Raw genomic sequence first — 56,323 nt, 5'->3', positions numbered from 1 at the left:
GTAATCATCCGCTGACTAACCAGGAAATCCAGCGCCTGACCTTTTTGCGTGGTCTGGATTGGCCAGTGAGTCGGCGTCACCAGGGCCTGCCGTGGTTGAAAATCCCGTTTCCCAACGACCCGTCTGTCGGCAGTCTGGTAATCGAGTTGCCTCAGCGTTTCATGCCCGGACGTTACCGGGTGTTTTGGCGGGTGATCACCAATGGGGTTATTCCCGGGCTGTTCACCCTGCTGCTGTGCGTGGGGTTGTATCGATTGTTGGTCGTGCCATTGAACAGCCTGCGCGAACAGGCCAACGCCTGGCGCGCCGACCAACTGACTGTGCGTTTATCGAGTCGCACCACCAACCGCTCGGATGAATTGGGGGAACTGGGCAGAGCCTTCGATCACATGGCCGAACGCCTGCAAAGTACGGTGGCCCTGCAACAACAACTGCTGCGCGACCTGTCCCATGAATTGCGCACACCGCTGAGCCGGCTGCGGGTGGCCAGCGAAAGCGAGCAGGATTTGGGGCAACTGCGCGAACGTATTGGCCGGGAAGTCGACGGCATGCAGCGTCTGGTCGAAGACGCCCTGCAACTCGCCTGGCTCGACACCGAGCGCACACCATTGCCCGATGAAGCGATCCAGGTCCAGGCCTTGTGGGAAATGCTCACGGAAAATGCCTGCTATGAAAGTGGCTGGCCGGCGAGTCAGTTGCACTGCGCGGTGGATGCATCCTGCTGGGTGCGCGGCCATCTCAATACGCTGGCCCAGGCACTGGAAAACATTCTGCGCAATGCCATTCGTCATTCCCCCAAGGGCGGCATTGTGACGCTCGGTAGTCGGCGCGATGGCGACTTCTGGCACCTGTGGCTGGAAGACGAGGGCGGTGGGGTGGCTGACGAGGATCTTGAGCGGATCTTCTCGCCGTTCATCCGGCTCGATGGATCGCGGCCGGGGGATGGTGGATTCGGATTGGGGTTGAGCATCGCGAGGAATGCGGTGCAGCGGCAAGGTGGGCGTTTGTGGGCGGAGAATACCGGGGCAGGGTTGCGGCTGAATATGAGAATGCTGGCAGATGATGACGGTGTCAGTGATGACGCTATCGCGGGCAAGCCCGCTCCTACAATGGACGTGTGTCTGCCACAAATTGTGTGATCAACCTCGACTCCTGTGGGAGCGAGCCTGCTCGCGATGCGGCCCTCCCAGCCACCGCCGTTCAGCTTTTGCCGGAGCGTTCCCGTTTATTTGTACGACCTTTCCTAAAGGGTATTGCCGACACCTTATGCCTGATTCGAGGGAATAGACTCGCGTTTTTCCTCGTCCTCAAGGAGTTCGGCATGAATGCATCCAGCGTCCCCGACAACGCAACCGACGACCGTTTCAATGAAGTGCTTGCGTTGATTCAAAGTGCCAAACAGCAGGCCATGCAGGCGGTGAATACCCAGTTGATCGAGCTGTATTGGCAGGTGGGTGCTTACATCAGTCGCAAGCTGGAACAGGCTGAGTGGGGCGATTCTGTGGTCAGCCAACTGGCTGAGCATCTGGCCACGTCTCAACCTGGGTTGCGCGGTTTTACCCGGTCGAACTTGTTTCGCATGCGCCAGTTCTATGAGACTTATCACGCCGAAGAGAAAGTCGCACCACTGGTGCGACAATTGTCCTGGTCGCACAACCTGATCATTTTCAGCCAGAGTAAACGGCCGGAAGAGCGGGAATTCTACGTCCGTTTGGCAGTTCAGGAAAAATGGTCGAAGCGCGAACTAGAGCGTCAGTTCAAGACCGCACTGTTCGAACGAAGCGTGACCCAACCAGCAAAAATCTCAGCAGTGCTGAGACAAGCCCACCCGGCAGCGCTTGAGATATTTCGCGACGCCTACATGCTCGATTTTCTCGATCTGCCGAGTGGCCATGCCGAAACTGATCTGCATAAAGGGTTGATGGCGCGCCTCAAAGAATTCCTGAGCGAGCTCGGCCGCGATTTCTGCTTTGTCGGTTCCGAGTATCCGCTTCAAGTGGGTGGGTGTGATTTTGCCCTGGATCTGCTGTTCTTCCACCGTGGCCTAAATTGTCTTGTAGCCATTGAGCTTAAGGTCGGTCGTTTTAAACCGGAGTATTTGGGCAAATTGAACTTCTATTTGGAAGCGCTGGATCGCAAGGAGCGCAAACCCCACGAAAACCCGGCCATTGGTGTATTGCTGTGTGCCAGTAAGGATGATGAGGTGGTCGAATACGCCCTTAACCGCAGCCTGTCGCCCGCGTTGATTGCTGAGTATCAAGTCCAGCTACCGGACAAACAGCTATTGCAGGCCAAATTGCATGAGTTCTATGCATTGAATGTCGCGCAAGCAAGGGAATCCTGAACCCGTTCAGACTGCTTATTCCCATTAGCCATAAGCCCCTTACTTTGCGTGATATGGCCTGCGCACGTTTGCCGGTATGATAGGCGGCCCCGCAGTCTGGATTGCGAATACGCCATGACCATGCAGTACCCAACCATCGCCGATTGCGTCGGCAACACTCCGCTGGTCCGTTTGCAGCGCCTGCCCGGCGCCACCAGCAACACCCTTTTGCTCAAACTCGAAGGGAATAACCCGGCGGGTTCGGTCAAGGACCGTCCGGCGCTGTCGATGATCACCCGCGCCGAATTGCGCGGGCAGATCCACGCCGGCGATACGCTGATCGAAGCGACCTCGGGTAATACCGGGATCGCCCTGGCCATGGCCGCGGCGATCAAGGGTTACAAGATGATCCTGATCATGCCGGACAACTCCAGCGCCGAGCGTAAAGCCGCCATGACGGCCTATGGCGCCGAGCTGATTCTGGTCAGTCAGGAAGAAGGCATGGAAGGCGCTCGCGATCTCGCCCAGCGAATGGAGGCCGAAGGCCGCGGCAAGGTGCTGGATCAGTTCGCTAACGGTGACAACCCTGAAGCGCATTACACCACCACCGGTCCGGAAATCTGGCGTCAGACCGAAGGCACCATCACCCATTTTGTCAGCTCGATGGGCACCACCGGCACCATCATGGGTGTTTCGCGCTATCTGAAAGAGCAGAACGACAACGTGCAGATCATCGGGCTGCAACCGATGGAAGGTTCGGCGATTCCGGGCATCCGTCGCTGGCCGCAGGAATACCTGCCGAAGATCTACCAGGCCGAGCGCGTGGACCGGATCGTCGACATGGCGCAAAGCGAAGCCGAAGACGTGACCCGTCGTCTGGCGCGCGAAGAAGGCATCTTCTGCGGCGTGTCTTCGGGCGGTGCCGTGGCGGCGATGCTGCGTCTGTCCAAAGAAGTTGAAAATGCGGTAATCGTCGCGATCATCTGTGACCGTGGCGACCGTTACCTGTCGACCGGCATTTTCGACGCTCCCAACTGATGGCCAAGCAAGAGAGAGGCCTGCGCTTCCAGCCCACGGGCGGCAGCAAGGCCCCGCAAGTCCCGACCGGCAAAAAGCAGCGCTTGACCATCGAGCGCCTGGCCAATGACGGTCGCGGTATCGCGTTTTTCGAAGGCCGCACCTGGTTCGTCATCGGCGCATTGGCCGGTGAAGACGTCGAAGCGCGGGTCTTGGGCGCCCACGGCAAAGTGGTCGAGGCGCGCACCGAACGGGTGTTCCAGGCCAGTGAATTGCGCCGCCCGGCACCGTGCGCTCATGCCGGTCGCTGCGGTGGTTGCAGCGTGCAGCATTTGCCCCACAACGAACAGCTCGCCCTGAAACAGCGCATGCTCGCCGAGCAATTGTCGCGGGTTGCCGGTGTCGAACCTGATGAGTGGGCAGCGCCGTTGAGCGGTCCGGAATTCGGCTACCGTCGTCGCGCCCGCGTGGCGGTGCGTTGGGATATGAAAGCGAAAAAACTTGAAGTCGGCTTCCGCGCTGCCGGCAGTCAGGACATCGTCGCGATCAACGAATGCCCGGTGCTGGTACAGCCCTTGCAACCGATCATGAGCCGCTTGCCGGAGATGCTGCGACGCTTGAGCAAACCTCAGGCGCTGGGGCATGTGGAGTTGTTCAGTGGTTCGTCATTGGCGGTGTTATTGCGGCACATGGCGCCGTTGTCCGAAGCCGACCTGACCATCCTCAAGGAATTCTGCGCGTTCCATGACGCTCAATTGTGGCTGCATGGCGATGGCGAGCCGCAACCGGTCGAGGCCGATCAGTCGCTGGGTTATCGCCTTGAACAGTGGGACTTGAACCTGGCGTACCGGCCGGGAGATTTCATCCAGGTTAACGCCGGGGTCAACGAAGCAATGGTCGCCCAGGCGTTGGCGTGGTTGGCGCCGAAATCTGATGAGCGGGTTCTGGACCTGTTTTGTGGGTTGGGCAACTTTGCCATGCCGCTGGCCAAAACTGTTCGCGAAGTGGTGGCGGTGGAGGGCGTGCAGGCGATGGTCGAACGGGCCGCCGCGAATGCTGCCAGCAATAATTTGCATAATGCGAAGTTTTTTCAGGCCGATTTATCCCAGCCTTTGGCCGATGCCGAATGGGTCGGTGAAGGCTTTTGTGCGGTACTCTTGGACCCACCTCGCGATGGTGCTTTCGAGGTGGTGCGCAAGCTGGCGTCCCTGGGTGCCAAACGATTGGTGTATGTGTCGTGCAACCCTGCAACGCTGGCGCGCGACACGGTCGAATTGATCAAGCAGGGCTACCGGTTAAAACGTGCCGGGATTCTCGATATGTTTCCTCAGACGGCACATGTCGAGGCCATGGCGTTATTTGAAGCGAGCTAGGACGGCTCGTCTGGTCCGACTGATCCGCGCGTGCAAAACGCATTCGTCTTAGCCCGCGAATGCACACGGGCAGCGAAGGTCAGCGATTTGACGCATTGAATCTGCGTCGTAGGGAAGGTAAAGCAAGATGGTACAGGTGAGAGCACACCAGCCGATCAACACGGACGGCAGTATCAATCTCGAGGCTTGGCTCGATCATGCGGTCAGTGTCGATACGGCACTGGATCGCGAAGCCTTGAAGGAAGCCTGCGAGTTCGCTCGTGAGGCCGAACAACAAGCCAATGCGGCGAAGAATCTGTGGTCCGAAGGGACCTCGAGTTTCCGCACGGGCCTTGAGATCGCCGAGATTCTCGCCGACCTCAAACTCGACCAGGATTCGTTGGTCGCCGCCGTGCTGTACCGCGGCGTGCGTGAAGGCCAGATCCAATTGCCGGCGGTCAGCCAGCGTTTCGGTCCGGTGGTCGCCAAACTCATCGACGGCGTGTTGCGCATGGCGGCGATCAGCGCCAGCCTGAGCCCCCGTCAATCCCTGGTGCTGGGCACTCAGGGCCAGGTCGAAAACCTGCGCAAAATGCTGGTGGCCATGGTCGACGACGTGCGCGTCGCGCTGATCAAACTGGCCGAGCGCACTTGTGCCATCCGCGCGGTGAAAACCGCCGACAACGAGAAGCGCAACCGCGTCGCCCGTGAAGTCTTCGACATTTACGCGCCGCTTGCCCACCGCCTCGGTATCGGTCACATCAAGTGGGAGCTGGAGGATCTGTCCTTCCGTTACCTCGAGCCCGATCAGTACAAGCAGATCGCCAAGTTGCTCCACGAGCGACGGCTGGATCGCGAGCGCTTTATCGCCGACGTGATGACCCAACTCAAAGACGAGTTGCAGGCCACCGGTGTCGATGCCGACATCAGCGGCCGGGCCAAACACATCTATTCGATCTGGCGCAAGATGCAGCGCAAGGGCCTGGAGTTCAGCCAGATCTACGACGTGCGCGCGGTTCGCGTGCTGGTGCCGGAAATGCGCGACTGCTACACCGCGCTCGGCATCGTCCACACCCTGTGGCGGCATATCCCGAAAGAGTTCGACGACTACATCGCCAACCCGAAAGAGAACGGCTACCGCTCGCTGCACACCGCGGTCATCGGCCCTGAAGGCAAGGTGCTGGAAGTGCAGATCCGCACCCACGCCATGCACGAAGAAGCCGAGTTGGGGGTGTGCGCGCACTGGAAGTACAAAGGTACCGACGTCAAATCCGGTTCCAATCACTACGAAGAGAAAATCTCCTGGCTGCGTCAGGTGCTCGAGTGGCATGAAGAACTCGGTGATATTGGTGGCCTTGCCGAACAACTGCGGGTCGATATCGAGCCGGACCGGGTCTACATCTTTACCCCGGACGGTCACGCCATCGACTTGCCGAAGGGCGCGACACCGCTCGACTTCGCCTACCGCGTGCACACCGAAATCGGTCACAACTGCCGCGGCGCCAAGATCAACGGGCGGATCGTGCCGCTCAACTACAGCCTGCAAACCGGTGAACAGGTCGAGATCATCACCAGCAAGCACGGCACTCCGAGCCGCGACTGGCTGAACCCGAACCTGGGCTACATCACCACCTCGCGGGCGCGGGCGAAGATCGTTCACTGGTTCAAATTGCAGGCGCGCGATCAGAACGTCGCGGCCGGTAAAACCTTGCTCGAGCGCGAACTCAATCGCCTCGGCCTGCCGCAGGTGGACTTCGACAAGCTGGCCGAAAAGGCCAACATGAAGACCGCCGAGGACATGTTCGCCGCCTTGGGCGCAGGCGATTTGCGCCTGGCGCAACTGGTGAACCTGGCGCAGCAACTGGTCGAGCCGGAGCGCGGCAACGAACAGCTGGAACTGATCCCGCGCAAAGCCACAGGCTACAAGCCAGGCAAGCGCGGCGACATTCAGATCCAGGGCGTCGGCAACCTGATGACCCAGATGGCCGGCTGCTGCCAGCCGCTGCCGGGGGATGCGATCGTCGGTTACATCACCCAGGGCCGTGGCGTGAGCATTCACCGTCAGGATTGCGCCTCGGTGCTGCAACTGGCCGGGCGCGAGCCGGAGCGGATCATCCAGGTCAGTTGGGGCCCGGTGCCGGTGCTCACCTATCCGGTGGACATCATCATTCGCGCCTACGACCGTTCCGGTCTGCTGCGTGACGTGTCGCAGGTGCTGCTCAACGAGCGGATCAACGTGCTGGCGGTCAACACCCGTTCGAACAAAGAGGACAACACGGCGTTGATGTCCCTGACCATCGAGATTCCGGGGCTGGATGCATTGGGACGGTTGCTGGGGCGGATTTCCCAATTGCCGAACATCATCGAAACCCGCCGTAACCGCACGCCGTGAGAGACCTGCACGGAAATTGATGGTGAGATTTGTAGGAGCGAGGCTCGCCCGCGAAGGCGGCATACCTGACACACCGCCTTCGCGGGCAAGCCTCGCTCCTACAGGTATGTAGAGATTGCTAGAAGATGTATTCACTTGAAGATCTATTGCACCTGATGAACCGCCTGCGCGACCCGCAGTACGGCTGCCCGTGGGACATCAAGCAAACCTACGCGACCATCGTCCCGCATACCCTCGAGGAAGCCTACGAAGTCGCCGATGCCATCGAGCGCGGGGATTTCGATCACTTGCAGGGTGAGTTGGGCGACTTGTTGTTCCAAGTGGTTTATTACAGCCAACTGGCCCGGGAAGAAGGGCGATTCGAGTTCGATGGCGTGGTCGACAGCATCACGCGCAAACTGATCCGCCGTCATCCTCACGTGTTCCCCACCGGTGATCTGTATGCGCCACTGGATATCCCGCGTCTGAATGAAGAACAGGTCAAGCAACGCTGGGAAGAGATCAAGGCTGAAGAACGCGCCGAGAAGTCTTCGACGCCGGAGCAGTTGTCCTTGCTCGACGACGTGCCAGCCGCATTGCCGGCGTTGTCCCGTTCGGCAAAACTGCAGAAGCGCGCAGGGCAGGTCGGTTTCGACTGGCCGGACGCCTTGCCGGTGCTCGACAAGGTTCGCGAAGAGCTCGATGAAGTGCTCGAAGCCATGGCCGACAATGACTCGGCAGCGATTGCCGATGAAGTCGGCGATTTGCTGTTTTCCGTGGTCAATCTGGCGCGACACCTCAAGGTCGATCCGGAAACCGCACTGCGCGGCGCCAACTCAAAATTTGAAAGACGCTTCCGATTTATCGAACAGGCATTGCGCGACACCCACCGTCCCATAGAAGATTGCACCCTCGAAGAGTTGGACGCCTTGTGGGGCGAAGCCAAACGTCAGGAAAAGAATTTGCCCAGCTGCGGTTGAGCAGTTGCCTAAGTGAGAAATAAGCACCATGAGCATTTCCCTTCGCGACCAGTTGCTCAAAGCAGGGCTGGTCAACCAAAAGCAGGCCAAACAGGTCGGCAAAGAGAAGCAGAAGCAGCAACGTCTGGCCCACAAAGGTCAGATCGAACTCGATGACTCCCAGCAGCGCGCCGCTCAGGAAGCCATGGCCGAGAAGGTCAAGCGCGACCAGGAGCTGAACCGTCAGCAGCAGGAGAAGGCCGAAGCGAAGGCCCGCGCCGCCCAGGTCAAGCAATTGATTGAAGTCTCGCGCCTGCCCAAGCTGACCACCGAGGACTACTACAACTTCGTCGACGACAAGAAGGTCAAGCGCATCTCCGTCAACAGCCTGATGCGCAACAAACTCAGCAGCGGTTCGCTGGCGATCGTGCACCACGCCGGTGGTTACGAAGTGATCCCTCGTGAAGCGGCCCTGAAGATTCAGGAGCGCGATCCACAGCGCATCGTGCAATTGAATGTGCAGACAGAAGAAGTCAGCGCTGAAGACGATCCGTATGCGGCTTATCAGATTCCCGATGACCTGATGTGGTAAGCCTTTGTGGCGAGCGAGCTTGCTTCGGGCGGCGTTCCGACGTTGGGCTGCGTAGCGGCCCTGAAAATCTGGCAGCAATTGCCGATTTTTGTGAGTGCTACGCAGTCAAGCGGGAGCAAGCGCCCTCGCCACAGTTACTGATTAAAGGACAATGCGGTCATTATGCAGAACGTGGATTTGAACCTGATTACCTGTAGGAGCCAGGCTTGCCGGCGAAGGCATCCTTGAGTACGCCTTCGCCGGCAAGCCTGGCTCCTACAGAAAGCTGGCACCAAAAAAAACGCCCCGAACCAGTCGGGGCGTTTTTGTTTACGGCGAAGCGGCGGGGTATTACTTACCCTGCCAGCGCTTCAGTACCAGCGTGGCGTTGGTGCCACCGAAACCGAAGCTGTTGCTCATCACGGTGTTGATGGTGGCGTCTTCGCGAGTCTTGGTCAGGATTGGCATGTCTGCCACTTCCGGGTCCAGTTCCTCGATGTTGGCGGAACCCGCCATGAAGTTGCCTTCCATCATCAGCAGGCAGTAGATCGCTTCTTGAACGCCAGCGGCGCCCAGGGAGTGACCCGACAGGCTCTTGGTGGAGCTGATGGCCGGAGCCTTGTCGCCGAACACGGCACGCACGCCTTCCATTTCCTTGGAGTCGCCGACCGGAGTCGAGGTGCCGTGGGTGTTCAGGTAGTCGATCGGAGTGTCGACGGTGGACATGGCCATCTGCATGCAGCGGATGGCGCCTTCGCCGCTTGGAGCGACCATGTCGTAGCCGTCGGAGGTCGCGCCGTAGCCAACGATTTCCGCGTAGATCTTCGCGCCACGGGCCAGAGCGTGTTCCAGCTCTTCGACCACGACCATACCGCCACCGCCGGCGATGACGAAACCATCACGGTTTTTGTCATAGGCACGCGAGGCTTTTTCCGGGGTTTCGTTGTACTGGCTGGACAAGGCACCCATGGCATCGAACAGGAACGATTGGCTCCAATGCTCTTCTTCACCGCCACCGGCAAAGACGATGTCCTGCTTGCCCAACTGGATCTGCTCCACAGCGGTACCGATGCAGTGAGCACTGGTGGCGCAGGCGGAAGAGATCGAGTAGTTCACGCCTTTGATTTTGAACGGCGTGGCCAGGCAAGCGGAAACCGTGCTGCCCATGGTCCGCGTGACGCGGTATGGACCGACGCGCTTGACGCCTTTCTCGCGCAGGATATCCAGCGCTTCCATCTGGTTCAGCGTGGAGGCGCCACCGGAACCGGCGATCAGGCCAGTACGCGGGTTGGAGACTTGCTCTTCGGTCAGACCGGAATCTGCGATGGCATCTTTCATGGCCAGGTAGGCGTAAGCCGCCGCGTGGCCGACGAAGCGAAAGATCTTGCGATCGATCAGTTCTTCGAGGGGAAGGTCAATGGAGCCGGAAACCTGGCTACGCAGACCCATTTCGGCATATTCCGGGTTGAACCGGATGCCAGGGCGGCTTGCACGCAGGTTAGCGGAGACGGTCTCTTTGTCATTGCCCAAGCACGAAACGATGCCCAGACCAGTGATAACGACGCGGCGCATGCGGATAACCCTTAGAAGTTGTCAGTGGAGGTGAACACGCCGACCCGAAGGCCTTCGGCGGTATAGATTTCGCGGCCGTCGACGGTCACCGAACCATCGGCAATCGCCAGGTTCAGCTTGCCCTTCAGGACGCGTTTGATATGGATGTTATAGGTGACTTTCTTGGCGGTCGGCAGTACCTGGCCAAAGAATTTCACTTCGCCCGAACCCAAGGCGCGACCGCGGCCCGGCAGACCTTGCCAGCCGAGGAAGAAACCGACCAGTTGCCACATGGCATCGAGGCCCAGGCAGCCCGGCATCACCGGATCACCTTCGAAGTGGCAGGCGAAGAACCACAGATCTGGAGTGATATCCAGCTCGGCGACCAATTCACCTTTGCCGTACTTGCCACCCTCTTCGCTGATCAGGGTGATGCGATCGACCATCAGCATGTTCGGGGCGGGCAGTTGCGCGTTACCTGGGCCAAACAGCTCACCGCGACTGCAGCGCAGCAGGTCTTCCCGAGTAAAGGCGTTTTGTTTGGTCATGCGAGCTCCTCAATAGTCCATGCGGCAGGGTGGGGCGAATCTTCCCGGCCGATCGAAGCGTTCATGCCTCGAGTCAGCAGCCTACTCATAGACTATTGCGTTGTGGTGAAAGTCACAGCGCCAAGGACATGAATGTACACTTGTGCACTGAAATTATTATTCAAGCCCCTTTTCGGGCCTGTTCGGGTGCCTAAGACTGCCGCACTTTCGTCGTTCACGCCAGTCGCAGATAGCCGAAAGGCCTGTTCTACTGCACCCATCGCTGCAGAATTTGCTGCAGATCAGTGCGTTTGAAGGGCTTGGCCAGGTAATCATTCATTCCCGCCGATAAACAGGCTTCGCGGTCGCCCTGCAAGGCATTGGCTGTCAGCGCAATGATCGGCACGTCAGCGCAGCCGGGTAGTTGGCGAATCTGTCGGGTGGCTTCGTAACCGTCGATGACCGGCAGTCGGCAGTCCATCAGAATCGCTTCGAAAATCAGGCTTTCGGCACTGCGCACCGCTTGAGCACCATCGGTCGCGACGCTGACAGTAAAGCCCAGGCTGCGCAACATTGCTTCGACGACGGTGCGATTGACCGGATTATCCTCGACCAGCAGCACATTGCGACCTTCGCCGTGGTCATTGCCGGTATGTCCTCGAGGGGGCAGCACCGGCAGTGGCTGCTTGTACAGAGCCAAAGGGATTTCCAGGGTGAACACCGAGCCAACGCCTTCTTCGCTCTGAGCACGCAAGGTGCCGCCCATCCGCTCAGCCAGCGTGCGGGCAATCGGCAACCCCAGTCCGGTGCCGCCGTAACGTCTTGAAATAGAACTGTCGGCCTGCTGGAACGCGTTGAACATCAATTCCAGGCTTTCGGCCGGGATGCCGATCCCGCTGTCGCGCACGGTGCAGGTGAACCACAGCAGTTCGTGATCCAGGGATTGCCACTGCGGTTCGATGGTGACGCGGCCCCGTTCCGTGAACTTCAGTGCATTGCCGACCAGATTGACCAGAATCTGCCGGATTCGCGTCGGATCGCCCTGAACCTGAAGGGTGCGCATGTCCTCGGGGATCCGCAATTGCATATCTAGCCCGCGTTGCACCGCGCTGTGCTGGAACGACTGGGCGCAACTGCCGATCAAGTCGGCGAGGTTGAACGCAATGTGCTCCAGCTCCAGTTCCGAACGCTCGATGCGTGAGAAGTCGAGAATGTCATTGATCACTTTGAGCAGGTGTTCGGTGGATTCCGAAGCCAGCGCCGCGTACTCGATCTGCTCCTCGGTCATCTCGGTGGTTTCCAGCAGTTGCAGCATGCCCAGCACGCCATTCATCGGCGTGCGCAATTCATGGCTCATCATCGCCAGGAACTCGGATTTGGCGTTGTTGGCCTTTTCCGCTTCCTCGCGGGTCTGGATCAATTGCGCCATGGCCTGATGCTGTTCGCGACTGGCTTGCTCAAGGCCTTGGGCAAGGTTGTTGATGTGCTGCGACAGGGCGCCCAGTTCGGTGTCGTCGACAATCGGCAGGGGTGTTTTGTAGTCGCCTTGCTGGATCGCCTTGACCGCATTGCCGATGTCGTGGATCGGTTGCGACAGGCTGCCGGCCAGACGCCGAGCCAGCAAAAAAGTAAATAACAGTGCGAACAACGCCAGGATCCCGGCCTTGAAGAGGATTTCCTGCTGGCGCTGGTTAAAGGCGTCATTGGACAGGCCGACGATCACCCGTCCCAGATAATCCTCGCCCGGCGCACTGGCGACGGTGCGACTGTTCTGGAAAAAGTCATTGTTGAGCGCGATGCGTTGCAGGCGCACCGGAGCCTGGAACACTTCGACCTGATGCGAGCGGTTGTGGGCTTCCGACGGTTGCTCGACATACACCAGAATCCGGTTGGTGCTGTCCTGCACTTCCAGAAAGCGCACATTGGGCGTGGCTAGCGTCGCCTTGAGCAAGCTTTCGAGCACCTCGTTGTTGCCCGAGATCACCCCGTATTCGGTGGCCGGCGCCAATTGGTTGGCGATCAGCTGACCGGTGTGATTGAGTTCCTGGCGCAGGTCCTGGATTCGCACGAAGGTGAAAAAACTGATCAGCAGCAACGTCAGCAACAGGGCCGGGCCGAGGCTGATGATCTGGGTGCGGGTATTGATGTCCCAACCGCGACGGAAGGTCATGGGCGGCGTTCTCCTTCGGCCAGCTGTGCTGCGACAGAGGTTTCATTCATCAGTTCAATACTTAATGAACGAGCCACTTGCGGGTTGCTCAAGACCTTGAAGTGTTGCGGATAAAGTGCGCGCGGCCAGGTGTTCGAGGGGCGGTCGAGCAGCTCGTCGAGAATCTTCAGCCAATCGTTCTGGTCGCTGTAAGTGCTGGCCAGGCTACCGGCCCTGACGAAAGCTGCGTTGGGACCGATCAGCGCCAGTTGCCGCGCGTAGCTGCTGAGCAGCAGGTTTTTCACGGTTTTCGGGTTGTACAGATCAGAGTCGTCCAGGCCCAACAGCACATCACTGTTCTTCAGCAGGGCCTGCAAAGGGCGGCTATCGTTGGTGTCCTCCCAACGCTCGGTGATCACTTCAAAGCCCAGGGGCAGGGCGGTCTGACGCAGTTCCTTCAACAAGAATTCGCTGTGGCTGTCGAAAAGTACGCCGATCCGCCGAGCTTCAGGCAGGAGCAGTCGGATCAGGCGCAACTGTCGGTCCAGCGGCGGATCACTCCAGAGCAGGCTGAGATGCGGGGGCAGGGCATTGCCCAAGCGTTGACGGGCTTGCAGGCGACTGATGCGCAGCACCAGCGTCGCCGGGCCTTGGGCGTCTTGCAGGCGCCAGTCGAGGCTGGGCAAGTCCAGTAAAATCAGACGGATGCCAACGGGCAATTGGCCTGGCGCCGGCAGGCTGGCAAGAGGCTGGAAGCGTACGCTGTCGGTGGGGCGCAACTCGCTGAGGGCCTGAACGAAAGACTGCACGCCGGGACTCTCCTCGGTACCGGTCAGCAGAATGTCGGCGGCCCGTGCTGGCAGATTGCACAGCAGCCCGGTAAACACCAGGCACAACCCGGCCAGCAGGCGGCCAAGGGTTGGCGTCTTCCGTGACGGGCGATACTGCATCTTAGAACTCCAGCTCCGCGCTGAAGTAGAGCACCCGGCGATCGTCGTAGTTATTGTCGACGAAGGTGGTGGGCTGATTGTCGAGGCGTTGCTGGAGGACTCCAGCCAGCTCCAGATTGGCTTTGCCCAAACCAATGCGTTTGGCGATGCGCGTGTCGACCCGTTCGAAGCGGTACCCGTTGAGGGCGTCGGCACCATAGTAGAAGAGCGCGCTGTTCCAGCCGTGGCCCCAACTGCGTAGCCAACCGGCGGAACCGCTGTTGCGCGCAGTCTGTTGTGCATCCAGTGGGTTGCTCGCGTCGGCATCGACGTAGGCATAGGTCAGGCGCAAACGATCGGCGCTGCTGACGCGCCAATCCAGCTGGGTTTCAGTCCCGCTGAAGCGAGAGCTGTTCGAGTTGCTGGCGATGTACTGGTTGTTACGCAGCGGTTCGCTGATCATGCCGCTGATTTCGTCGTAGAACAGCTTCACGTCGACCGCCAGTCCCCACTCGGCGAAGTAGCCGTTGTAGCCCAATTCCCGGGAGCGCATGCGTTCCTGTTCGAGGTCGCCCGGGCCACGGGTCTTGACGAAATAGCGAGCGCTGGTCTGGCCGTAGGCACTGGGTCGCAGGTTGGTTACCTGGTAGCTCCAGTTGACGTTGTTTTCGAACATGTCCGGCGAGCGGATGGCCTCCGAATACACCGCGCGCAAGCCGTGCCGCGGATTGATCAGGTAATTGACCGCCACCCGCGGGGTTAGCGAGTTGCCGGTCAATCGGGTGTCTTCGAACATCGCCCCGCCTTGCAGCAACCAGTGTTCGGTGGCGCGCCACTCGAGTTGGCCGAATGCCCGCCAAGTGGTGTCGTCGAGCGTGCCGTTGAAGTAGGTCTCGGAATCTGCCCGGTCGTAACGATAGTTCAGGCCGCTGACCAGCCGCAGACTGTCGGACAGGCTGAGCGTGTCTTGCAGTTCGAGGTCGTAGCGCGATTCCCGGGCGCTCTGGTCAATGTCGCCGCAGAGGGTTTGTCGGGCGCCGTTTTGCCATTGGTCCAGCACCTGATTGCCCAAAGCCTGTTCGGCCGGTGTGCCTGCCGGTGCACCGAGGCCGGTAAAGCGCACCATGTTGCGCGCCAGACGTTCGGTGTAATTCGGATTGAGTTGCCAGAGCTCGGTCAGCTCCGGGCTGAACGAGACCTCGGCGTCGCAGGCGCGCCATGTCTGCTGGCGATCCCAGTGTTGCGCCGAGCCCTGAATATAAAGGCTGTGGTCGGGATTGATGTCCAGGTTCCAGCGTAGCGAGCCGGCATAGTCCTTGGCGATGACGTCGGAATTGTCCCCGGCGTCGGTAATCCCTGAGAACACCGGACGGTAGGTATAGGGCCGCTGGTTGCTCCCGTCCTTGGCATTCATTTGCCAATCGATGCTCTGGTTTTCATTGAGCGTCTGGCTGACGGCGAGGCTGAAGCGATTCAAGCGACGGCTGTCGTGGTAATCGGCACCGGTACGGTCCGAGTCGAAGCCGTCGTCTTGTTGGCCGGACAGCGACAGGCGCAAGTCGCCGCTGTCCCAGCCCATGCCCTGGCTGGCGTAGAAATCATTGATGCCGCGCTGGCCACGGGTGACTTTCAGTCGCGTGCCGTGGCTGTCGGCCGGTTTGCGAGTGATGATGTTGACCACCGCCATCAGCGCGTTGGCGCCGTAACTGACGGTGTTGGGGCCACGGAAAACCTCGATGCGCTCGATGTCTTCCATGGCCACCGGAATATCACTCCAGTCCACCGTGGCCAGGCCTGCGCGGTACACCGAGCGGCCATCGATCAACACTTGCAGGCGCCGCGCTTCACTGGCGTTGGTGCCGTGGTAGTTCACCACCGCCTGATTGCCGCTGATATTACCGACCATCATCCCCGGCACCAGCCGCAGCAACTCGCTGATGTCCCGCGCCCCGCTGGCATTGATCAATTCGCTGTCGATCACCGTCATGCTTCCCGGCACAGCCGCAGGCGACTGCTTCAGGCGCGTCGCCGTCAGCACTTGCGGCAACGGATCGTTGTCGAGGAACAAGTCGTCGGCCAGCAGCGGCGAGCTGAAGATCAGCGTCAGTACCAGCGGCGAGCGAGGGCAGGGAAAGCCAAAAGACACGGCACGGCCTTGATAGCGATTAGTTGGCGCGCATGTTAACCGAGCGCAACGACTTTTCCAGTCACGATGAACGCATTTTCCTCGGTTTTCTTGGTCTTCTTTCTACAAGTGTCGGTAATTGATGCTGGGGCTGGCCGCCACCGGGCCGCTCCGTATAATGCCGACATCGCCACTGGTATGGATTAACGGATTGCATATGACTGAACAGCGCCCAATTGCGGTCCTGGGAGGCGGAAGTTTTGGTACCGCCGTGGCTAATCTGTTGGCCGAGAATGGGCATCAGGTCCGGCTGTGGATGCGTGACCCCGAGCAGGCCGAGGCCATTCGGGTCGATCGCGAGAACCCGCGTTACCTCAAAGGCATCAAGATTCTTGCGGCGGTGGAGGCGGTCACAGACCTGCAAACCACCCTGGAGGCCTGCGACCTGTGCTTCGTCGCGTTGCCGTCCAGCGCGCTGCGCTCGGTGCTGGCACCCTACGCCCAACTGTTGAGCGGCAAGTTGCTGGTGAGCCTGACCAAAGGCATCGAAGCCCACACGTTCAAGCTGATGAGCCAGATCCTTGAAGACATCGCCCCGCAAGCGCGCATCGGTGTGCTGTCCGGGCCGAACCTGGCCCGTGAAATCGCCGAACACGCGCTGACCGCCACGGTGGTCGCCAGCGAAGACGAAGATCTTTGCCAGCAGGTCCAGGCCGCGCTGCACGGCCGGACTTTTCGCGTATATGCCAGCGCCGACCGCTTTGGCGTGGAGCTGGGCGGGGCACTGAAAAACGTCTATGCAATCATCGCCGGCATGGCGGTGGCATTGGGCATGGGTGAAAACACCAAGAGCATGCTGATCACCCGGGCACTGGCGGAAATGACCCGCTTCGCGGTGAATCAAGGTGCCAACCCGATGACGTTCCTGGGGCTGGCGGGGGTGGGCGATTTGATCGTCACCTGCTCGTCGCCGAAAAGCCGCAACTATCAGGTCGGGTTTGCCCTCGGCCAGGGCTTGAGCCTGGAGGACGCGGTGACGCGCCTGGGCGAAGTGGCCGAAGGGGTGAACACCCTCAAGGTGCTCAAGGCCAAGGCTCAGGAAGTGGGTGTGTATATGCCGCTGGTCGCCGGATTACATGCCATTCTGTTCGAAGGGCGCACGCTTGAGCAGGTGATCGCGCTGCTGATGCGCGGCGAGCCGAAAACCGACGTCGACTTTATTTCCACCAGCGATTTCAACTGAACCCTCTACTCAATAGGAACGGAGTGAGACATGAACGATCAGAAAGTAGAAGCCAAGTACGAATCCATCCTGCTGCGGGTGCTGTGGATGATTGTCTATGTGCTGGTCTGGCAAGTGGCGCAATTGATCCTCGGTGCGGTGGTGTTGGTGCAGCTGATTTATCGTTTGATTTATGGCGCACCGAGCGCCAGCCTGATGAATTTCGGCGACAGCCTGAGCCAGTTTCTGGCGCAGATCGGTCGTTTCGGCAGCTTTCACAGCGACCAGAAGCCTTGGCCGTTCGCCGACTGGCCGACGCCGCGTACACCGGAAGGTGAAGCCCCGCACGTTGTGGCGCCAGCACCGCATCCGGCCCGAGATGAGGAACCGAAATTATGAAACTCTGGGTATTGCGTCATGGTGAAGCCGAGCCTCACGGTACTCGCCCGGACTCTGAGCGGGCATTGACCGACAAGGGGCGTGAAGAGGTGTTGCGCACCGCGGCCGAACTGATCGGTCAGCCGCTCACCGCCATTTACTCCAGTCCTCTCCTGCGAGCACAGGAGACGGCTTTGCTGGTGCGTGAGGCGCTGGGTTTCGAGCCAGAGATCCGCACCGTCGACTGGCTGACACCGGATACCGATCCGGACAAGGTGGCGGAGCAGCTTGTATCGGTGAGTGATGTCCTGCTGGTCAGTCACAATCCGCTGGTGGGCAACCTGCTGAGCTATCTGCAGCACGGCGCCGGACATCCACCGGAAAGAGTCAGCACCGCCGGCCTGGCGGAGCTGGAGAACGATGAACTGCTGATCGGGTCGATGAGGCTTAACGGCATCAAGCAGCCGTAATCGGCTTCTGCTCTGGCCTTTGCTCTGGCTGTGGCCTTTGCTTCTGCTTTTGTAGGAGCGAGGCTTGCCCTAATGCCAGTCAGTTAAGCGAATGAACCGCTCTTCGTAGGAGCCAGGCTTGCCGGCGAAAGCGCACTTAAGGACGCCTTCGCCGGCAAGCCTGGCTCCTACAGGTCCGATTTGCGCTTATCTGACTGGCATTAAGGCTTGCCCGCGAAGCTTTTAGCGTTTTCGAAGGCTCCTTCGCGGGCAAGCCTCGCTCCTACAAGGGCGATGGCGTTCCGTTTTTTGTGTGAAATAGTCAACCAAGCACTTGCTTGGTTGACTACGCTTGCTCCAGACCAAAAATAAAGGAGCAAGTCGCATGCCTGCTGCTTCCCGTTTGCCATTGGACGCTTTCTACGAGCGCGAAGCCCGTCATCCCCGCCAGCGCTTTCTGGTCCAGCCGACAGGAGGCGGTCAGGTCGAGACGCTGACCTGGGCCGACGTCGGCCATCAGGTGCGCTGTGCCGCCCACTGGCTGCGGGCTCGCGAATTGCCACAAGGCAGCCACATCGCGCTGATCTCGAAAAACTGCGCCCACTGGATCATCGCCGACCTGGCGATCTGGATGGCCGGGCATGTCTCGGTGCCGCTGTACCCCAATCTGACCGCCGATTCCGTGGCCCAGGTGCTCGATCACTCCGAAGCCGCGCTGGTGTTCATTGGCAAGCTGGATGACTGGCCGGGCATGTCCGCCGGGGTCAAACCCAACCTGCCGACCATCAGCTTGCCGCTGTGTCCGGCCGGCACCTTCGATTTCAGCTGGGCCGATCTGCAACGCAGCTCGCCGATTCAGGACGACCCCAAACCCGCCGCCGATCAGCTGGCGACCATCATTTACACCTCCGGCACCACGGGCCAGCCCAAAGGCGTGATGCACAGCTTCGGCAACCTGGGATTTGCCACCACCCGCGGCACGCAATTATTCGGCCTGAATGAGTCGGATCGCCTGCTGTCCTACTTGCCGCTGTGCCACGTCGCCGAACGGATGTTTGTCGAGTTGGCGTCGATCTACACCGGGCAGACCGTATTCTTCGCCGAGAGCCTCGATACCTTCCTTACCGATTTGCAGCGTGCCCGGCCGACCGCGCTGTTTGGCGTGCCGCGGATATGGACCAAATTCCAGATGGGCGTCTACAGCAAGATCCCGGCAAAACGCCTCGACTTCCTGCTCGGCTTGCCCTTCATCGGCAAACGGGTAGGGCACAAAGTCCTTGCCGGGTTGGGGCTGGATGCCTTGCGCATCGCTTTGTCCGGTGCTGCGCCCGTGCCGCAGACCTTGCTGCTCTGGTACCGAAAGCTGGGGCTGGATGTGCTGGAGGTGTACGGCATGACGGAAAGTTGCGGTTATTCTCACATCGGCCAGCCAGGTCAGAACAAACCTGGCTGGATCGGCCAGCCATGCCCGGAAGTCGAAGTGCGTATCGAACCGACTGGTGAAGTACTGGTGCGCAGCGGTGCGACGATGCTCGGCTATTTCAAGGAACCCGGGAAAACCGCCGAAACCATCACCGAGGATGGCTTCTTGCGTACCGGTGACAAGGGCGAGGAAGACGCCGAAGGCAACCTGCGCCTGACCGGGCGTCTGAAGGAAATCTTCAAAACCAGCAAAGGCAAATACGTTGCCCCGGCACCGATCGAGAATCGTCTGGCAGTACATTCGCGGATCGAACAAGTGTGCGTGGTCGGCGATGGGCTGAGCGCACCACTGGGGTTGTGCGTGCTGTCGGCGGTCGGTCAGCAGGACGCGATTGGATCGGCCCGGGCGGGTTTGCACTCAAGTCTGGAAAGACTGCTGGAGGAGGTCAACGGCGTTCTCGACAGGCATGAGCGCTTGCGTCGGCTGGTGGTGGTCAAGGACAGTTGGGCAGTGGAAAACGGCTTCCTGACACCGACCCTGAAGATCAAGCGCAACATGATCGAAGCGGCTTACGGCGCGCGATTCGAAGAATGGAGCGAGCGCAGCGAGGCGGTGCTGTGGCAGGATTGAGCCACGAACAACACCAACAAAGGAACTCAACGATGAGTCTGTGGCGCACCGCTCCCAACGTCGAACAGTTGACCGCTATGCAGAAAAACACCATCGGCGAAGTGCTGGATATTCGCTTCGAAGCCTTCGATGACGAGTCCCTGACCGCGAGCATGGTCATCGACCATCGCACGCATCAGCCCTATGGTTTGCTGCACGGTGGCGCCTCGGTGGTGCTGGCCGAAACCGTTGGCTCGACGGCCAGTTTCCTGTGCATCGACGCCAGCAAGTTTTATTGCGTGGGCCTGGAAATCAACGCCAACCATTTGCGCGGCCTGCGCAGTGGACGCGTGACGGCGGTGGCCAAGGCGATTCACATCGGGCGTACGACGCATGTCTGGGATATACGTTTGAGCAGTGATGAGGGCAAGGCCAGTTGCGTGTCGCGGCTGACCATGGCGGTGGTGCCATTGGGTGAGAACCCGCCGGCGCGTTGATTCCTGATCGAGCCAAAGATTCATGGCCGGCGAATTTTTGTGGCGAGGGAGCTTGCTCCCGCTGGGTCGCGAAGCGGCCCCAACCGGATTGCACCGCTCTCTGGTTACACCGCATTCACCAATTTTGCGGCTGCTGCGCAGCCGAACGTCGGAACGCCGCCCGGAGCAAGCTCGCTCGCCACAAGATTCTCAGTGGATGCTGAACGGTCATCGTCCTGACCCGACTGTCATCATTCCTGTCAGTTACGGTCATTGCTGTAGGACACGGTCTTACGGACAATCAACCCCTGTTCTCGCTCATGGATTTGCAGGTATGTCGCAACAGATATTTTTCGCCCACGCCAATGGATTTCCTTCGGGGACCTACGGCAAGTTGTTCGCGGCACTGTCGCCCGAGTACCAGGTGACGCATCTGGAGCAGCACGCCCATGACCCGCGTTTTCCGGCGGACGACAACTGGAACAATCTGGTGGATGAGCTGATTCATCACCTCAAACAGCAGTACGAGCCGATCTGGGGCGTTGGTCATTCCTTCGGCGGCGTGCTGCACCTGCACGCCGCGTTGCGTTGCCCTGAGCTGTATCGCGGCGTGGTGATGCTCGATTCGCCGGTGCTGACCCGGGCCGATCAATGGGTGATCCGTGCTGCCAAGCGCTTCGGTTTCATCGATCGCCTGACCCCGGCCGGTCGTACGTTGGGACGACGGGAAGAGTTCGTAGATCTGGAAGCGGCTCGCCTGTATTTCGCCGGCAAAACCCTGTTTCGTGGCTTCGACCCGGAATGCTTCGAGGCCTATCTTCAACATGGTTTGCAAAAGGTCGGCGACAAGCTGCGCCTGCGTTTCGACCCGGCCACGGAAATCAGCATCTACCGCGGGGTGCCCCACACCAGCCCCGGTCGTGCACGGCAGTTGAAAGTGCCGCTGGCGGTGGTTCGCGGGCACAAGAGCCGCGTGGTGATGCGCCATCACGCCCGTTCCGTCGGGCGCATGCCTCTTGGCGAGGCCCTGACCATGCCCGGTGGCCATATGTTTCCCCTCGAACGTCCACAAGACACGGCCACGCTGCTGAAGAATCTGTTCAGTCGCTGGGAAGGTCGCCGCCAACAGGATTGTGCATGAGCAGCGTCGTCGAAGAAGTTCGCCTGAGCCTGCCGCATATCGAATTGGCGGCGCACCTGTTCGGTCCCGAGGACGGCTTGCCGGTGATCGCCTTGCATGGCTGGCTGGACAATGCCAACAGCTTTGCCCGGCTGGCGCCCAAGCTCAAGGGCTTGCGCATCATCGCGCTGGACATGGCCGGGCACGGTCACTCGGGGCATCGGCCGAACGGCGCCGGTTACGCGCTGTGGGACTACGCCCATGACGTGCTGCAAGTGGCCGAGCAGTTGGGATGGAAGCGTTTTGCACTGCTGGGGCATTCCCTGGGGGCAATCGTCTCGCTGGTGCTGGCCGGGTCGTTGCCGGAGCGGGTGACTCATCTGGCCTTGATCGACGGCATCATTCCTCCTACAGACAAAGGCGAAAACGCCGCCGAGCGTATGGGCATGGCCCTGCAAGCGCAGCTGGATCTACGGGAAAAACGCAAACCGGTCTACAGCACGCTCGATCGCGCCATCGAAGCACGAATGAAAGGTTTGGTGGCGGTCAGTCGCGAAGCCGCCGAACTGCTGGCCCAGCGCGGCTTGATGCCGGTGCCGGGCGGCTATACCTGGCGCACCGACAATCGCCTGACCCTTCCATCACCGCTACGTCTGACCACTGAACAGGCAATGGCCTTCGTCCAGCGTGTCAGTTGTCCTGCACATCTGGTGGTCGCGGCTGACGGCATGCTCGCCAAACATCCCGAGTTGCTGGAACGTCTACCCTTTAGCCTTGAACAGTTGCCTGGCGGCCATCATTTGCACCTGAATGACGAACCCGGTGCCGACCTTGTCGCAGACTGTTTCAATCGGTTCTTCGCCGTTCCTTGACTTGCGCCGGGCAACTGTCGAGGCTGGGCGGGTTGAAATGGGAGACAACCATGATAGATCTGTACACCGCTGCGACCCCGAATGGCCACAAGGTCTCTATCGTGCTCGAGGAACTCGGCCTGCCCTATACGGTGCATGCCTTGAGTTTCGACAAAAAGGAACAGAAGTCCGAAGAGTTCCTCAAGATCAATCCCAATGGGCGGATTCCGGCGATTGTCGACCGTGCCAATGGCGATTTCGCCGTGTTCGAGTCCGGCGCGATCCTGATTTACCTCGCCGAGATGACCGGCAAACTGCTGCCCCAGGACCCCAAGGGGCGCTCGGTGGTGTTGCAGTGGCTGATGTTCCAGATGGGCGGAATCGGGCCGATGCAGGGCCAGGCCAACGTGTTTTTCCGTTACTTTCCGGAAAAACTCCAAGGCGCCATCGACCGTTATCAACACGAAACCCGGCGCTTGTATGAAGTGCTCGACACGCGTCTGCAAGCAGTAGAGTTTCTGGCGGGCGAATACAGCATTGCCGACATTGCCACTTATCCGTGGGTCCGTGGCCATGAATGGTCCGGTGTCGCGGTGGATGGCTTGTCAGCCTTGCAGCGCTGGATGGCGACCCTGGAGGCACGCCCTGCGGTACAACGCGGTTTACTGGTGCCCGAGCGCATCGATGACGACAGTGTCATCAAAGGTGCCCAGGCCATGTTGATTCGATGAGTCTATCCATGCGTTCACTCACTCTGCTGGCGCTGTGTTGTTTCAGTCCTCTTTTATTTGCCGCTGATGTCCCTGGCAGTCAGGACTTGCCGATCGTGCCGCGCATGGCCGATGCGCAGATCGTCGACTATCGCCCAGCGGCCGAGCTTGAGCGGATCTACCCGCTGGGTTCGATCCGCAAGATCAGCGGCCAGTTGCGCTTTGACGGTCAGGTCAGCGCCCGTGGGCATGCCACCTCGGTGACCTACGAGCTGCCACCCGAGCATTCGTCAACTGATGCCTTTACCGCCGCCCGCGAAGCCTTGCAAAAACAGGGCGCCGAGTTGCTGTTCTGGTGTCAGGCCCGTGATTGCGGCGAAAGCAGCCTGTGGGCCAATGAAGTCTTCGGCAATGCCAAGCTGTATGGCGCCGATAATCAGCAGGCTTATTTGCTGCTGCGTCTGACAGCCCCTCAAGACAACACGCTGGTGGCGCTTTACAGCATCACGCGCGGCAATCGCAAAGCCTATCTGCACGTCGAACAGTTCGACGCTGCTGCACCATTGGGCGACTTGTTACCGACTTCCGCGACCTTGCTGCGGCAGCTCAAGAGCACCGGTGAACTTGATTTCCCCAAACTCGACGGCGACCCTGACGACACCTGGCTGCGCTTGATTTCCCGAGGCCTGAACCTGGACACCACGTTGCGCGTCAATGTTTCCGGGCCCCATGCCGAAGCCTGGCGTCAGGCGCTGACCGACCAGGGTGTACGGGCGGCGCGGATGGAAACCGGCAGTGTCGAAGGCTCTGGCCTGCACTTCGAACTGTTGCGATAAGCTTCATTCAGCGAACGCGTTCTGCGCGTTCGCCTACTCTTTTGCTGACTGATTTTTTCGAGACCTTGTATGCCCAATAACGATCGGCTGTTGGTGCAGATTCTGCTCCTGGTGCTGTTTGGCGCGAGCTTCTGGGTGATGGCGCCATTCTGGTCGGCGTTGTTCTGGGGCGCGGTGCTGGCGTTTGCCAGTTGGCCGCTGATGCGTTTGTTGACCCGTTGGCTCAATGGTCGTGAATCCCTGGCGGCGCTGTTGCTGACGCTGGGCTGGATGTTACTGGTGGCAGCACCGCTGGTGTGGCTGGGCTTCAACCTGGCGGATCATGTACGCGATGCCACGGCATTCATCAAGGATGTGCAAGTCGACGGTTTGCCTGAAGCACCGACCTGGCTGGGCAGTATTCCCTTGGTCGGCGAGCGGTTGGTGGGGATCTGGAACAGCATCGATCAGCAAGGCGCGGCGATGATGCTGGCGATCAAGCCTTATCTGGGTCAGGTCGGTAACTGGTTGCTGGCGCGCAGTGCGCAGATCGGCGGCGGTATCCTTGAGCTGGCGCTGAGTATTGTCTTTGTGTTCTTTTTCTACCGGGACGGGCCGCGGTTGGCGGTGTTTGTCCATGGGTTGCTGGAACGGTTGATCGGTGAACGCGCCGGCTATTACATCGAACTGGTGGCAGGCACTGTGCAGCGGGTGGTCAATGGGGTGATCGGTACGGCAGCGGCTCAGGCCGTGCTGGCGTTGATCGGCTTTCTGATTGCCGGCGTGCCTGGGGCGCTGGTGCTGGGGATTGTGACGTTTTTGTTGAGCCTGATTCCGATGGGGCCGCCGTTGGTGTGGATTCCAGCCACGGCGTGGTTGGCCTGGAAGGGCGAGTACGGAATGGCGTTGTTCCTCGGGAGCTGGGGCATGTTCATCATCAGCGGGGTCGACAACGTGCTTAAGCCGTACCTGATCAGTCGGGGCGGGAATTTGCCGTTGGTGATTGTGCTGCTCGGGGTGTTTGGCGGGCTGATTGCGTTCGGGTTTATCGGATTGTTCATCGGTCCGACGTTGCTGGCCGTGGCTTACAGCCTGTTGACCGATTGGAGCAAGAGCCAGGCTCGGGTCGAGGATCGCCGGCCTTGAGGCACTCCGGGGGCATAGAGCTCGACCCCGATCACCTGTGGGTGCGAGCCTGCTCGCGATGAACGATGACGCGGGCTTTGCGACTTACATCGGCTCCGGCGGCCCAATCAGTCTTCCCATCACCCCAAACAACCCCAGCTCCTGAATCACTTCCAGTTCCCCCTGCGTTTCCACCATTTCGGCAATCAACGGCAAGTCAATGCTGTTGGTCGCCCGAAAAATCGCTTCGATGAACAGGCGCTTGTCAGTCTGTTCATCGATACCCCGAATGTAGGCTCCGTCGATTTTCAGGTAAGCCAGCCCCAGCTGCGTCAGGTTGCCGATCTGATTGAAGCTGCCACCGAAGTGCTGCAAACCGACGCGATAACCGGTGTTGAGCAGGCTGTGACTCAGGTGTTGCAGTGCTTCGGGGGGCGGCAGTTGGCGTTCGTCGATTTCCAGGGTCAGCAGCGGCCCGAGTTCGGGCAGTGATTCGAGCTGATCGAGTATTTGTTGCAGCTGCGCTGGATCGCGCAGGGTGCTGCCGGAGAGGCTCAACGCGAGTGGCCAACGATTGGCGGCCAAATATTCCAGAGTGGTTTCGAGCATCACCAGATCGAATCGCGCTGACCAGCCAAGGCGCTCGATCCACGGCAGGAAATGCCCCGCGGCAATCGCCTCGCCTTGCGGGTCGAGCAGGCGCGCGAGGACTTTGTGATGCAGCACCTGACTGGTATCGGCGCACTGCACCACCGGTTGAAAATACAGCTGCATCTTGCCCTCGGTCAGCGCTTCGTCGATCCAGTTGCGCCAGTCGTGTTGGGACTGGTTCGGCGCGGTATCGGAATGGACCAAGTGTGTCCACGGCCGTTCGGGGTGCTGCCGGGCTTGGGTCAGTGCCTGATCGAGGCGCAGCAGCACATCGCTCGCCGCCTCTCCGGGGGAATAGGCGACGACGCCCAGGTGCGCCACTGGCATGCAGTCGCTGGCCCCTGTCAGGCGCAGGTTTTCCAGGGTGGCACTGATTTCCGAAGCCAGGCGTGCGGCATCTTTACTGTCCAGGCCTGGGGTCAGCAAGCTGAATTCGCCACCGCGATTGCGCGCCGCGAGCCAGGTTCGACGTTCCGGTGGTTGCGTCAGGCGTTTGAGCAATTCACCGACGGCGCCAATCAGGGTATCGGTGCGCTGGCCGCCCAGACGTTGGTTGAGGCCTATCAGGTCATTGATCCGCAGCATCAGCAAATGGCCGTCGCGGCTTTGTTCGCAAACCAGTAGCTGGTCAGCCAATTGTTCATCCAGCAAACGCCGGTTGGCCAGGCCCGTGAGATTGTCCTGATAAGATTCGGAGCGCAATTTTTCGCTGCGCGCGGCCTCTTCGGCGAACAGCGCCTTGAGCTTCTCGACCATCTGGTTCATCGCCAGCACCACGCGTTTGAGCTCCGGTGTGCGCGGCAGTTTCGGCAAACTGCGGAACTCGCGTTTGCTGATGGCTTCAGCCTGTTTGACCATGTTGTCGAGAGGGCGCAGTTGTCGACGCAATAACCAGCCGCCAAATACCGCGCTGAGCAGTCCGCACATCAGCAACCAGGTCAGGCTGCCAAAGGTGCTGTCCCAGAGTTTGGCCAGGGCGAATTGTGGATTGCTCAGCACTTCGACCCGAGCCGCCTGTTCCCAGCCACGCATGATCAGCGCATCGCCGCCTTGTGGACGCAGGTTCACCAGGCTGACGAACCAGTCGGGAACGCCTTCGATTTGCGTCGGTGCACTGCGTTCCACCAGCACCCGCTCATCCACAATATTGACGACCCGGATGCTGCTGAAGTAGCCGCTGTCGAACATCGAGCTGACCATCAACTCGATCATCGCCGGGTCGTCGATCTGCGCAGTCAATGACAAGCCCAGCGCCGTAGCGGCGTCCTGGGCATGGGAGCGCAACTGGCCGAGCATTTGTTCGCGAGAGCTTTCCAGGCTGACCAAAAAACTGCCGCCGAAGGCCACCAGCAAGAACAGGCAAATGGCGAGAAACAACTGTTTGCGCAGTGACATAAAACGCTCCTTGCAGTAGCGGCTAGCCTTCGCCCATGGCGAACCCTTCAAATGGCATCTTTTTCAGCACCTCTTGCCAACGCGACAGTTTTCGAATCGCTGCTGCGTTTTCCCCTGCAGCCTTGATCAGCGATTCCACTGGCGTGGCCCAATAATCGGTCTGACGCCAGACACACGTGTCGTCCTGAAAGCTCAGTTGTTGATTGAAGAAGCGATTGACCGCATTCAGTTGTTCGCGCTCAGGCTGGTTGCGATCGCTTTGCAGCATTTGACTCCAGACCTCGATCCGTTCCCGGGCCAGGCCAAGGGGGCCGTAGCGTTTTTCAGCAGTCTGCAGAATCTGTGCAAAGTCCCAGTCGGCCCAGACGCTACCCAACCCTGGCAGCAGCAAATTCGTCGGTAGCAGCCATCCGCCGAACCGAGGTCGGAGCGTTGACCATCCTGGACTACGCGGACTGCGGCACATGTCTGGCTGCTCAGGTGCAGATTGTCTGAAGTCTAGGCGGTGTTCTCAGCGAGAAAGGGCAGGTCGTCGGACGAAGGGGCAGAGTTGATGATCGTTCCCACGCTCTGCGTGGGAATGCATCCTGTGACGCTCTGCGTCACACCGGCGAAGGGAACGCGGAGCGTCCCGAGCGGCATTCCCACGGGGACCATGGGAACGATCAAATGGAGATCAGGGTTTATGCAGGGTTTTCTGCTTGAGGATATAAATCGTCACCAGCGCTGCACTGGTCAGCATGAACCCCCGCGCCCATGGCAGAGGCACCAGGTAGCAGGAGAGCAGGATGCTCGCCCACATCAACCCGATGGCGTAGACCTTGCCCTTGAGCGGAATGCCATTGCCGCTCAGGTAGTCGCGAACCCACGGCCCAAGCCGTGGATGTTCAACCAGCCACTGATAGAAGCGCGGCGAACTGCGGGCGAAACAGGCGGCCGCCAGCAACAGGAATGGCGTAGTGGGCAGCACCGGCAGGAAAATCCCGATTACCCCCAGCGCTACGCTCAGCCAGCCGATGGCCAGCAGCACGTAGCGCAACATCAGGGGACGGTTGCCTATGGGGTTGTCCATAGGCAAAACCTTAGTGGTGACGTGGCTTGAGAATCGCCGGTTTTTCGTCTGGCGCCTGGCACAGCAGGTACAGCGCAGTCAGGGCTTCCGGGATCTGCACGATCATGTCGTCCATCAGGTTGGCATCTTTGGCGATGTCTTCGAACTCCGGCTGCTCATCGAACAGACCCGAACCCACCATGATCGGCAGCAGCATTTCGCTGACTTCTTCTTCGGCGGTTTCGAACCAGGCCGCTTCGCGCAGGAACACGCCTTCCATGAAACCGATGCACCAGCCGCGCAGGTCGGAATCGTCCGGATCGTCGCCCAGGTCGAGGTCGCACGGCAGCTCGAACTCTTCGTCGGACGCCAGTTGGCGGGCGATGTGCGCCTTGAGCAGCACCAGAGTGGATTCGATCGCTTCACGCTCGGTGTCGTCGGCGTAATGCGGCTCTTCGGCGAACAGCGCGTCGATCCATTCACGGTCGGGAACGCTCTCGGAACAGATCGACAGCGCGGTGAGGTAGCCGTGGGCGGCCACGTAGTCCAGCGCCTCGTCATGCAGCTCGTCGGCGTCGAGGAAGACTTGCAGGCGGGTTAGTTGCTCAGCGAAGGACATTAAAGGGCTACCTTGGGGAATATACGATGCGGGAATTCTAGGCCTTCTTGAGCGCTTGGGCCAGCCGCGCGGCATATTTGAACCCTTGTGATGGAATCTGTGGTTGGGGCAATAGAAAACCCTGTTGGAGCGGGCTTGCTCGCGAAAGGGGTGTGTCAGGCAGCATTAATGTCGACTGACACACCGCTTTCGCGAGCAAGCCCGCTCCCACAAGGTCTGCATTGCATTGGCTTTCGTGTGTCTTCTCAGCGGCGCCCTTTGCCGGACAGGGCTCGGGTATACTCGCGCGTTTTGTGATGCCCTGCTGGTGTCACGGCTGGAATGTGCAGCGTCATGCAATGCGCACTTACGATTTGTCGGTGCAGCTTTCACGATTTTGAACCAGCCTTGCAGGGATGTTTCGGTGATTTTTGGAGTTTTTATGCTCGAACAGGCTCAACGCGTCCTCAAGGACATCTTCGGCTACGACAGTTTCCGTGGCCGTCAGGGTGCAATCATTGAGCGCGTGGCCAGTGGCGGCGACGCCCTGGTGCTGATGCCTACCGGTGGCGGCAAGTCCTTGTGCTTCCAGGTGCCGGCATTGCTGCGTGAGGGGCTGGCGGTGGTGGTGTCGCCGTTGATCGCGCTCATGGACGATCAGGTCGCCACCCTAGAAGAACTGGGCGTTGCCGCTGCGGCCTTGAACTCCACGTTGAGTGCTGAACAACAGCGTGATCTGGCGGCGCGGATCAAGCGCGGCGAAGTGAAAATGCTCTACCTGGCGCCCGAGCGTCTGGTTCAGCCGCGCATGCTGGCGTTCCTGCAAAGCCTTGAAATCGCGCTGTTCGCCATTGATGAAGCACATTGCGTGTCCCAATGGGGTCACGACTTCCGTCGCGAATACCTGCAGCTGGGCCAGTTGGCGGAGTTATTCCCCAACGTCCCGCGCATTGCCCTGACCGCCACGGCCGACAAGCGCACCCGGGAAGAAATCGTCGATCGCCTGCATTTGCAGGATGCCGAGCGCTTCCTCTCAAGTTTCGACCGCCCCAATATCTTCTATCGCATCGTGCCCAAGGAACAGCCGCGCAAGCAGTTGCTGGCGTTTCTCGCCGAGCGGCGCAGCGATGCGGGTATCGTTTACTGCCTGTCGCGCAAAAAGGTTGATGAAGTAGCGGTGTTCCTCAGCGAGCAAGGTCTTCCGGCGCTGCCGTACCACGCCGGTCTGCCCAACGACACGCGGGCTCACCACCAGAAGCGCTTCCTCAACGAGGAAGGCCTGATCATGGTCGCCACCGTGGCGTTCGGCATGGGCATCGACAAGCCTAACGTACGTTTTGTCGCGCACCTGGATTTGCCAAAGTCCCTTGAAGCCTACTACCAGGAAACCGGTCGCGGCGGTCGTGATGGCCTGCCGGCGGATGCCTGGATGGCGTACGGCCTGCAAGACGTGGTGATGCTCAAGCAGATGTTGCAAAACTCCGAAGGAGACGAGCGCCACAAGCGTCTGGAGCAGCACAAGCTCGACGCCATGCTCTCGCTTTGCGAAGAAACCCGCTGCCGCCGCCAGACCCTGCTCGCGTACTTCGACGAAGACATGCCAGAGCCCTGCGGCCATTGCGACAACTGCGTCGACGGCGTCCAGACTTGGGACGCCACCGAGCCGGCCCGTCAGGCGCTGTCGGCGATCTACCGCACCGGTCAGCGTTATGGCGTCGGTCATCTGGTCGACGTATTGCTGGGCAAGGACAACGAAAAGGTTCGCAGCTTCGGTCATCAGCATTTGTCGGTTTACGGCGTAGGCAAAGCGATGGGGGAGAGCGAATGGCGCTCCTTGTTCCGACAGCTTGTTGCCCGTGGTCTGGCCGACATCGACCTCGAAGGCTACGGCGGCCTGCGCCTGAGCGACACCTGCCGGCCATTGCTCAAAGGTGAAGTGACCCTGGAACTGCGCCGCGATCTCAAGCCGCAAGTCACGGCCAAGACTGCCAGCAAGAGCCCGGCCAGCCAATTGGTGCGTGGCGAGGAACGCGAACAGTGGGAAGCCCTGCGCGCCCTGCGTCGCAAGCTCGCCGAAGAACATGGCGTGCCGCCGTACGTGATCTTCCCCGACTCGACGCTGCTGGAAATGCTCCGCAGCCAGCCGACCTCGCTGGCGGAAATGGCCACGGTCAGCGGTGTCGGTGCGCGCAAACTGGAGCGTTATGGCGAGGCCTTCCTCGAGGTGCTCGGCGGTCAGGTCGAGGCGCCGAAAGTGGTGGCCGATGTGCGTCACGAACTGATCACCCTGGCCCGGGCCGGCATGACACCGCTGCAGATTGCCGGTCAGTTGCAATGCTCGGAAAAGAACGTCTACACGATGCTCGCCGAAGCCATCGGCAAGCAGCAGTTGTCGCTTGAACAAGCGCTGGACCTGCCAGAAGAGTTGATGGGTGAAGTTCAGGACGCGTTTCTCGACGGCGAAGGCGAACTGCCGCCAGTGTCAGAGATCGCTGCGCTGTTCGCAGGAAGAGTTCCGGAAGGCGTTTTGTATTGCGTTCGTGCTGCGCTGCAGTCGGAATTCGAAATCTGAATGACCTGCTGCATAAGTGTAACGATTCAGTACAGAGCCAAGCCTTGCCTATAGCCAAAGGTCATGCTTAGCTGACTAATAATTAGTTTTTCTCTATTTCAGTCTAACCATGAGTGCTTTATGCCGTTAACCGATCAACACCGCTTTGGCATGCAACTGGCCCAGATGTCTCGGGGCTGGCGTGCCGAACTGGACCGCCGACTGGCTGGCCTGGGTCTGTCCCAGGCACGCTGGCTGGTGCTGCTGCATCTGGCGCGTTTCGATAATGCCCCCACCCAGCGCGAACTGGCGCAAAGCGTCGGCGTTGAAGGGCCCACCCTGGCTCGACTGCTCGACAGCCTGGAAAGTCAGGGCCTGGTGCAGCGCCAATCCGTGCTGGAAGACCGTCGGGCGAAAAAAATCGTCCTCTGTACCCCGGCCCGGCCCTTGATCGAACAAATTGAAACCATTGCCACTCAATTGCGCCACGAATTGTTCGAAGGCGTTGAAGAGGCGGATTTGAAGGTCTGCATGCGTGTTCACGGGCACATCCTGGCCAACCTGGAAAAATCTTGAGGCACAACCACGCGCCAGACTTTTGAGATACCCCGTTGGGCAGACTATAAAGAACTACTAGGCAATATCGTGTTCGTACCGGATGTACGAATACGTTGGTTCTGGTTATCTAAGGGATGCTCATGCTCGAGAGTTGGCACGTTGTATTGCGGTGTTGCGCCAGGCTGCTACTGGTCGGTGGTGCCGTCACTTACTCGGCATTGGCCCCGGCGCTCGGGTTGGGTGAGATCACCCAGCATTCGGCGTTGAATCAGCCATTCAATGCCGACATCGCCCTGGAGGATGCCGGTGGTCTGCAGGAGGGCGAGCTATCAGTCAGTCTGGCGACAGTGGACGAATTCAGCCGCGCCGGTGTCGAGCGGGTGTTTTTCCTCAACGACCTGAAGTTCACACCGATCCTGCGGGGCAACCGCAGCCTGATCCGGGTAACCTCCAGTAAACCGGTCAAGGAACCCTTCCTGAATTTTCTGGTGCAGCTCAATCAGCCCAACGGGCGTTTGCTGCGCGAGTACACGGTGCTGATCGATCCACCGGGTTCGCCGGGGATTGTCCCCGTCAGCGAGGAACCCGTGTCGAGCCCTCAGTCTTCTGCATTCCCGTCCGTCGAACCGGCTGTTGCACCGCCACCTGCCGTGAAAAGGGCGACGCCCAAGCCTGACGTCGATAAACCAGCCGCAGCGCCGGCGAGTGATCCTGTTGCCGAACAACTGGCCGCCAGTGTGCTGCAGAACCAGCAGTTGCAAACCACCATCGATGAACTCAATGCGAAGCTTCAGGCTCAGGACGAGCAGATCGCCGGGCAGAAAAAGCAGGTGATCGAGCTGCAAACCCAATTGGCGGAAGTCAAACAGGCATCGGTACCGCCGGTTGCGCCTGAGGTGACGCCGCCGGTCCCGGTGGTTGTCGAGACGCCCGAGGCCACCCAATGGCCGCTGATCATCGGGTTGCTGGCACTGGTGGCGTTGGTGTTGCTCGGCGTATACATTCGCCGTCAACGACATCAGGCTGAGGCTCAGGTCCAGCCCGAGCCGTCACCCGTGTTGCCATCGCGCCATGAACCGGTGCTTGACCGCACAGCGGAACCGATCAGGCCGGCGTCCCGACCGCAACCGCTGGCTGGATCGGCCGAAGAGATTCCCGCAGGCGACGTGCTGGAAGGGGTTGGTATCTATCTGGCGTATGGCCGCTTGTCCGAGGCGGCCGGTTTATTGCGAGATGCGTTGGTCAGGGAACCCCAGCGCACGGATCTGGCCGTACAACTGTTGGAAGTCCTCGGTAAGCAGGGCGACATGCAGGCTTATGACGCGCAGGAAAGCAACCTGCGAGACGCCGGGTTCGATGCACAGCAACTTCAGGACATCCGCGCCCATCATCCGAAACTGATCAACGCTGCACCGGTGATCGCCGCCGTGGCGGTGGCGCCGCCCACGCCAGCAATCCCTGAAACGGCGCCGAGCGATGAGTTCCAGTTGAACCTTGATGACCTGTCGATGGATGCGAATTGGGACCTGATCAGCCCCTTCGAAAACTCATCATCCAGCGCCAAACCGTCGAATGAGCCAGCACAGGCAGACGAGCCCGGGTTCACCTCTAACCTGCACGTGTTACCCGATGTCTTCGAAATGCCCGATGAGCCGACGCTGGACGAGCCCGAGCTTGAATGGATCGCCGAACCTGATGCTCAATCCCTTGACGAGACCTTTCTCAACGAGTTCAGCGATCCTGTTCAGCCGCTGGAGCTTGAGCCGCTGAATGCTGAATTGATGGATCTTGAACCGGTCGGGCCGAGCAGCGCGGGCAAACTTGAACAGGCCCAGACCTGCATTGACGACGGCGATCTGGACAGCGCCATCGAGTTGCTCAACGAGTTACTCAAGGAGGGTGACGAACCGCTCAAGGAGACGGCCCGGACTCTGTTAGCCGGTATCCGATAACACTTCCTCCCTGTAGGAGCGAGGCTTGCCCGCGAATCAGACGGCGCGGTTTATCAGAATAACTGCATTATCGTTCTTCGCGGGCAAGTCGGATCGCCGCCCGCTCGCTCCTACAGGATCAAGGGCCACAGGAGTTTTACCAATCATGACCGCACGTAAACCGGAAATCGTCATCACCTATTGCACGCAATGCCAATGGCTGTTGCGCGCCGCCTGGCTGGCCCAGGAACTGCTCAGCACTTTCGGCGATGACTTGGGCAAAGTGTCTCTGGTGCCCGGCACCGGTGGGATCTTTCACATTTTCTGTGACGATGTGCAGCTCTGGGAGCGCAAGGCCGACGGCGGCTTCCCCGAGGCCAAGGTGCTCAAGCAGCGGGTCCGCGATCAGATCGATCCGGACCGCGACCTGGGCCACAATGACCGCACTCAGTGAGACGGGGCTTGTGCCGCTACAGCGTTCTTGCTTGAACTGCCGGACAATCGGCTGGAGACCACGATGGCCATGATGATCAGCGCGCCACCGATCAGCATGCGCAGGGTCGGGTTTTCATCGAACAGCAGCCAGGCCAGGGTGATGCCGTAAACCGGCTCCAGAGCAAACACCATTGACGCAGTCCGGGCTTTGATCACCGCCAGGCTGGCGACGAACAGGCTGTGCGCCACGCCAGTACAGAACACCCCGAGCAGGCCGATCCACAGCCAGTCGATGGCGCGCACTTCACTTAACTGCGGCACCGCCACCGGCAGCAGGCAGATCGCAACCACCACGTTCTGACACAGTGCCGCCTGCACCGGCGGAATTCGTCCGGAGCTGGCGCGGTTGGTCAGGGACAACAAGGCGAACAACAAGCCGGAAGCCACCGCCCACAACAGGCCGGTGGTAGCGCCGCTGGCCAGATCGAAGTCCGGCGTGACCAGCACTAATCCGACGCTGACCAGCACCACCAACAGAATTTCATTGGCGCGGATGCGTTCGCGGAAGATCAGCCCTTCGAGAATCACGGTAAACGCCGGGAAACTGGTAAAACCCAGGGTCGCGATCGCCACGCCGGCCACCTTCACCGCGATGAAGAAACTCACCCAGTGCCCGGTCAGCAGCAAGCCACTGAGCAGCAAGCGGCGCCAGTCCACGGCGTCGAGTTTCTGCCAACGGGTATTGCTGGCGAAGCGTGCGAAAAAAGCCAGGGCGAGGACGGCAAATGCGGCACGACCGAACACGATGATGGCCGGTGAAGCCGCGGCGAGTTTGCCGAATACGCCAGTCAGGCCGAACATCAGTGCACCGATATGCAGAGCGCCGAGGGCGGTACGGGGAGTCATTGCAATCCTTGGTAAACGTATCGAGTCCGGCCGATAACCATCGGCCCCTGTAGGAGCTGCCGAAGGCTGCGATCTTTTGATCTTCAAAAGCAAGATCAAAAGATCGCAGCCTTCGGCAGCTCCTACATTGAATCGTGCTGAGCCGATTATGTCTGTCGTCAGACTCGCGTCATTTGTCGCCAGCCTCGCGGCGCAATTTACCGGGCGAGGCACCGAACTCACGCAACACCGCCGCGGCGAACGCACTCTGCGAGCTGTAACCGACCCGACAGGCGATCTCGCCAATGGGCAACGCCGAATCCCGCAACAGGGCCACGGCCATATGCAGCCGACGACTGCGAATGTAGTCCATCGGCGTTTGCCCGCACTCCACCACGAACCGTGCATGCAACCGAGCGTTGGACAGGCCGGCGATGCGCGCCAGATCGGCGACTTGCAGCGGATAGGCCGCGTATTGATCGATGTGCGCATTCAGCGCCGCATAAGGCAGGCGCCGACCGCCCACACTGTCGGGTTTGGCGTTGTTCAGGCTGGCCAGCAACAGCACCGCGCCTTGCTGGGCGATTAGCGGATCATTGATCTGACTGCCCGCCAGCCAACTCACCAGTTGGCTTTGCCCGACGTCCAGCGACAGGCGCCCGGCATTGTCGAGTAAGCGCCGACTGGCCTCGGCGTGATCACCAAGGGACTGAGAAACCCATTGCTCGTTCGGCACATCCAGCACCAGACACCGACTGCCATTGGCACTGCCGCAAGCATGATGAAAACCGGACGGCACGACCACGAAACTCTGCTGGACCACCTGACTGCCATGCCCCTTGACCTCGAAATCCAGCGCGCCCGACAGCCCGAACACCAATTGCGCGTGGTCGTGGCTGTGGACGATCAGGTCGTGGGTGTACTGGCGTAGCGTGAGGATCGGTCTCATCGCAGGTCTCCTGGGCAGGTCGCCAGTCTACACCGGGTGCGGCCCGACTCGCGCTGTCACAAGATTGACTTGCCACTGTCATGGGCAATTCACCCGACCGGCGCAAGCTTGCCAAAACTTGTCCTGAGGGTTGCCCATGACCAGCGCCGAGCTCGCCAAACCCAGCCGTAAGCAACGTGTGCGGACCTTATGGATTTCCGATGTGCATCTGGGCACCCGGGATTGCCAGGCCGAACATCTGTCGCAGTTTCTCAAGGGCTACCACGCCGACAAGATCTACCTGGTCGGCGACATCATCGACGGCTGGAAACTGCGCAGCGGCATGTATTGGCCCCAGGCGCACACCAATGTCATCCGTCGCCTGCTGACCATGAGCAAGCGCGGCACGGAAGTGATCTACGTCACCGGCAACCATGACGAATTCCTGCGCCGTTATTCGAAGCTGATACTGGGCAATATCCAACTGGTGGACGAAGCCGTGCACGTGACCGCCGATGGCCGTCATCTGCTGGTGATTCACGGTGACCAGTTCGACGTGATCACCCGCTACCATCGCTGGCTGGCGTTTCTCGGCGATTCGGCCTACGAATTCACCCTGACGCTCAACCGTTGGCTTAACCATTGGCGTGCCCGTTATGGCTACGGTTACTGGTCGCTGTCGGCATACCTCAAGCACAAGGTCAAAACCGCCGTCAGCTTCATCAGCGATTTTGAAGAAGCCATCGCCCACGAATGCGTCAAACGCGAGCTGCACGGGGTGGTGTGCGGGCACATTCACCATGCCGAGATTCGCAAGGTCGGCGGGGTGGATTATCTCAATTGCGGGGATTGGGTGGAGTCGTGCACGGCGCTGATCGAGCATTGGGATGGCACGATCGAGTTGTATCGGTTGGCCGATGCCCAGGCGCGAGAGGCGGAGTTGAAGGCGGTGAAGGTCGCGGAGCCGGCGTGATCGATCCGACGCCTTCGCGGGCAAGCCTCGCTCCGGTACTGTGATCGCCGCATAATCTGTAGGAGCGAGGCTTGCCCGCGAAGGAGCCCGCCCGGACACCTCAGATCCATCAGGCTGGCGCGTGCTCTTCCATCGCCGCCTTGTAAATCGAGTTCTTCGGCTGCGCAAACAGCCGCTCCACCATCGGTTCGAAGAAGCTCAGCGGCAGCGTGTCGTACGCCGGATCAAACGCCGCCGCATCGTACCGGGCACAAAATTCGATGGTCGCCTGATACTGCGGATGACCGCTGAATTGCTCGCGCAAATGCCGGTTCATGCCCAAGTGATGGAAGAAGTAATAGCCCTGGAAAATCCCGTGCTTCTCTACCATCCACAAGTTCTCGGCACTGACGAAGGGCTTGAGGATCGCCGCCGCGATGTCCGGGTGATTGTAGGATCCCAGCGTGTCACCGATGTCATGGAGCAGGGCACAGACAACGTACTCTTCGTCGCGACCATCGCGCCAGGCGCGGCTGGCGGTTTGCAGGGAATGGGTCAGACGATCCACCGGGAAACCGCCGAAATCCCCCTCCAGTAACTTCAGATGCGCCACGATCCGTTTGGGCAATTGCCGGGCATAGGCACTGAAATCTGCGGCGATGATCGCCCAGTCTTCCTGCGTGCCGTCCTGCATATGGGTAAAACGGGCATGGACATTCATCGGCTATCCTTTTGTTCTGATCGAAAGGGACACGTTGAGTGTAGGAGTTGGATCCAATGCTGCATTGGCTGGCTCAAGACGCCAATGGAGCCTAGAACGCCACGCGACCCAGAATCATGTCGCGGTACATGACGAAATCGCCGAGCAGGCTGTAAAGAGGATGCGCAAAGGTGGCAGGGCGATTCTTCTCGAAGAAGAAATGCCCGAACCAGGCGAAGCTGTAACCGGCTAGCGGCAGCGCCAGCAACATCAACCATGCGCCTTTGGCGATAGTCAGCGCCAGAAAGAAAATAACCAGTGAGGTGCCAACAAAGTGCAATCGTCGACAGGTACTGTTGCGGTGTTCGCTGAGGTAATACGGGTAAAACTCAGCGAAGCTGTTGAAACGTTTGATGTTTTCCACGACTGCGATCTCTGTGGTTACATTACCCGCTACAAGTTGTTCAGCGGCTAGCTTATTTAAGTCTAGAGTGATCATTGGTATCAGCCAGTGACAATAGGCGCCACTTTAGTATCCTTGGGTATTGGGTCGTGGCATGCGGCCATCACGTAGTAAACGCCATGAGCGAACGAACGACTTCTGCAAGCTGGGCGATGGGGATTGTCAAAGCACTGGAAATGGACGGCCTGGATTGCCGGGTTCTGTTCAAGCAGCTAGGGCTCGACTATGCGGCACTGGATGATCCGGATGCGCGCTTCCCGCAAGATTCCATGACGCGGCTCTGGCAGCGCGCGGTCGAGCTGTCCGGCAACCCGGCGATCGGCCTGAACATGGGCAAGGTGGTGCGACCGGCGTCCTTCCATGTCGCCGGTTATGCCTTGATGTCCAGCCAGACCCTGGCCGAGGGCTTTCAACGTCTGGTGCGTTATCAGCGAATCATCGCTGAAAGTGCTGACTTGAGTTTCCGATTGCTGGATGAGGGTTATGCGCTGATTCTGACGGTCCATGGCGATCACCTGCCGCCGACCCGACAGAGTGCCGAAGCATCAATGGCCTGCGCCCTGGCACTTTGCGGCTGGCTGACCGGCCGCACGCTCCAGCCGCGTAAAGTCTTGCTGCAAGGCGATGATCCCGTTGATCTTGAACCTTATAAACAAGCCTTTCATGCCCCGTTGATGTTCAACGCGCCTTATGATGCCTTGATCTTCGAGCGCGCCGACATGGAGGCACCGCTACCCACCGCCAACGAGGCCATGGCGCGGTTGCATGACCGGTTTGCCGGCGAGTATTTGGCGCGGTTTTCCGAGAGCCGCGTGACCCACAATGCGCGGCAGGTGTTATGCCGTCTGCTGCCTCAGGGCGAACCCAAGCGCGATGCGGTGGCCCAGGCGCTGCACTTGTCGCAACGCACCTTGCAGCGTCGCTTGCAGGAAGAGGGCACGAGTTTTCAGACGTTGCTGGATGACACCCGACGTGAACTGGCCGAGCAATACCTGGCGCAACCGAACTTGACCCTGCTGGAAGTTGCCTACTTGCTGGGTTTTGCCGATCCGAGCAACTTCTTCCGCGCCTTCCGACGCTGGTTCGATTCCACCCCCGGCGAATACCGGACGCGGCTGATGGAAGCGCCCATGACGATTAGTGACGCCAGAACGCCGGGATACACAGAACAAACACCGTAATGATCTCCAATCGGCCCAGCAGCATGCCGAATGAGAGAATCCATTTTGCGGCATCCGGCAGGCTGGCGAAATTGCCTGCCGGGCCGATTGTTTCGCCGAGCCCCGGACCGACGCCGGACACCGTGGCGGCCGCGCCGGTAAGCGCTGTCATCCAGTCCACGCCCAGCAGCGACAGCAGCAGCGCGATGACGCAAATGGTGATGGCAAAGAAGAACGAAAAGGTCAGGATCGAGCGCACGATCTCTTCGTCGAGACGGTGGCCGTTGTACTTCTGCTTGATCACCGCGCGCGGGTGAATCAACTGGTTAAGGTTGGCCTTGAGCAGAATGTAGGCAACCTGGAAGCGGAAAATCTTGATCCCGCCAGCGGTCGAACCCGAGCAGCCGCCAACAAACCCCAGATAAAAGAACAGCATCAGTGAGAAATTGCCCCAGAGGCTGTAGTCCCCCAGTGCAAAACCGGTAGTGGTCACCACCGATGTCACGTTCAGCGCCACATGCCGCAAGGCCTCCAGCCAGTGCAGCTGAGTAGTCCACCAGTACCAGGTGCCGAGCACTAGCCAGGTCACCAGCAACATGCCGAGCAGGCCTTGAACCTGTTCATCCTTGATCAGCGCCCGACGGTTACCGCGCAGGGTCGCTACGTACAGGGTGAACGGCAGGGCACCGAGAATCATGATGACGACGGCGACCCAATGCACCGCAGGCTCCGGCCATTTGGCCAACGACTGGTCGGAGGTCGAGAAACCACCGGTGGAAATCGCCGACATCGCGTGATTGATTGCATCGAACGGGCTCATTCCGGCCCACCAGAACGCCAGGCTGCCGAAAATGGTGATGCCGACGTAGGCCGCAACGATCAAACGCGCCACCATATGCGAACGGGGCATGACCTTTTCGGAACGGTCCGACGACTCGGTCTGAAACAGCCGCATGCCACCGATGCGCAGCAATGGCAGAATCGCTACCGCCATACCGATAAAACCGATGCCGCCGATCCAGTGCAGCAATGAGCGCCACATCAGGATGCCGGGGGACATGCTGTCCAGGCCAGTAAGCACCGTCGCACCGGTGGCGGTGATGCCGGACATGCTTTCGAAGAATGAGTCGGTGTAGCTGATGTGTTGGGTCAGCAGGAAGGGCAGGGCGGCGAAGATGCACACTACCAGCCAGCTGCTGACGGTCAACAGGTACATGTCTCGCGGACGCAGATGGATGTGCTCGGGGCGTCCGGGTATTACCAGGGCCAGGCCGGCGACAAAGGTGATCATGCTGGCCCAGAGGAACGACGGCAGATCGCTGGTGCGTTCGAAGATCACCAGCGTGGCCATGGGCACGACCATGGCGATGGCCAGTGTGATCAGGAAGATGCCGATGATGAAACCAATGATCCGTAAGGTCGGCAACGCCATGAAGTCCGCTCGGGCTGATAGTGGGAAGGGCGCCATTCTACCTGCGGGGCAGGGCATGTAAACCGGCAGCCTTGTGGTAGATACCGCTAGAATAGCCAGACATTTTCTACAGGAGGTGGCCGATGCAGGCTCTCGACGCTTTGCTCAACCGTGTTTCCGTCCCACGACTGCTCGATCCGGCGCCCACTGCCGAGCAACGGGAAGTGCTGTTTGCCGCCGCGATGCGCGCGCCAGACCATGGCCATTTGCAGCCTTGGCGCTTCCTGACAGTCGAAGGCGCGGCGCGCGAGCAAATGGGCGAGTTGCTGGCCGAAGCGGCGAAGCTACAAAACAGTGATGTGCCCGAGGCCTTGCTGGACAAGGCGCGCAACGGCCCGTTGCGTGCTCCACTGGTGGTTGTAGTGATTGCGCGTTTGCAGGAGCACGTCAAAGTGCCGAAGTCCGAGCAACTGTTAGCGGCGGGTTGTGCCGCTCATGGGATTTTGCTGGCGGCCTATGCGCAAGGCATTGGCGCGGTATGGCGTACCGGTGAACTGGCTTATTCGGCGCATGTGGCCAAAGGCTTGGGATTGGCGGAAGGGGAAGAGGTGATTGCGTTTCTTTACCTTGGTACACCGCAGAAAGAACCGCGTATTGCGGAGAAAGTTGATTTGACCGAGTTCGTTAGCGCCTGGCCTGGCAAGTCCTGAAGATGTAGATTCAATGTGGGAGCGGGCTTGCTCGCGAAAGCGGTGTGTCAGGCAACGATGATGTCGACTGACACTCCGTCTTCGCGAGCAAGCCCGCTCCCACAGGTTCAGGGTTGAACCACGGCCCCCGGCACCAGCGGCAACTCCAGGCTGGCAATAAACCCGCCCTGCGGGTGATTGGCCAGCACCAGACTGCCGCCATGCCGCTCCGCTGCCCGGCGCGCAATGGCCAACCCCAGGCCATGCCCGGCCGCTGTCTGCCCGGGTGCCCGATAGAACGGTTCTCCCAGCTGATTCAAATGCTCGGCCTCTACACCGGGGCCGTGATCGCGCACGCTGACCACAATCCTGTCGCCCTGGCGCAACGCCTGCATTTCGATCGGTTGCCCGACCGGGTTAAAGCGCTGGGCATTGCGCAGCAGGTTGTCCACGGCGCGCTCGATCATGGTCGGCCAGCCTCTGAGGTTCAGTTGCGGCTCGGCATCAAGGCGCACGTTCTGCTCTGGCAGGCCCAACTGCGCATCTTTTTGCAGGGTATTGAGCAGCGCATTGAGGTCCACTTCTTCGGCACTGGCGTTGTCGGCATCGACGCGCGCCAGCACCAGGATTTCGCTGATCAGCGCTTCCAGTCGATCGCACTCACGGGTCAGGCGTGGCCAGAGTTTTTCCCGCTCCTCAGGATTGGCCCGCTCGGCCAGTGCCAAGGCAATGCGCAGTCGGGCCAGGGGGGAACGCAACTCGTGAGACACGTCCCGCAACAATTGGCGCTGGCTGCCGATCAGACTTTGCAGGCGCGCGCCCATGCGGTTGAAGTCGTTGGCCAGCACACCGAACTCATCGCGGCGGTTGGCCAGTTGCGCCAGGCTGTTCTGTTGATACGTTGTCTGCCCCAAGTCATGCACGGCGCTTCGTAAACGGCTCAGCGGTCGGGTGATGGAAAAGGTCACCAACAGGCTGAACAGGGTCAGCACCACCAGCGCGATGCCCAGTGCACTCAATGGCCAGAGCAGGCTTTCACGGTGCCAGGCATCCAGTTCCGGGTGCGGGACGCGATAGATCAGCAGATAGGTGTCGCCTGTCTTGGCGCTGGTGTATTCATCGGTCAGACGCCGCCACGGCAGGCGTCGATCATCGTTTTGCTGCCGTGCTTCGAAGGCTGCTGCACGCCGAGGGAAGGTGCCGCGGACCACCGGGTCACCGGCCTCGTTGAGCACTTGAACATTGATGTGATACTGACGCTTGCGCTGTTCCAGAATGTCCTGGGCAGCTTCTTCACCCTGGCTTTCGTAGGTTTGCGTCCACTGTTCGGCCAGGGTGTTGAGGCCCGGGTGGCGACTGAGAATCCACGCATCCTGGTTGAGCATATGCCCGAGCAGAATGGAAAGCCCTGCAACCAGAGCGATGGCCAGCCAGAAGCTGGCCAGGATACGCCAGAACAATGAACGCACAGAAAATCCTCAGCTAGCGCAAATCCATGTGGGAGCGGGCTTGCCCTAATGCCAGTCAGTTAGGCGGCGAAACCTGTGGGAGCGGGCTTGCTCGCGAAAGCGGTGGGTCAGGCAACATAAATGTTTACTGTGCCGCCGTCTTCGCGAGCAAGCCCGCTCCCACATGGATTGCGCTTAACTGACTGGCATTAGGGCTTGCCTGCTCCCACATTAAATCGAGAGGCAACAGACCCAACGGGGTTTAGCGGTTGGGTCCAGGGGTTAGCGCATTATTGCGCTTTTTGCGCTTGCTGCGCTTTCCAGGCCTTGAACTCGGCCCATTCGGCGCGACGCTCGGCCTTTTTCTTCTGGATCTCGTCGAATTGCTTCTGTTGATCCGGCTTCAGCAGTGCGCGAACGTCGGCTTCGGCTTTCTTGTGCCTGGCCTCCATCTCGTCTTTCAGGGCTTTCTGATCGGCTGGCGAGAGTTTTTCCAGGTACTTGTCGACCAATTGCCGACGCTCATGCATCTGCTCGCCCATGATCTTGCGAATCTGCTCGCGCTGTTCGCGGCTCAGGTCCAACTGGCTGTAAGGACCTTTACCGTGCATGCCGTGCATCTGATCGCCGTGGCGTGGGCCATCCATGTGATCACCCATCGGGCCTGCGCCTTCTGGCATGGCCATGGCAACGGTCGGCAGGGCGGCAGCAAACATCAAAGCGATAAGAGTCTTGCGCATGGTGTATCTCCTTGTCTCATTCCCGGTACGTTCCGGATGTGTGCAGATTACGGAGATCAAGGTCAGCGGCGGTCAGCGGAGCGTAAAGCTTGGGTAAAGACGGTTTTGTATCGTCAGAAATCTTGTAGGAGCCGGCTTGCCGGCGAAGCGGGCCTTCAGCCATGCGTCGCCAATGAAAACGTCTTCGCTGGCAAGCCAGCTTCTACAGGGGATCGCGTTGATTCAGAGGCTGTAATAGTAGCCGCGACTGCGCAGGGCCACGATGCGTGGGCGGCCGTCTGGGTGCGGGCCGATTTTTTTGCGCAGGTTACTCACGTGCATGTCCAGGCTGCGGTCGTACAGGGTCAGTTTGCGGCCGAGGGCGATTTGCGCCAGTTCCTGTTTATCCAGCGGTTCGCCAGGCTGCTTGAGCAAGGCTTCGAGCAGACGGCTTTCGGAGACGGTGAGGGTGAACTCCTGTTCATCGATGCTGACCACGCCACGCACCGGGCTGAAGCACAAGTCACCCAGTTCGAGCTGGCTGGAGACGGCCGTCGGATGACTGCGGCGCAACACTGCACGCAGGCGCGCTGTCAGTTCCCGTGGGTCGCACGGTTTGGCCAGGTAATCATCGGCACCGAGTTCCAGGCCGAGGATGCGGTCCAGCGGTTCGCCACGGGCCGAGAGCATCAGCACCGGCAAATCCGGATGATCGCTGCGCAGTTGCTTGAGCAGCTCAAGGCCACTGCCGTCCGGCAGCATCACGTCCAGCACCACGGCTGCCGGGGACGTTTCGGCCAGCGCCCGGCGCGCGCTCTGGCCATCGTGGCAGGCGCGGACCTGAAAGCCTTCCTGGCTTAGCCAACTACTCAGGAGCTCACACAGCTCCTGGTCATCATCAATTAATAACAGCTCGCTCATGACTCACTCAATTTAGCCATTGCCGACGTGTTCTACGTGCACCACTGGCGAAGATACCGCAGAGCAGGGCCAATAGCGCTACTCCGGCGCCAATAACGAACCACTGCTGTTGATCAGTCAGCAGCCGCGGCAGCGGGCTGGCCAGGGTTTCCTTGAGTTGCAGCTTCAGACGCTGATTCTCTTGGCGCAACCGGCTCAACTGGACGCTTTCGCGTTCGCCATCAGTATTTTGCAATTGTTTGCTCAGTACTTCTCGTTGCTGTTCGCTTGCCTTCAAGCGCTGTTGCAACTCGGTGATCTGGCTGCCGGCACTCAAGGACAGCGGCGTCGAACCGCCGCCTTCGGCACTTTCTTCACCGTGGGCGGGCGCCATGATCGACAACGTCACCAACATCAGACACAACGGACCTTTGCGCATCGCAACTCCTGATTCCAATACGGGTATTGGGCAGGTTGTCGGCAGGTAAACGAGAATAATGAGCGATTGAATGCGCGATGAGCCGACAAGGCTCATCGCGAGGCAGGACACTAGGGCAGGACTTGCTTGAACGGCTTGACCAGAACATTGGCGTAGACGCCAGCAGCGATATACGGATCGGCGTCGGCCCAAGCCTGGGCGGCGCTCAGCGAATCGAATTCAGCGACGATCAGGCTGCCGGTGAAACCCGCTGCGCCTGGATCATTGCTGTCGACCGCCGGGTGCGGGCCGGCCAGTACAATGCGACCTTCACCTTTGAGCACTTGCAGGCGCTCAAGGTGCGCAGGTCGTGCGGCCAGGCGAGCTTCCAGGGAATTGGCGACGTCTGTGGCAATGATTGCGTAAAGCATGTCAGTCCTCGGTTTTTGGCGTTGTGGTGTCGGCGTCGTGCAGGTGGCGGGACAGGTAAATGCCCTGGGCGACCAGGAACAGCAACGTCATGCCCAGGCTGCCGAAGACTTTGAAGTCGACCCAGTAGCTCTGGAACGTGAACGCAACGAACAGGTTGGCGGCGCCGCAAAACAGGAAAAACCCGATCCAGGCGATGTTCAGACGGGTCCAGACCGGTTCCGGCAGGGTCAGCGCGTGGCCCATGATGCGTTTGATCAGCAGTTGGTCACCGACGAAGTGGCTGCCGATGAACCCGAGGGCGAACAGCCAATTGACCACCGGGGCTTTCCATTTCAGGAAGGTCTCGCTGTGGAACGCCAGGGTCAGGCTACCGAAGACAAGGCAAGCGATGAGGGTCAGCCACTGGCTCTTCTCCAGCTTGCGCTGCTTGATGAACAGCGTGCCGTAAACCACCAAAGAGCTGATGATCAGCATCGCCGTGGCGCTGTAAATGCCACCGACAGTCAGTTGATGACCGCCAATGTCGACGACCCGTGGATCGATTTTGAAGACGATGAAAAACAGCAGAAGCGGGATGAAGTCGATGAATTGTTTCACAGTGGCAGCCAGAAGCAGGATGTGGCGGCATAATAACAAACATATTGACGCGCGATAGCGTCAGCTGATTTGAGGTTACACAGTCCTGTGAATGTTGATTTGCACTGCCATAGCACGGCTTCCGATGGCGCCCTGGCGCCTGCGGTACTGGTTGCGCGTGCGTTCGAGAAAGGCGTGCGAGTCCTGGCCTTGACCGATCACGACACCCTTGAAGGCCTCGCCGAGGCCCGTAGCGCCGCCACAGTGCTTGGGATGCAACTGGTCAATGGCGTCGAATTATCCTGCACCTGGGGCGGGGCGACGATTCATGTTTTGGGCTACGGTTTCGACGTCAATGCGCCGCCGTTGGTCGAGGCCATCGCAAAATTGCACGATGGCCGCTGGTTACGGTCCGAAGAAATAAGCCGCAAGTTGGCGTTGAAAGGCATGCCGGGGGCGCTTGACGGCGCCCGCGTCATTCAACAGGAGCTGGGCGACAGTGGTAATGCGCCGGCCCGTCCGCATTTCGCCGACTGGATGGTGCGCGAAGGTTTCGTCAAGGATCGCGCCGAAGCGTTCCGCAAATGGCTGGGCGCCGGCAAACTGGGCGACGTCAAACAACACTGGCCGACCCTGGAAGATACCGTTGAAACCCTGCGCGCCGCGGGTGCCTGGGTCAGCCTGGCGCATCCCTGGCACTACGATTTCACTCGCAGCAAGCGTCGCCGGCTGATTGCCGACTATATTCAAGCAGGGGGCCACGCGATAGAAGTGGTCAATGGTCATCAACCCGCCGAACAGGTGGGCAGCCTGGCGATTCTTGCCCGCGAGTTTGGTCTGCTGGTCAGCGCCGGCAGTGATTTTCATGGCCCTGGAGGCTGGTCCGAGATCGGTGAATACCGTCCGCTCCCGGAGGATCTGCCACCACTGTGGTGTCGATTCAAACATGACCCAATTATTGCCGTCGTCTGAACAGGTAGAGAATGTGAGTCAATTTTTCCAGATACATCCGGAAAACCCGCAAGCGCGCCTGATCAAACAGGCTGTCGAGATCATCCGCAACGGCGGGGTGGTGATTTATCCCACAGACTCGTCCTACGCCATTGGTTGCCAGATCGGCGACAAGAACGCCGTGGAGCGCGTGCGCCGGCTGCGTCAGCTGGATGAGAAGCACAACTTCGCGCTGATTTGCAGCGACCTGTCGCAGTTGGGGCTGTTCGCCAAGATCGATACCGGCACCTTCCGTGTGCTCAAGGCTCACTTGCCTGGCCCTTACACCTTCATTCTCAACGCCACCCGCGAAGTCCCGCGGCTGTTGTTGCACCCGAAAAAACGCACCATCGGCCTGCGTGTGCCAAGCCATCCGATTGCCCTGGCATTGCTGGAGGAGCTCGGCGAGCCGCTGATGAGCGTGACCCTGATCATGCCCGGCGACACCGACCCGATGAGCGATCCTTACGAAATGCGCCAGTTGCTCGAGCATCAGGTCGACCTGATCATCGACGGCGGTTTCGGCGGGATCAAGGCGTCCACCGTGATCAGCCTCGCCGACGGCGAGCCGGAAGTCATCCGCGTCGGTTGCGGCGATCCTGCGCCCTTCATGGCCGAGGCCTAGATGTCTGCAGTAGAACCAGAACCCATCGACAGCCAGGCCGGCGCCCAGCAAGAACTGCCTTTCGCCATGGTCTATGGCCAGGCAGTCATGGAAATGCCGCTGGATCTGTACATTCCGCCGGATGCGCTCGAGGTCTTTCTTGAGGCCTTCGAAGGTCCGCTCGACTTGCTGCTGTACCTGATCCGCAAACAGAACATCAACATCCTCGACATTCCGGTGGCGGAAATTACCCGGCAGTACATGGGCTATGTCGAGTTGATGCAGTCGGTGCGCCTGGAGCTGGCCGCCGAGTACTTGGTGATGGCCGCGATGCTCGCCGAGATCAAGTCGCGGATGTTGCTGCCGCGGGCTGAAACGATCGAAAACGAAGAAGACGATCCCCGCGCCGAACTGATCCGCCGCTTGCAGGAGTACGAACGCTTCAAGGCTGCCGCCGAAGGCATCGATGGTCTGAGCCGCGTCGGCCGCGACGTGGTGGTGCCCAAGCTCGATGCTCCGGAAGCCCGGGCGCGCAAACTGTTGCCGGATGTGAGACTGGCAGAGTTGCTGATGTCCATGGCCGAAGTCCTGCGGCGTGGCGACATGTTCGAAAGCCATCAGGTCAGCCGTGAAGCGCTGTCCACCCGCGAGCGCATGAGCGATGTGCTGGAACGGCTCAAGGGCGGTGGTTTTGTGCCGTTTGTCGAGTTGTTCACCGCTGAAGAAGGGCGCCTTGGGGTGGTGGTGACCTTTATGGCGATCCTCGAACTGGTCAAGGAATCCTTGGTCGAGCTGGTGCAGAATGAGCCGTTCGCGGCGATCCATGTCCGGGCCCGAGCCGAATAACGAGTTGAATCATGAACCTGACTGAACCCCGCGAGCTGGCGCCACTGCTTGAAGCCTTTCTGTTGGCCTCGGGAAAACCGCAATCGCTTGAACGCCTGTTCGAACTCTTCGAAGAAGGCGAGCGGCCCGAGCCACCGGTTTTCAAGAAAGCGCTGACGATTCTGGCCAAGTCCTGCGATGGCCGTGCTTTCGAGTTGAAGGAAGTGGCCTCCGGATATCGCCTGCAGATCCGCGAAAAGTTCGCGCCGTGGGTAGGACGTTTGTGGGAAGAGCGGCCGCAGCGTTACTCGCGGGCCATGCTCGAAACCATGGCGCTGATCGCCTATCGTCAGCCAATCACCCGGGGCGAGATCGAAGACGTGCGCGGCGTAGCGGTCAACAGCCACATCGTGAAAACCCTGCTGGAACGTGAGTGGATCCGCATCGTCGGTTACCGCGACGTGCCTGGCAAACCGGCAATGTTCGCCACCACCAAGGCGTTTCTCGATCACTTCAACCTGAAGAACCTCGACGACCTGCCGCCGCTTGCCGCACTGCGTGAGCTGGAGCTTGATCCTGTCCTCGAATTCGACGACGCGCCGGTGCCGCAAGGCTTGCAGGAACTGGCCGATGCCAGCGCCGAACCTGAGGAGCCCAAGGAAGAAACCAGTTTCCATACGTTGTTGCTGGAACTGGACACCATGGAAGAGGGGCTCAAGACCGATTTCGATGATTTGTTGCGGGATGGGGCGGTGAGCGAGAGCGAAGGGGAGTTGGCAGAGCCCGAGCCTGAAACCGAAGTTGAACCTCAGGCCGAGCCTGAAGCCGAAGTCGAAGGAGAGCAGGAAGACGATGTGCTTGGCGTTGCCGAGGCTCGCGAGAAACTCTTGGCCGCTGTCGCCGCCCTTGAACAACACAAGCCCGAGCCCGAGTTGACCGACGAAGAAGCCGAAGCCCGGGCCCTCGCCGAAGCGATCGAGGCAGAACGCCGCGAATTCGAAGACGATTAACCTGACTGATCGTTCCCACGCTCCGCGTGGTAATGCATCCCCTGACGCTCTGCGTCACAGCGGACGCGGAGCATCCGTGGCGGCATTCCCACGCAGAGCGTGGGAACGATCTCGGTGTTGTATGTGCCGACGTCATCGCGAGCAAGCTCGGCTCCTACACAAGGCCGGTCGGCGGAAAATCAAGTAAGTCTCCATCAATCAGCTAGTCTCTGATGCGCGAACGTCTCCATGAGCGTATGATTCGCGACCCTTTGGCGATCCCTTCGTCAAACGACCAGATTTCATATCTTCAGGCCATGCCTGAACAGACCACACCGGGAGGTGCCCAGATGAGTATCAACGACCAGAAAGACGACCAGGAAATCGGCCCAGCAGGCGAAAAGCTGCAGAAAGTCCTCGCCCGTATCGGCGTCGGCTCGCGCCGTGACGTAGAAGCCTGGATCAGCCACGGCCGCATCAAGGTCAATGGCAAAGATGCCACCCTAGGCCAGCGTGTCGACATGCATGACGCCATCACCATCGATGGCAAGGTGATCAAGCGCGAAGAAGCCGCCGAGTCGGTACGCCGTGTGATCATGTACAACAAGCCCGACGGTGAAATCTGCACCCGTGTCGACCCGGAAGGCCGTCCGACCGTGTTCGACAAGATGCCGCGCCCGAAAGAAGGTCGCTGGATCAACATCGGTCGTCTGGACATCAACACCACCGGTTTGCTGATGTTCACCACTGACGGTGAATTGGCCAACCGCCTGATGCATCCTTCCTACGAAATGGACCGTGAATACGCGGTACGTGTACGTGGTGAAGTCGACGACGAGATGATTGAGCGCCTGAAGGCAGGCGTGGTGCTCGAAGACGGCCCGGCCAAGTTCACCGACATCAAGCAGGCGCCGGGTGGCGAAGGTTTCAACCACTGGTACCACTGCGTGGTGATGGAAGGTCGTAACCGCGAAGTCCGACGTCTGTGGGAATCCCAAGGCCTGGTGGTCAGCCGTCTGAAGCGCGTGCGTTTCGGTCCGGTGTTCCTCAACTCCGACCTGCCGATGGGCCGCTGGCGCGAAATGAGCCAGTACGAAGTCGACATTCTGAGTGCCGAAGTCGGCCTGGCGCCGGTCGCGATGCCGCAGATGAACGCCAAGAGCAAGGACAAGCTCGATCGTATGCAGCGTAAGTCGTCGCGTCCGATGGGCAAGACCGAGCGCGTGCGGACCCTGCGTCCAGCCGCGGGTGCTCCTGCCACAGCCCGTGATTCTCGTGAGCCGCAGATCGAAGGCGAGCGTCCGGCCCGTAAGCCGGCGCCACGTCAGGATGGCGAGCGCGGCCCACGTACGCCGCGTCCGGCCAACGGTCGCACTGAGCGTGGCGAAGGTCGTGGTGCTCCGTCTGGTGGTCGTAGCGATCGCGGCGCGCCTGCCGGTCGTGGTACGCCCGTGGCAGACCGCCCGGCCGATACCAAGCGCCCAGCCAAGCCGGCGCCGAAGAAGCGCCCAGGCATCGTGCTGGTCGACCGTGACACGCCATCAGGCAAACGCCGCGGCGCACCAGCCGGTTCCGGCCAGCGTCCAGGCTTCGGTCGTCGCAAACCTGAGTGATCGGTAAGCACCAGATGAAAAACGCCATCCCTCGGGATGGCGTTTTTTTTTGAGGTTTGGTTTTAGTTTGATCGTTCCCACGCTCCGCGTGGGAATGCAGCCCGTGACGCTCCGCGTCACCTCTCGAAAGCGGACGCGGAGCGTCCATTGATGCATTCCCACGCGGAGCGTGGGAACGATCAGCTAGAAGACAAACCGCCCATCAAACACCGGCTCATCATCCAGCGCCAACACGCCACTGGAGAAGATCAGGTCCAGATGATGGCTACCCTTGGCTCCACCGCCCAGGCCAAGGTGCAAACCGCAATGGCGCTCCTCGAACCCGGCATTGCGCGCATACAGATCTTTCACGCCTTCGTTGGTGCCGATCCCCAACTCTTCGATTCGCCGATTGGACGGATTGGCGTCCAGGTACTTGTTGAAGTCATGTTCCAGCCCCGGCACATCGGTGGCGATTTTGCTGATGGTCGAGTTCTCGATCCACAATTCCAGCGGTGACGCTAATACGCCGTACTTGCGGGCAAATGGAATCGTGCTGAGGGCCTTGCAGCGCGTGAATGAACTCCGGGCCATCGGGACGCGGGTTGGGCAGATTCCATTTTTCGAGAGCCAATTTTCTTGGAAGCTTCCTATCGTCAATTTACAGTCAGTTGGCTTTTTGATCTGATTTGGAAAATTTACGTTACGCCTTGTCAAAAAAACCTTACGCAAAGCGCTCTTAAACCCCGTGGAATGCCGCGCGGGAAAGGTCTGTAAGGAAAACCTTCCGCCACCCGCCGGGTTTGTAGTCTTCAAGGGCTCTGGCACGCTTGTTTCAGCAGCACAGGAAGGGTGAGATGCGCCCCATGCCTGTCGTGCAGGTGCATAACAAGAAGGAGGCGCAATGAACGCCGTGACTCATCTCCATCTCTCCCCAAAGGGCGATTTCTCCGCTGCCCTTATCGATGACCTGCAAAGGTCTGACTCAATTTTTGCAGTCGCCCGAGACCCTCGAGGCGGACACAGGCAATCCCGGCAACCGACGCGCTGATCCAGCGGTGTCTGGCAGCAGGGGGTTACAGGTGTACAATGCGCCGCGTTTTAACTGTGACCCTCTGCGCAACAGCGCAAACCTCAAGGCTAGCCGCCTTGTTCACTCCGCCGCGTCACGAGCGTGTCGGGTTCGATTTCGTCACAGATAAAAACAAACAGGTGACGCATGACTGTCGTAAAAACGCTGAACTCCTGGTGCCTGCGCTGGGGTTTGATCGGCGCTGCTTGAAATCGCAACTGAGCAGCAACGTCTACTGAACATCATCAAACCTTGCGTGAGACCTTTTTCATGAGTGGACAAAACTCGCATTCAGGCGAGCTGAAACGCGGCCTGAAAAATCGCCATATTCAACTGATCGCCCTCGGTGGCGCGATCGGTACCGGGTTGTTCCTTGGCTCGGCCGGGGTGCTCAAATCCGCCGGCCCGTCGATGATCCTCGGCTACGCCATTTGCGGCTTCATCGCTTTCATGATCATGCGCCAACTCGGCGAAATGATCGTCGAAGAGCCGGTTGCCGGTTCCTTCAGCCACTTCGCCCACAAATATTGGGGCGGTTTTGCCGGCTTTCTGTCGGGCTGGAACTGCTGGATCCTGTACATTCTGGTGGGCATGTCCGAGCTGACAGCGGTCGGCAAATACATCCACTACTGGGCGCCGGATATCCCGACCTGGGTCTCGGCAGCCGGGTTCTTTGTATTGATCAACCTGATCAACCTGGCCAACGTCAAAGTCTTTGGCGAGGCCGAGTTCTGGTTTGCGATCATCAAGGTCGTGGCGATCGTCGGCATGATTGCCCTGGGCAGCTACTTGCTGGTCAGTGGCGACGGTGGCCCGCAAGCCTCGGTGACCAACCTGTGGGAACACGGCGGCTTCTTCCCGAATGGCGTCAGCGGTCTGGTGATGGCCATGGCGATCATCATGTTCTCCTTCGGCGGCCTGGAAATGCTCGGTTTCACCGCAGCTGAAGCCGACAAGCCGAAAACCGTGATCCCGAAAGCGATCAACCAGGTGATCTACCGGATCCTGATTTTCTACATCGGTGCGCTGGTGGTCCTGCTGTCGCTGACGCCTTGGGACAGCCTGCTGACGACGTTGAACGCGTCTGGCGATGCCTACAGCGGTAGCCCGTTCGTGCAAGTGTTCTCGATGCTCGGCAGTAACACCGCCGCGCACATCCTCAACTTCGTGGTCCTGACCGCGGCGCTGTCGGTGTACAACAGCGGCACCTACTGCAACAGCCGCATGCTGCTGGGCATGGCCGAGCAGGGCGATGCGCCGAAGGCTTTGTCGAAGATCGACAAGCGTGGCGTACCGGTGCGTTCGATCCTGGCGTCGGCTGCCGTGACCCTGGTCGCGGTGCTGCTGAACTATCTGGTTCCGCAACATGCACTGGAACTGTTGATGTCGTTGGTGGTGGCCACCCTGGTGATCAACTGGGCGATGATCAGCTTCTCGCACTTCAAGTTCCGTCAGCACATGGACAAGACCCAACAGACGCCATTGTTCAAGGCTCTTTGGTACCCGTACGGCAACTATGTTTGCCTGGCGTTCGTGGTGTTCATCCTTGGTGTGATGCTGCTGATCCCGGGCATCCAGATCTCGGTGTACGCGATTCCGGTGTGGGTCGCGTTCATGTGGGTCTGCTACGGCATCAAGAACAAGCGTAGCGCCCAGCAGGCGTTACAGGCAGCAGGTTCCGCTGCCAAGTAAGTGCAAAGTGCAGAAACAACGAACCCGGCCATGTGCCGGGTTTGTCATTTATGGGGTCCATACAAAATCCTGTAGGAGCGAGGCTTGCCCGCGAAGAAGACGCCGCGGTTTATCAGGCAAACCGCGTTATCGTTCTTCGCGGGCAAGCCTCGCTCCTACAAGGTATTCTGGTGGTCCTGATATCGGACTTTTTTCCATGCTGGTGATTTCCAACAACGTGCATATACCGGATGCCGAGATCGAGTTGACCGCCATTCGCGCCCAGGGCGCCGGTGGGCAAAATGTCAACAAGGTCTCCAGCGCCGTGCACCTGCGCTTCGACATTCCGGCCTCGTCCTTGCCCGAGTTCTACAAGGAGCGACTGCTGGCGCTGCGCGACAGTCGCATCACCAGTGAAGGCGTGTTGATCATCAAGGCCCAGCAATACCGGACGCAGGAGGCCAACCGCGCCGATGCGCTGGAGCGGCTGACCGAGTTGATCCTCAGCGCCACCAAAGTAGAAAAGAAACGCCGCCCGACCAAACCGACCCTCGGTTCGAAGAAGCGTCGTCTCGAATCCAAGACCAAACGCGGCAGCATCAAGGCTGGACGCGGCAAGGTGGATTTCTAGCGGGTGTCGCGTTCTTCGCGGTGCTTTTCATTAAGGTGCTTTTCATTAAAGTACTTCGGCGCTTGCCGGTACAAATAAAGGCTCAGTGCCAAACCACTCAGAGCGGCCAATGCGGCAAACAGGAAGATCGAGGCAAACCCGAATCCAGCCGCAATCGCACCCGCCAGCGGACCGGTAATCCCCAGCGACAAATCGATAAACAGTGAGTATGCCCCGACTGCCGCACCTCGGCTGGAGGCGGGCACCAGGTTGACCGCTTCCACGCCCAAGGCCGGGAACACCAGCGAGAAACCGAAACCGCTCAGCGCCGCGCCGGCCAGTGCCCAATGGGCATCCGGCGCCAGCCACAATAGCAACAACCCGAGGGTTTCCACCGAGAGGCAGGCAATCGCCACACGAAAGCCGCCGAGGCGGTTTATCAGATTGCCAAACAGCAGTCGCGCGCCAATGAAACTGGCGCCGAACAGGCTCAGGCATAGCACCGCATTGGACCACTGCTGAGTGGCGTAATACAGCGTGATGAAGGTAGCGATCGTGCCAAAGCCGATGGAGCCCAAGGCCAGACCGCAGCCATGAGGAAACACCCGTCCCAGTACATGCATGAAGGGCAGACGTTCGCCGGCGACAATCGGTGCCGCGGTTTTCGGCCAGGCCAGCGCCAGGCCCAGAACGGCCAGCAGCACGATGCTTACGCCCATGCTCCACAAACCCAATTGACCTACCAGCAACACCCCCAGCGGCGCGCCGACTGCCAGCGCGCCGTAACTGGCGATGCCGTTCCAGGAGATGACTTTGGCGGTATTCGCCGCGCCGACCCGGCCGATGCCCCAGCCGATTGACCCGGAACCGACCAGGCTTTCCGCGCTGCCGAGCACCAGTCGGCCGATCAACAGGCTGATCAGGCTCAACATCGGCAGGCTTTGCGTCCAGGCCGAAATCAACATGAATACACCGCTCAGGCCACAACCGGCGAGGCCATACATCACCGCCAGTTTGCTGCCCTTGTTATCGATGATGCGCCCGGCATAAGGGCGGCTGAGCAAGGTGGCGAGGTATTGCACGCTGATCACCAGTCCGGCGATCACGGCGCCGAAACCAAGATCGCTGTGGACATAGCTCGGCAATACGGCCAAGGGAATGCCGATATTCAGATAACCGATGAACGTGAACAGGACGATGGAAACGACTTGCAGCGTGACCGCCATGGGGCGCTGGTTTTCTGACATGGGTAAAGATCCACGGGAAAGCAGGATAGATAGGCTGCTTATGATAGCGGTGCGGGCGGTCGCGAGGCGTGGATAAAGTAAAACTATTTGCCGGACGGGGTGAGTCAGGGTTTGGCGGGGGCAATCAGTTGTGTCGTGACCAGGGCGGCCAAGGCATTTTCTTCGCTGCCGAAGCGGGCGAGCAGGGCGGCCTGTTTCTCCGGTGAAAGGCGGTTCCAGATATCGATCATTTTTTCGGCGGTGCCGATCAGGACGCTGGCCTGCAGCTCTTCATCAAAAGGAGGAGTGAATTCATCGGTCATGGGGAGGCTCAAGGTTCAGGCGGTGTGGAAAGCGCATATTAGCGCTTTCCACACGGTCTGGTCGTGCGGGGTATCAGTCTTCGCTGTCGGCCTGGCGGCGTTCAGGTGCTTCTTTCGTCTCGGGCTGTCGGGCACCGGCCTGTTGCGTGGTTGTCTGCTCAGTTTCGTGCAGGCTTGGGAAGGGGAGATTAGGGATCTCGTGCATGTCGCGCTCCTCGCTAAGTCTGTTGATAGATCTGGTAGATCCGCGCTTTTGAAAAAGCCTGCGCAGGATACAGCAGGAGAAATGACAAATAGACTTTTATATCCAATTGTTGCGACGGGTGGGATTGTCTAGACAGGTCAGCAAGAGAGGGCGACACCATTCAAATAATGAAATGGCTACCCCCGGCCCCCTGCGATTGCCCACTAAGCTTTCGCAGGGGGCCTATCGGAGACCGTTGCCATGAAAGTAGCTATTGCCGCCATCGACCTGGGAAAACACACCTTTCATCTGCATGCACAAGATGATCGTGGTC

53 protein-coding genes and 2 pseudogenes (1 of these 55 cut by a window edge) are annotated in these 56,323 nt (G+C 59.8%); 31 read left to right on the top strand and 24 right to left on the bottom strand.

The genetic code is table 11. The features are described 5' to 3' along the window. The 7 genes from MEB48_RS24470 to MEB48_RS24440 all read left to right on the top strand — a co-directional run. A protein-coding gene (locus MEB48_RS24470; RefSeq protein ID WP_237886398.1) for a sensor histidine kinase crosses the window boundary here: on the top strand, positions 1-1,139 show its 3' portion. Its footprint begins 292 nt before the window's first position; only the last 1,139 of its 1,431 coding nucleotides appear in the window; the start codon falls outside the window, past its left edge; its stop codon occupies positions 1,137-1,139. Between the two features lie 182 nt (positions 1,140-1,321). Further along, positions 1,322-2,344: a PDDEXK nuclease domain-containing protein gene (locus MEB48_RS24465; protein ID WP_237886422.1), complete on the top strand. Its 1,023-nt coding sequence runs from the start codon at positions 1,322-1,324 to the stop codon at positions 2,342-2,344. A 114-nt stretch (positions 2,345-2,458) separates the two neighbouring features. Beyond that, positions 2,459-3,361, top strand: a complete 903-nt coding sequence (cysM, locus tag MEB48_RS24460) for a cysteine synthase CysM (RefSeq protein WP_237886397.1) — start codon at positions 2,459-2,461, stop codon at positions 3,359-3,361. Next, positions 3,361-4,713 (top strand): 23S rRNA (uracil(1939)-C(5))-methyltransferase RlmD, encoded by a 1,353-nt coding sequence (rlmD, locus tag MEB48_RS24455; RefSeq protein WP_237886396.1) that lies wholly within the window; start codon positions 3,361-3,363, stop codon positions 4,711-4,713. The genes cysM and rlmD overlap by 1 nt, the downstream gene beginning before the upstream one ends. A gap of 127 nt (positions 4,714-4,840) precedes the next feature. Further along, the gene (relA, locus tag MEB48_RS24450) at positions 4,841-7,084 is read left to right on the top strand and encodes a GTP diphosphokinase (protein ID WP_095051680.1); all 2,244 of its coding nucleotides are present in this window, start codon (positions 4,841-4,843) and stop codon (positions 7,082-7,084) included. 125 nt (positions 7,085-7,209) lie between these two features. Next, complete coding sequence (gene mazG, locus MEB48_RS24445) at positions 7,210-8,043, top strand: nucleoside triphosphate pyrophosphohydrolase (RefSeq protein ID WP_237886395.1); 834 nt, start codon at positions 7,210-7,212, stop codon at positions 8,041-8,043. A gap of 28 nt (positions 8,044-8,071) precedes the next feature. After that, positions 8,072-8,614 carry a DUF2058 domain-containing protein gene (locus MEB48_RS24440; RefSeq protein ID WP_237886394.1) on the top strand — a complete coding sequence of 181 codons (543 nt, stop codon included), beginning with the start codon at positions 8,072-8,074 and terminating at the stop codon, positions 8,612-8,614. A gap of 330 nt (positions 8,615-8,944) precedes the next feature. Here MEB48_RS24440 and fabB read toward each other — a convergent pair whose 3' ends face one another. From fabB to MEB48_RS24415, 5 genes are all read right to left on the bottom strand, one after another. After that, the gene (fabB, locus tag MEB48_RS24435) at positions 8,945-10,165 is read right to left on the bottom strand and encodes a beta-ketoacyl-ACP synthase I (protein WP_095051684.1); all 1,221 of its coding nucleotides are present in this window, start codon (positions 10,163-10,165) and stop codon (positions 8,945-8,947) included. Positions 10,166-10,176: 11 nt separating this feature from the next. Then, positions 10,177-10,692, bottom strand: a complete 516-nt coding sequence (fabA, locus tag MEB48_RS24430; protein ID WP_003179264.1) for a 3-hydroxyacyl-[acyl-carrier-protein] dehydratase FabA — start codon at positions 10,690-10,692, stop codon at positions 10,177-10,179. A gap of 247 nt (positions 10,693-10,939) precedes the next feature. Continuing rightward, entirely contained in the window at positions 10,940-12,841 is a 1,902-nt protein-coding gene (locus tag MEB48_RS24425) for an ATP-binding protein (RefSeq protein ID WP_237886393.1), read from the bottom strand. Beyond that, positions 12,838-13,770, bottom strand: coding sequence for an ABC transporter substrate-binding protein (locus MEB48_RS24420; protein WP_237886392.1), 933 nt, complete (start codon positions 13,768-13,770; stop codon positions 12,838-12,840). Before MEB48_RS24420 ends, MEB48_RS24425 begins: the two co-directional genes overlap by 4 nt. A gap of 1 nt (position 13,771) precedes the next feature. After that, positions 13,772-15,895, bottom strand: coding sequence for a TonB-dependent receptor plug domain-containing protein (locus MEB48_RS24415; protein WP_237886391.1), 2,124 nt, complete (start codon positions 15,893-15,895; stop codon positions 13,772-13,774). A 196-nt stretch (positions 15,896-16,091) separates the two neighbouring features. On the opposite strand from MEB48_RS24415, the gene MEB48_RS24410 reads away from it, so the two are divergent. The 10 genes from MEB48_RS24410 (at position 16,092) to MEB48_RS24365 (ending at position 25,073) form a co-directional block, all read left to right on the top strand. Then, positions 16,092-17,117, top strand: coding sequence for an NAD(P)H-dependent glycerol-3-phosphate dehydrogenase (locus MEB48_RS24410; RefSeq protein ID WP_237886390.1), 1,026 nt, complete (start codon positions 16,092-16,094; stop codon positions 17,115-17,117). A 30-nt stretch (positions 17,118-17,147) separates the two neighbouring features. Further along, the gene (locus MEB48_RS24405) at positions 17,148-17,495 is read left to right on the top strand and encodes a DUF4389 domain-containing protein (protein ID WP_095051689.1); all 348 of its coding nucleotides are present in this window, start codon (positions 17,148-17,150) and stop codon (positions 17,493-17,495) included. Beyond that, positions 17,492-17,944, top strand: coding sequence for a phosphohistidine phosphatase SixA (sixA, locus tag MEB48_RS24400; protein WP_237886389.1), 453 nt, complete (start codon positions 17,492-17,494; stop codon positions 17,942-17,944). The genes MEB48_RS24405 and sixA overlap by 4 nt, the downstream gene beginning before the upstream one ends. 364 nt (positions 17,945-18,308) lie before the next feature. Then, positions 18,309-19,976 (top strand): AMP-binding protein, encoded by a 1,668-nt coding sequence (locus MEB48_RS24395; RefSeq protein ID WP_237886388.1) that lies wholly within the window; start codon positions 18,309-18,311, stop codon positions 19,974-19,976. A 32-nt stretch (positions 19,977-20,008) separates the two neighbouring features. Beyond that, on the top strand, positions 20,009-20,452 hold the full coding sequence (locus tag MEB48_RS24390) for a hotdog fold thioesterase (protein WP_237886387.1): 444 nt from the start codon (positions 20,009-20,011) through the stop codon (positions 20,450-20,452). A gap of 313 nt (positions 20,453-20,765) precedes the next feature. Beyond that, positions 20,766-21,572, top strand: a complete 807-nt coding sequence (locus MEB48_RS24385; protein WP_237886386.1) for an alpha/beta fold hydrolase — start codon at positions 20,766-20,768, stop codon at positions 21,570-21,572. Beyond that, positions 21,569-22,423, top strand: a complete 855-nt coding sequence (locus tag MEB48_RS24380) for an alpha/beta hydrolase (protein ID WP_237886385.1) — start codon at positions 21,569-21,571, stop codon at positions 22,421-22,423. Before MEB48_RS24385 ends, MEB48_RS24380 begins: the two co-directional genes overlap by 4 nt. A gap of 50 nt (positions 22,424-22,473) precedes the next feature. Beyond that, a complete protein-coding gene (locus MEB48_RS24375; RefSeq protein ID WP_237886384.1) occupies positions 22,474-23,133 on the top strand; it encodes a glutathione S-transferase family protein in 660 nt (219 codons plus the stop codon). An 8-nt stretch (positions 23,134-23,141) separates the two neighbouring features. Then, a complete protein-coding gene (locus tag MEB48_RS24370; protein WP_237886383.1) occupies positions 23,142-23,948 on the top strand; it encodes a DUF4892 domain-containing protein in 807 nt (268 codons plus the stop codon). Between the two features lie 69 nt (positions 23,949-24,017). Next, on the top strand, positions 24,018-25,073 hold the full coding sequence (locus MEB48_RS24365) for an AI-2E family transporter (RefSeq protein ID WP_237886382.1): 1,056 nt from the start codon (positions 24,018-24,020) through the stop codon (positions 25,071-25,073). 84 nt (positions 25,074-25,157) lie between these two features. Here MEB48_RS24365 and lapD read toward each other — a convergent pair whose 3' ends face one another. The 4 genes and pseudogenes from lapD to MEB48_RS24345 all read right to left on the bottom strand — a co-directional run bounded on the left by lapD (position 25,158) and on the right by MEB48_RS24345 (position 28,768). Then, positions 25,158-27,098, bottom strand: coding sequence for a cyclic di-GMP receptor LapD (gene lapD, locus MEB48_RS24360; protein WP_237886381.1), 1,941 nt, complete (start codon positions 27,096-27,098; stop codon positions 25,158-25,160). Between the two features lie 109 nt (positions 27,099-27,207). Further along, positions 27,208-27,564, bottom strand: a pseudogene (locus MEB48_RS24355) (hypothetical protein); the annotation flags it as partial. A 210-nt stretch (positions 27,565-27,774) separates the two neighbouring features. Next, positions 27,775-28,170, bottom strand: a complete 396-nt coding sequence (locus MEB48_RS24350) for a YbaN family protein (RefSeq protein WP_237886379.1) — start codon at positions 28,168-28,170, stop codon at positions 27,775-27,777. A gap of 10 nt (positions 28,171-28,180) precedes the next feature. Next, positions 28,181-28,768: a UPF0149 family protein gene (locus MEB48_RS24345; RefSeq protein ID WP_237886378.1), complete on the bottom strand. Its 588-nt coding sequence runs from the start codon at positions 28,766-28,768 to the stop codon at positions 28,181-28,183. Between the two features lie 421 nt (positions 28,769-29,189). Between MEB48_RS24345 and recQ the strand changes: the two genes are divergently transcribed. From recQ to MEB48_RS24325, 4 genes are all read left to right on the top strand, one after another. After that, positions 29,190-31,319, top strand: coding sequence for a DNA helicase RecQ (gene recQ, locus MEB48_RS24340; protein ID WP_237886377.1), 2,130 nt, complete (start codon positions 29,190-29,192; stop codon positions 31,317-31,319). A gap of 120 nt (positions 31,320-31,439) precedes the next feature. Beyond that, positions 31,440-31,874 (top strand): MarR family transcriptional regulator, encoded by a 435-nt coding sequence (locus MEB48_RS24335; protein WP_237886376.1) that lies wholly within the window; start codon positions 31,440-31,442, stop codon positions 31,872-31,874. Positions 31,875-31,996: 122 nt separating this feature from the next. Next, positions 31,997-33,808, top strand: coding sequence for a FimV/HubP family polar landmark protein (locus MEB48_RS24330; RefSeq protein ID WP_237886375.1), 1,812 nt, complete (start codon positions 31,997-31,999; stop codon positions 33,806-33,808). Between the two features lie 145 nt (positions 33,809-33,953). Next, positions 33,954-34,241, top strand: coding sequence for a SelT/SelW/SelH family protein (locus tag MEB48_RS24325; protein ID WP_237886374.1), 288 nt, complete (start codon positions 33,954-33,956; stop codon positions 34,239-34,241). Here the strand turns inward: MEB48_RS24325 and MEB48_RS24320 are convergent. Continuing rightward, on the bottom strand, positions 34,235-35,128 hold the full coding sequence (locus MEB48_RS24320; RefSeq protein WP_237886373.1) for a DMT family transporter: 894 nt from the start codon (positions 35,126-35,128) through the stop codon (positions 34,235-34,237). The two genes, MEB48_RS24325 and MEB48_RS24320, sit on opposite strands and share 7 nt — an antisense overlap. 169 nt (positions 35,129-35,297) lie before the next feature. Beyond that, positions 35,298-36,056, bottom strand: coding sequence for a helix-turn-helix transcriptional regulator (locus tag MEB48_RS24315; RefSeq protein WP_237886372.1), 759 nt, complete (start codon positions 36,054-36,056; stop codon positions 35,298-35,300). A 136-nt stretch (positions 36,057-36,192) separates the two neighbouring features. Here MEB48_RS24315 and MEB48_RS24310 point away from each other — a divergent pair, with 136 nt between their 5' ends. Beyond that, entirely contained in the window at positions 36,193-37,008 is an 816-nt protein-coding gene (locus MEB48_RS24310; RefSeq protein WP_237886371.1) for a UDP-2,3-diacylglucosamine diphosphatase, read from the top strand. Positions 37,009-37,117: 109 nt separating this feature from the next. Here MEB48_RS24310 and MEB48_RS24305 read toward each other — a convergent pair whose 3' ends face one another. Beyond that, positions 37,118-37,708, bottom strand: a complete 591-nt coding sequence (locus tag MEB48_RS24305) for an HD domain-containing protein (protein ID WP_237886370.1) — start codon at positions 37,706-37,708, stop codon at positions 37,118-37,120. Positions 37,709-37,799: 91 nt separating this feature from the next. Beyond that, positions 37,800-38,111 (bottom strand): DUF962 domain-containing protein, encoded by a 312-nt coding sequence (locus MEB48_RS24300; RefSeq protein WP_237886369.1) that lies wholly within the window; start codon positions 38,109-38,111, stop codon positions 37,800-37,802. Positions 38,112-38,269: 158 nt separating this feature from the next. Between MEB48_RS24300 and MEB48_RS24295 the strand changes: the two genes are divergently transcribed. Continuing rightward, positions 38,270-39,331, top strand: a complete 1,062-nt coding sequence (locus MEB48_RS24295; protein WP_237886368.1) for an AraC family transcriptional regulator — start codon at positions 38,270-38,272, stop codon at positions 39,329-39,331. Here the strand turns inward: MEB48_RS24295 and MEB48_RS24290 are convergent. Then, complete coding sequence (locus MEB48_RS24290; protein WP_237886367.1) at positions 39,288-40,742, bottom strand: TrkH family potassium uptake protein; 1,455 nt, start codon at positions 40,740-40,742, stop codon at positions 39,288-39,290. The genes MEB48_RS24295 and MEB48_RS24290 overlap by 44 nt on opposite strands. A gap of 122 nt (positions 40,743-40,864) precedes the next feature. On the opposite strand from MEB48_RS24290, the gene MEB48_RS24285 reads away from it, so the two are divergent. Further along, positions 40,865-41,431, top strand: a complete 567-nt coding sequence (locus MEB48_RS24285) for an NAD(P)H nitroreductase (RefSeq protein ID WP_237886366.1) — start codon at positions 40,865-40,867, stop codon at positions 41,429-41,431. 107 nt (positions 41,432-41,538) lie between these two features. Here the strand turns inward: MEB48_RS24285 and MEB48_RS24275 are convergent, their stop codons facing one another. The 6 genes from MEB48_RS24275 to MEB48_RS24250 form a co-directional block, all read right to left on the bottom strand. Beyond that, positions 41,539-42,879 (bottom strand): sensor histidine kinase, encoded by a 1,341-nt coding sequence (locus MEB48_RS24275; protein WP_237886365.1) that lies wholly within the window; start codon positions 42,877-42,879, stop codon positions 41,539-41,541. A 269-nt stretch (positions 42,880-43,148) separates the two neighbouring features. Further along, entirely contained in the window at positions 43,149-43,598 is a 450-nt protein-coding gene (locus MEB48_RS24270) for a Spy/CpxP family protein refolding chaperone (protein WP_237886364.1), read from the bottom strand. A 222-nt stretch (positions 43,599-43,820) separates the two neighbouring features. Then, entirely contained in the window at positions 43,821-44,498 is a 678-nt protein-coding gene (locus tag MEB48_RS24265; protein WP_008010984.1) for a response regulator transcription factor, read from the bottom strand. Positions 44,499-44,505: 7 nt separating this feature from the next. Continuing rightward, entirely contained in the window at positions 44,506-44,916 is a 411-nt protein-coding gene (locus tag MEB48_RS24260) for a translation initiation factor 2 (RefSeq protein WP_237886363.1), read from the bottom strand. A 110-nt stretch (positions 44,917-45,026) separates the two neighbouring features. Then, positions 45,027-45,326: a YciI family protein gene (locus tag MEB48_RS24255; RefSeq protein ID WP_007984134.1), complete on the bottom strand. Its 300-nt coding sequence runs from the start codon at positions 45,324-45,326 to the stop codon at positions 45,027-45,029. Between the two features lies 1 nt (position 45,327). After that, a complete protein-coding gene (locus MEB48_RS24250; RefSeq protein ID WP_095051713.1) occupies positions 45,328-45,924 on the bottom strand; it encodes a septation protein A in 597 nt (198 codons plus the stop codon). Positions 45,925-46,011: 87 nt separating this feature from the next. On the opposite strand from MEB48_RS24250, the gene MEB48_RS24245 reads away from it, so the two are divergent. The 5 genes from MEB48_RS24245 (at position 46,012) to rluB (ending at position 50,924) form a co-directional block, all read left to right on the top strand. Next, positions 46,012-46,875: a PHP domain-containing protein gene (locus MEB48_RS24245; RefSeq protein WP_237886362.1), complete on the top strand. Its 864-nt coding sequence runs from the start codon at positions 46,012-46,014 to the stop codon at positions 46,873-46,875. 13 nt (positions 46,876-46,888) lie between these two features. Beyond that, positions 46,889-47,518: an L-threonylcarbamoyladenylate synthase gene (locus tag MEB48_RS24240; RefSeq protein WP_237886361.1), complete on the top strand. Its 630-nt coding sequence runs from the start codon at positions 46,889-46,891 to the stop codon at positions 47,516-47,518. Between the two features lie 66 nt (positions 47,519-47,584). After that, positions 47,585-48,343, top strand: coding sequence for a segregation and condensation protein A (locus MEB48_RS24235; protein WP_371857402.1), 759 nt, complete (start codon positions 47,585-47,587; stop codon positions 48,341-48,343). A gap of 11 nt (positions 48,344-48,354) precedes the next feature. After that, the gene (scpB, locus tag MEB48_RS24230; protein WP_237886360.1) at positions 48,355-49,332 is read left to right on the top strand and encodes an SMC-Scp complex subunit ScpB; all 978 of its coding nucleotides are present in this window, start codon (positions 48,355-48,357) and stop codon (positions 49,330-49,332) included. Positions 49,333-49,661: 329 nt separating this feature from the next. After that, a complete protein-coding gene (gene rluB, locus MEB48_RS24225; RefSeq protein WP_237886359.1) occupies positions 49,662-50,924 on the top strand; it encodes a 23S rRNA pseudouridine(2605) synthase RluB in 1,263 nt (420 codons plus the stop codon). 183 nt (positions 50,925-51,107) lie between these two features. On the opposite strand, the pseudogene MEB48_RS24220 reads toward rluB, so the two are convergent. Continuing rightward, positions 51,108-51,464 (bottom strand): annotated as a pseudogene (locus tag MEB48_RS24220) (leucyl aminopeptidase); the annotation flags it as partial. A gap of 781 nt (positions 51,465-52,245) precedes the next feature. On the opposite strand from MEB48_RS24220, the gene MEB48_RS24215 reads away from it, so the two are divergent. Both MEB48_RS24215 and arfB read left to right on the top strand, forming a co-directional pair. Continuing rightward, complete coding sequence (locus tag MEB48_RS24215; RefSeq protein WP_237886358.1) at positions 52,246-53,667, top strand: amino acid permease; 1,422 nt, start codon at positions 52,246-52,248, stop codon at positions 53,665-53,667. A 196-nt stretch (positions 53,668-53,863) separates the two neighbouring features. Further along, positions 53,864-54,277, top strand: coding sequence for an alternative ribosome rescue aminoacyl-tRNA hydrolase ArfB (gene arfB / locus MEB48_RS24210; RefSeq protein WP_237886357.1), 414 nt, complete (start codon positions 53,864-53,866; stop codon positions 54,275-54,277). Here the strand turns inward: arfB and MEB48_RS24205 are convergent. The 3 genes from MEB48_RS24205 to MEB48_RS29170 all read right to left on the bottom strand — a co-directional run bounded on the left by MEB48_RS24205 (position 54,274) and on the right by MEB48_RS29170 (position 56,010). Further along, on the bottom strand, positions 54,274-55,503 hold the full coding sequence (locus MEB48_RS24205; protein ID WP_237886356.1) for an MFS transporter: 1,230 nt from the start codon (positions 55,501-55,503) through the stop codon (positions 54,274-54,276). The genes arfB and MEB48_RS24205 overlap by 4 nt on opposite strands. Before the next feature lie 104 nt (positions 55,504-55,607). Then, on the bottom strand, positions 55,608-55,805 hold the full coding sequence (locus tag MEB48_RS24200) for a hypothetical protein (RefSeq protein WP_237886355.1): 198 nt from the start codon (positions 55,803-55,805) through the stop codon (positions 55,608-55,610). Between the two features lie 73 nt (positions 55,806-55,878). After that, complete coding sequence (locus MEB48_RS29170; RefSeq protein ID WP_256584985.1) at positions 55,879-56,010, bottom strand: hypothetical protein; 132 nt, start codon at positions 56,008-56,010, stop codon at positions 55,879-55,881. Positions 56,011-56,323 lie beyond the last annotated feature (313 nt).

The sequence above is a fragment of the Pseudomonas sp. PGPR40 genome (assembly GCF_022014505.1).
Taxonomy (GTDB): Bacteria; Pseudomonadota; Gammaproteobacteria; order Pseudomonadales; family Pseudomonadaceae; genus Aquipseudomonas.
Note: the sequence above shows the minus strand (reverse complement) of the source record. Positions and strands in the feature narration are given on the sequence as shown.

What these genes read in the sequence shown, in the direction of transcription:
- MEB48_RS24395 (WP_237886388.1), top strand. Translation starts at nt 18,309, where the DNA reads ATGCCTGCTGCTTCCCGTTTGCCATTGGACGCTTTCTACGAGCGCGAA.
- MEB48_RS24335 (WP_237886376.1), top strand. Translation starts at nt 31,440, where the DNA reads ATGCCGTTAACCGATCAACACCGCTTTGGCATGCAACTGGCCCAGATG.
- MEB48_RS24325 (WP_237886374.1), top strand. Translation starts at nt 33,954, where the DNA reads ATGACCGCACGTAAACCGGAAATCGTCATCACCTATTGCACGCAATGC.
- recQ (WP_237886377.1), top strand. Translation starts at nt 29,190, where the DNA reads ATGCTCGAACAGGCTCAACGCGTCCTCAAGGACATCTTCGGCTACGAC.
- MEB48_RS24265 (WP_008010984.1), bottom strand. Translation starts at nt 44,498, where the DNA reads ATGAGCGAGCTGTTATTAATTGATGATGACCAGGAGCTGTGTGAGCTC.
- MEB48_RS24385 (WP_237886386.1), top strand. Translation starts at nt 20,766, where the DNA reads ATGTCGCAACAGATATTTTTCGCCCACGCCAATGGATTTCCTTCGGGG.
- MEB48_RS29170 (WP_256584985.1), bottom strand. Translation starts at nt 56,010, where the DNA reads ATGCACGAGATCCCTAATCTCCCCTTCCCAAGCCTGCACGAAACTGAG.
- MEB48_RS24345 (WP_237886378.1), bottom strand. Translation starts at nt 28,768, where the DNA reads ATGTCCTTCGCTGAGCAACTAACCCGCCTGCAAGTCTTCCTCGACGCC.
- MEB48_RS24410 (WP_237886390.1), top strand. Translation starts at nt 16,092, where the DNA reads ATGACTGAACAGCGCCCAATTGCGGTCCTGGGAGGCGGAAGTTTTGGT.
- MEB48_RS24365 (WP_237886382.1), top strand. Translation starts at nt 24,018, where the DNA reads ATGCCCAATAACGATCGGCTGTTGGTGCAGATTCTGCTCCTGGTGCTG.
- fabB (WP_095051684.1), bottom strand. Translation starts at nt 10,165, where the DNA reads ATGCGCCGCGTCGTTATCACTGGTCTGGGCATCGTTTCGTGCTTGGGC.
- MEB48_RS24465 (WP_237886422.1), top strand. Translation starts at nt 1,322, where the DNA reads ATGAATGCATCCAGCGTCCCCGACAACGCAACCGACGACCGTTTCAAT.
- MEB48_RS24420 (WP_237886392.1), bottom strand. Translation starts at nt 13,770, where the DNA reads ATGCAGTATCGCCCGTCACGGAAGACGCCAACCCTTGGCCGCCTGCTG.
- MEB48_RS24405 (WP_095051689.1), top strand. Translation starts at nt 17,148, where the DNA reads ATGAACGATCAGAAAGTAGAAGCCAAGTACGAATCCATCCTGCTGCGG.
- MEB48_RS24270 (WP_237886364.1), bottom strand. Translation starts at nt 43,598, where the DNA reads ATGCGCAAGACTCTTATCGCTTTGATGTTTGCTGCCGCCCTGCCGACC.
- MEB48_RS24235 (WP_371857402.1), top strand. Translation starts at nt 47,585, where the DNA reads ATGGTCTATGGCCAGGCAGTCATGGAAATGCCGCTGGATCTGTACATT.
- relA (WP_095051680.1), top strand. Translation starts at nt 4,841, where the DNA reads ATGGTACAGGTGAGAGCACACCAGCCGATCAACACGGACGGCAGTATC.
- MEB48_RS24260 (WP_237886363.1), bottom strand. Translation starts at nt 44,916, where the DNA reads ATGCGCAAAGGTCCGTTGTGTCTGATGTTGGTGACGTTGTCGATCATG.
- arfB (WP_237886357.1), top strand. Translation starts at nt 53,864, where the DNA reads ATGCTGGTGATTTCCAACAACGTGCATATACCGGATGCCGAGATCGAG.
- MEB48_RS24440 (WP_237886394.1), top strand. Translation starts at nt 8,072, where the DNA reads ATGAGCATTTCCCTTCGCGACCAGTTGCTCAAAGCAGGGCTGGTCAAC.
- MEB48_RS24255 (WP_007984134.1), bottom strand. Translation starts at nt 45,326, where the DNA reads ATGCTTTACGCAATCATTGCCACAGACGTCGCCAATTCCCTGGAAGCT.
- lapD (WP_237886381.1), bottom strand. Translation starts at nt 27,098, where the DNA reads ATGTCACTGCGCAAACAGTTGTTTCTCGCCATTTGCCTGTTCTTGCTG.
- MEB48_RS24285 (WP_237886366.1), top strand. Translation starts at nt 40,865, where the DNA reads ATGCAGGCTCTCGACGCTTTGCTCAACCGTGTTTCCGTCCCACGACTG.
- MEB48_RS24425 (WP_237886393.1), bottom strand. Translation starts at nt 12,841, where the DNA reads ATGACCTTCCGTCGCGGTTGGGACATCAATACCCGCACCCAGATCATC.
- MEB48_RS24375 (WP_237886384.1), top strand. Translation starts at nt 22,474, where the DNA reads ATGATAGATCTGTACACCGCTGCGACCCCGAATGGCCACAAGGTCTCT.
- MEB48_RS24215 (WP_237886358.1), top strand. Translation starts at nt 52,246, where the DNA reads ATGAGTGGACAAAACTCGCATTCAGGCGAGCTGAAACGCGGCCTGAAA.
- sixA (WP_237886389.1), top strand. Translation starts at nt 17,492, where the DNA reads ATGAAACTCTGGGTATTGCGTCATGGTGAAGCCGAGCCTCACGGTACT.
- MEB48_RS24205 (WP_237886356.1), bottom strand. Translation starts at nt 55,503, where the DNA reads ATGTCAGAAAACCAGCGCCCCATGGCGGTCACGCTGCAAGTCGTTTCC.
- MEB48_RS24320 (WP_237886373.1), bottom strand. Translation starts at nt 35,128, where the DNA reads ATGACTCCCCGTACCGCCCTCGGCGCTCTGCATATCGGTGCACTGATG.
- MEB48_RS24370 (WP_237886383.1), top strand. Translation starts at nt 23,142, where the DNA reads ATGCGTTCACTCACTCTGCTGGCGCTGTGTTGTTTCAGTCCTCTTTTA.
- MEB48_RS24380 (WP_237886385.1), top strand. Translation starts at nt 21,569, where the DNA reads ATGAGCAGCGTCGTCGAAGAAGTTCGCCTGAGCCTGCCGCATATCGAA.
- rluB (WP_237886359.1), top strand. Translation starts at nt 49,662, where the DNA reads ATGAGTATCAACGACCAGAAAGACGACCAGGAAATCGGCCCAGCAGGC.
- rlmD (WP_237886396.1), top strand. Translation starts at nt 3,361, where the DNA reads ATGGCCAAGCAAGAGAGAGGCCTGCGCTTCCAGCCCACGGGCGGCAGC.
- MEB48_RS24305 (WP_237886370.1), bottom strand. Translation starts at nt 37,708, where the DNA reads ATGAATGTCCATGCCCGTTTTACCCATATGCAGGACGGCACGCAGGAA.
- MEB48_RS24390 (WP_237886387.1), top strand. Translation starts at nt 20,009, where the DNA reads ATGAGTCTGTGGCGCACCGCTCCCAACGTCGAACAGTTGACCGCTATG.
- MEB48_RS24200 (WP_237886355.1), bottom strand. Translation starts at nt 55,805, where the DNA reads ATGACCGATGAATTCACTCCTCCTTTTGATGAAGAGCTGCAGGCCAGC.
- scpB (WP_237886360.1), top strand. Translation starts at nt 48,355, where the DNA reads ATGAACCTGACTGAACCCCGCGAGCTGGCGCCACTGCTTGAAGCCTTT.
- MEB48_RS24295 (WP_237886368.1), top strand. Translation starts at nt 38,270, where the DNA reads ATGAGCGAACGAACGACTTCTGCAAGCTGGGCGATGGGGATTGTCAAA.
- mazG (WP_237886395.1), top strand. Translation starts at nt 7,210, where the DNA reads ATGTATTCACTTGAAGATCTATTGCACCTGATGAACCGCCTGCGCGAC.
- MEB48_RS24315 (WP_237886372.1), bottom strand. Translation starts at nt 36,056, where the DNA reads ATGAGACCGATCCTCACGCTACGCCAGTACACCCACGACCTGATCGTC.
- MEB48_RS24330 (WP_237886375.1), top strand. Translation starts at nt 31,997, where the DNA reads ATGCTCGAGAGTTGGCACGTTGTATTGCGGTGTTGCGCCAGGCTGCTA.
- MEB48_RS24310 (WP_237886371.1), top strand. Translation starts at nt 36,193, where the DNA reads ATGACCAGCGCCGAGCTCGCCAAACCCAGCCGTAAGCAACGTGTGCGG.
- fabA (WP_003179264.1), bottom strand. Translation starts at nt 10,692, where the DNA reads ATGACCAAACAAAACGCCTTTACTCGGGAAGACCTGCTGCGCTGCAGT.
- cysM (WP_237886397.1), top strand. Translation starts at nt 2,459, where the DNA reads ATGACCATGCAGTACCCAACCATCGCCGATTGCGTCGGCAACACTCCG.
- MEB48_RS24350 (WP_237886379.1), bottom strand. Translation starts at nt 28,170, where the DNA reads ATGGACAACCCCATAGGCAACCGTCCCCTGATGTTGCGCTACGTGCTG.
- MEB48_RS24290 (WP_237886367.1), bottom strand. Translation starts at nt 40,742, where the DNA reads ATGGCGTTGCCGACCTTACGGATCATTGGTTTCATCATCGGCATCTTC.